52 protein-coding genes and 2 pseudogenes (1 of these 54 running past the window's edge) are annotated in these 56,870 nt (G+C 69.3%); 33 read left to right on the top strand and 21 right to left on the bottom strand.

Annotation, left to right across the window (positions count from 1 at the left end):
* The 5 genes from ACLKM7_RS12340 to ACLKM7_RS12320 all read left to right on the top strand — a co-directional run.
* Nucleotides 1–67, top strand: the final stretch of a protein-coding gene (locus ACLKM7_RS12340; RefSeq protein WP_436447461.1) for a PH domain-containing protein. The gene continues 716 nt to the left of window position 1, outside the view; the window shows 67 of its 783 coding nt (coding positions 717–783); its start codon lies off the left edge, out of view; the stop codon is at nt 65–67.
* 267 nt (nt 68–334) lie between these two features.
* Nucleotides 335–1,783, top strand: a complete 1,449-nt coding sequence (rpsA, locus tag ACLKM7_RS12335) for a 30S ribosomal protein S1 (RefSeq protein WP_436447460.1) — start codon at nt 335–337, stop codon at nt 1,781–1,783.
* A 152-nt stretch (nt 1,784–1,935) separates the two neighbouring features.
* Nucleotides 1,936–2,448 (top strand): GIY-YIG nuclease family protein, encoded by a 513-nt coding sequence (locus tag ACLKM7_RS12330; RefSeq protein WP_436447526.1) that lies wholly within the window; start codon nt 1,936–1,938, stop codon nt 2,446–2,448.
* A gap of 104 nt (nt 2,449–2,552) precedes the next feature.
* Entirely contained in the window at nt 2,553–4,226 is a 1,674-nt protein-coding gene (locus ACLKM7_RS12325; RefSeq protein ID WP_436447459.1) for a sensor histidine kinase, read from the top strand.
* The gene (locus ACLKM7_RS12320) at nt 4,223–5,380 is read left to right on the top strand and encodes a hypothetical protein (protein WP_436447458.1); all 1,158 of its coding nucleotides are present in this window, start codon (nt 4,223–4,225) and stop codon (nt 5,378–5,380) included. Before ACLKM7_RS12325 ends, ACLKM7_RS12320 begins: the two co-directional genes overlap by 4 nt.
* A 22-nt stretch (nt 5,381–5,402) precedes the next feature.
* Here the strand turns inward: ACLKM7_RS12320 and ACLKM7_RS12315 are convergent, their stop codons facing one another.
* The gene (locus ACLKM7_RS12315) at nt 5,403–6,197 is read right to left on the bottom strand and encodes a response regulator transcription factor (protein WP_436447457.1); all 795 of its coding nucleotides are present in this window, start codon (nt 6,195–6,197) and stop codon (nt 5,403–5,405) included.
* 417 nt (nt 6,198–6,614) lie between these two features.
* Between ACLKM7_RS12315 and coaE the strand changes: the two genes are divergently transcribed.
* From coaE to uvrB, 3 genes are all read left to right on the top strand, one after another.
* Nucleotides 6,615–7,244 carry a dephospho-CoA kinase gene (coaE, locus tag ACLKM7_RS12310; RefSeq protein ID WP_436447456.1) on the top strand — a complete coding sequence of 210 codons (630 nt, stop codon included), beginning with the start codon at nt 6,615–6,617 and terminating at the stop codon, nt 7,242–7,244.
* 25 nt (nt 7,245–7,269) lie between these two features.
* The gene (locus tag ACLKM7_RS12305) at nt 7,270–7,935 is read left to right on the top strand and encodes a hypothetical protein (protein WP_436447455.1); all 666 of its coding nucleotides are present in this window, start codon (nt 7,270–7,272) and stop codon (nt 7,933–7,935) included.
* A 72-nt stretch (nt 7,936–8,007) separates the two neighbouring features.
* Complete coding sequence (uvrB, locus tag ACLKM7_RS12300) at nt 8,008–10,089, top strand: excinuclease ABC subunit UvrB (protein WP_436447454.1); 2,082 nt, start codon at nt 8,008–8,010, stop codon at nt 10,087–10,089.
* A 21-nt stretch (nt 10,090–10,110) separates the two neighbouring features.
* On the opposite strand, the gene ACLKM7_RS12295 is transcribed toward uvrB, so the two are convergent.
* Nucleotides 10,111–10,371 (bottom strand): hypothetical protein, encoded by a 261-nt coding sequence (locus tag ACLKM7_RS12295; protein ID WP_436447453.1) that lies wholly within the window; start codon nt 10,369–10,371, stop codon nt 10,111–10,113.
* A gap of 35 nt (nt 10,372–10,406) precedes the next feature.
* On the opposite strand from ACLKM7_RS12295, the gene ACLKM7_RS12290 reads away from it, so the two are divergent.
* The 12 genes from ACLKM7_RS12290 to ACLKM7_RS12235 all read left to right on the top strand — a co-directional run bounded on the left by ACLKM7_RS12290 (nt 10,407) and on the right by ACLKM7_RS12235 (nt 24,784).
* Nucleotides 10,407–10,850: a MarR family winged helix-turn-helix transcriptional regulator gene (locus tag ACLKM7_RS12290; protein ID WP_436447452.1), complete on the top strand. Its 444-nt coding sequence runs from the start codon at nt 10,407–10,409 to the stop codon at nt 10,848–10,850.
* 129 nt (nt 10,851–10,979) lie between these two features.
* Nucleotides 10,980–13,301 (top strand): 5'-nucleotidase C-terminal domain-containing protein, encoded by a 2,322-nt coding sequence (locus ACLKM7_RS12285; RefSeq protein ID WP_436447451.1) that lies wholly within the window; start codon nt 10,980–10,982, stop codon nt 13,299–13,301.
* A 72-nt stretch (nt 13,302–13,373) separates the two neighbouring features.
* Nucleotides 13,374–16,292: an excinuclease ABC subunit UvrA gene (gene uvrA / locus ACLKM7_RS12280; RefSeq protein WP_436447450.1), complete on the top strand. Its 2,919-nt coding sequence runs from the start codon at nt 13,374–13,376 to the stop codon at nt 16,290–16,292.
* 4 nt (nt 16,293–16,296) lie between these two features.
* Nucleotides 16,297–18,240, top strand: coding sequence for an excinuclease ABC subunit UvrC (gene uvrC, locus ACLKM7_RS12275; RefSeq protein WP_436447449.1), 1,944 nt, complete (start codon nt 16,297–16,299; stop codon nt 18,238–18,240).
* Between the two features lie 23 nt (nt 18,241–18,263).
* Entirely contained in the window at nt 18,264–19,211 is a 948-nt protein-coding gene (gene rapZ, locus ACLKM7_RS12270; RefSeq protein WP_436447448.1) for an RNase adapter RapZ, read from the top strand.
* Between the two features lie 54 nt (nt 19,212–19,265).
* On the top strand, nt 19,266–20,243 hold the full coding sequence (gene whiA / locus ACLKM7_RS12265) for a DNA-binding protein WhiA (protein ID WP_436447447.1): 978 nt from the start codon (nt 19,266–19,268) through the stop codon (nt 20,241–20,243).
* Nucleotides 20,244–20,375: 132 nt separating this feature from the next.
* The gene (locus tag ACLKM7_RS12260; RefSeq protein ID WP_436447446.1) at nt 20,376–21,002 is read left to right on the top strand and encodes a superoxide dismutase; all 627 of its coding nucleotides are present in this window, start codon (nt 20,376–20,378) and stop codon (nt 21,000–21,002) included.
* 103 nt (nt 21,003–21,105) lie between these two features.
* On the top strand, nt 21,106–22,116 hold the full coding sequence (gap, locus tag ACLKM7_RS12255) for a type I glyceraldehyde-3-phosphate dehydrogenase (protein ID WP_436447445.1): 1,011 nt from the start codon (nt 21,106–21,108) through the stop codon (nt 22,114–22,116).
* Between the two features lie 6 nt (nt 22,117–22,122).
* A complete protein-coding gene (locus ACLKM7_RS12250) occupies nt 22,123–23,337 on the top strand; it encodes a phosphoglycerate kinase (RefSeq protein ID WP_436447444.1) in 1,215 nt (404 codons plus the stop codon).
* Nucleotides 23,328–24,119 (top strand): triose-phosphate isomerase, encoded by a 792-nt coding sequence (gene tpiA / locus ACLKM7_RS12245; protein ID WP_436447443.1) that lies wholly within the window; start codon nt 23,328–23,330, stop codon nt 24,117–24,119. Before ACLKM7_RS12250 ends, tpiA begins: the two co-directional genes overlap by 10 nt.
* 60 nt (nt 24,120–24,179) lie before the next feature.
* On the top strand, nt 24,180–24,428 hold the full coding sequence (gene secG, locus ACLKM7_RS12240) for a preprotein translocase subunit SecG (protein ID WP_168914505.1): 249 nt from the start codon (nt 24,180–24,182) through the stop codon (nt 24,426–24,428).
* Nucleotides 24,428–24,784, top strand: coding sequence for an RNA polymerase-binding protein RbpA (locus tag ACLKM7_RS12235; protein WP_168914506.1), 357 nt, complete (start codon nt 24,428–24,430; stop codon nt 24,782–24,784). The genes secG and ACLKM7_RS12235 overlap by 1 nt, the downstream gene beginning before the upstream one ends.
* A gap of 60 nt (nt 24,785–24,844) precedes the next feature.
* On the opposite strand, the gene pgl is transcribed toward ACLKM7_RS12235, so the two are convergent.
* Genes pgl through tkt form a run of 6 tightly spaced genes read right to left on the bottom strand, consistent with a single transcriptional unit; the run spans nt 24,845 to nt 33,071 of the window.
* Complete coding sequence (gene pgl / locus ACLKM7_RS12230) at nt 24,845–25,624, bottom strand: 6-phosphogluconolactonase (RefSeq protein ID WP_436447442.1); 780 nt, start codon at nt 25,622–25,624, stop codon at nt 24,845–24,847.
* Nucleotides 25,625–25,649: 25 nt separating this feature from the next.
* Nucleotides 25,650–26,609: a glucose-6-phosphate dehydrogenase assembly protein OpcA gene (locus ACLKM7_RS12225; RefSeq protein ID WP_436447441.1), complete on the bottom strand. Its 960-nt coding sequence runs from the start codon at nt 26,607–26,609 to the stop codon at nt 25,650–25,652.
* A complete protein-coding gene (zwf, locus tag ACLKM7_RS12220; protein ID WP_436447440.1) occupies nt 26,606–28,156 on the bottom strand; it encodes a glucose-6-phosphate dehydrogenase in 1,551 nt (516 codons plus the stop codon). The genes ACLKM7_RS12225 and zwf overlap by 4 nt, the downstream gene beginning before the upstream one ends.
* 14 nt (nt 28,157–28,170) lie before the next feature.
* Nucleotides 28,171–29,829 carry a glucose-6-phosphate isomerase gene (locus tag ACLKM7_RS12215; protein WP_436447439.1) on the bottom strand — a complete coding sequence of 553 codons (1,659 nt, stop codon included), beginning with the start codon at nt 29,827–29,829 and terminating at the stop codon, nt 28,171–28,173.
* Complete coding sequence (tal, locus tag ACLKM7_RS12210; RefSeq protein ID WP_436447438.1) at nt 29,826–30,947, bottom strand: transaldolase; 1,122 nt, start codon at nt 30,945–30,947, stop codon at nt 29,826–29,828. Before tal ends, ACLKM7_RS12215 begins: the two co-directional genes overlap by 4 nt.
* Before the next feature lie 15 nt (nt 30,948–30,962).
* The gene (gene tkt / locus ACLKM7_RS12205) at nt 30,963–33,071 is read right to left on the bottom strand and encodes a transketolase (RefSeq protein ID WP_436447437.1); all 2,109 of its coding nucleotides are present in this window, start codon (nt 33,069–33,071) and stop codon (nt 30,963–30,965) included.
* Nucleotides 33,072–33,397: 326 nt separating this feature from the next.
* Here tkt and ACLKM7_RS12200 point away from each other — a divergent pair, with 326 nt between their 5' ends.
* Genes ACLKM7_RS12200 through ACLKM7_RS12190 form a run of 3 tightly spaced genes read left to right on the top strand, consistent with a single transcriptional unit; the run spans nt 33,398 to nt 35,695 of the window.
* Complete coding sequence (locus ACLKM7_RS12200) at nt 33,398–34,330, top strand: heme o synthase (RefSeq protein WP_168914513.1); 933 nt, start codon at nt 33,398–33,400, stop codon at nt 34,328–34,330.
* 55 nt (nt 34,331–34,385) lie between these two features.
* Nucleotides 34,386–34,910 (top strand): hypothetical protein, encoded by a 525-nt coding sequence (locus ACLKM7_RS12195; RefSeq protein ID WP_436447436.1) that lies wholly within the window; start codon nt 34,386–34,388, stop codon nt 34,908–34,910.
* A 38-nt stretch (nt 34,911–34,948) separates the two neighbouring features.
* Entirely contained in the window at nt 34,949–35,695 is a 747-nt protein-coding gene (locus ACLKM7_RS12190; protein ID WP_436447435.1) for a hypothetical protein, read from the top strand.
* 77 nt (nt 35,696–35,772) lie between these two features.
* Here ACLKM7_RS12190 and ACLKM7_RS12185 read toward each other — a convergent pair whose 3' ends face one another.
* Nucleotides 35,773–36,183 carry a dinucleotide-utilizing enzyme gene (locus ACLKM7_RS12185; RefSeq protein ID WP_436447434.1) on the bottom strand — a complete coding sequence of 137 codons (411 nt, stop codon included), beginning with the start codon at nt 36,181–36,183 and terminating at the stop codon, nt 35,773–35,775.
* A 116-nt stretch (nt 36,184–36,299) separates the two neighbouring features.
* On the bottom strand, nt 36,300–37,244 hold the full coding sequence (locus tag ACLKM7_RS12180) for a COX15/CtaA family protein (protein ID WP_436447433.1): 945 nt from the start codon (nt 37,242–37,244) through the stop codon (nt 36,300–36,302).
* 338 nt (nt 37,245–37,582) lie between these two features.
* Between ACLKM7_RS12180 and sufB the strand changes: the two genes are divergently transcribed.
* The 8 genes from sufB to ACLKM7_RS12140 all read left to right on the top strand — a co-directional run bounded on the left by sufB (nt 37,583) and on the right by ACLKM7_RS12140 (nt 45,971).
* Nucleotides 37,583–39,001: a Fe-S cluster assembly protein SufB gene (sufB, locus tag ACLKM7_RS12175; protein WP_168914516.1), complete on the top strand. Its 1,419-nt coding sequence runs from the start codon at nt 37,583–37,585 to the stop codon at nt 38,999–39,001.
* On the top strand, nt 39,001–40,206 hold the full coding sequence (sufD, locus tag ACLKM7_RS12170; RefSeq protein WP_436447432.1) for a Fe-S cluster assembly protein SufD: 1,206 nt from the start codon (nt 39,001–39,003) through the stop codon (nt 40,204–40,206). Before sufB ends, sufD begins: the two co-directional genes overlap by 1 nt.
* Nucleotides 40,203–40,532, top strand: coding sequence for a non-heme iron oxygenase ferredoxin subunit (locus tag ACLKM7_RS12165; protein WP_436447431.1), 330 nt, complete (start codon nt 40,203–40,205; stop codon nt 40,530–40,532). The genes sufD and ACLKM7_RS12165 overlap by 4 nt, the downstream gene beginning before the upstream one ends.
* A 14-nt stretch (nt 40,533–40,546) precedes the next feature.
* Nucleotides 40,547–41,341 carry a Fe-S cluster assembly ATPase SufC gene (sufC, locus tag ACLKM7_RS12160; RefSeq protein ID WP_436447430.1) on the top strand — a complete coding sequence of 265 codons (795 nt, stop codon included), beginning with the start codon at nt 40,547–40,549 and terminating at the stop codon, nt 41,339–41,341.
* A 9-nt stretch (nt 41,342–41,350) separates the two neighbouring features.
* Nucleotides 41,351–41,680, top strand: a complete 330-nt coding sequence (locus tag ACLKM7_RS12155) for a metal-sulfur cluster assembly factor (protein ID WP_141882678.1) — start codon at nt 41,351–41,353, stop codon at nt 41,678–41,680.
* A 70-nt stretch (nt 41,681–41,750) separates the two neighbouring features.
* A complete protein-coding gene (locus ACLKM7_RS12150; RefSeq protein WP_436447429.1) occupies nt 41,751–43,349 on the top strand; it encodes a serine hydrolase in 1,599 nt (532 codons plus the stop codon).
* A gap of 43 nt (nt 43,350–43,392) precedes the next feature.
* Nucleotides 43,393–44,550 carry a MalY/PatB family protein gene (locus ACLKM7_RS12145; RefSeq protein ID WP_436447428.1) on the top strand — a complete coding sequence of 386 codons (1,158 nt, stop codon included), beginning with the start codon at nt 43,393–43,395 and terminating at the stop codon, nt 44,548–44,550.
* Between the two features lie 50 nt (nt 44,551–44,600).
* Entirely contained in the window at nt 44,601–45,971 is a 1,371-nt protein-coding gene (locus tag ACLKM7_RS12140; protein ID WP_436447427.1) for an MFS transporter, read from the top strand.
* Between the two features lie 9 nt (nt 45,972–45,980).
* Here ACLKM7_RS12140 and ACLKM7_RS12135 read toward each other — a convergent pair whose 3' ends face one another.
* From ACLKM7_RS12135 to ACLKM7_RS12120, 4 genes are read right to left on the bottom strand one after another with little or no spacing between them, the layout of a single operon-like run.
* On the bottom strand, nt 45,981–46,889 hold the full coding sequence (locus ACLKM7_RS12135) for a siderophore-interacting protein (protein ID WP_436447426.1): 909 nt from the start codon (nt 46,887–46,889) through the stop codon (nt 45,981–45,983).
* Nucleotides 46,873–47,757, bottom strand: a complete 885-nt coding sequence (locus ACLKM7_RS12130; RefSeq protein ID WP_436447425.1) for an ABC transporter ATP-binding protein — start codon at nt 47,755–47,757, stop codon at nt 46,873–46,875. The genes ACLKM7_RS12135 and ACLKM7_RS12130 overlap by 17 nt, the downstream gene beginning before the upstream one ends.
* Nucleotides 47,754–48,827, bottom strand: a complete 1,074-nt coding sequence (locus tag ACLKM7_RS12125; protein ID WP_436447424.1) for a FecCD family ABC transporter permease — start codon at nt 48,825–48,827, stop codon at nt 47,754–47,756. The genes ACLKM7_RS12130 and ACLKM7_RS12125 overlap by 4 nt, the downstream gene beginning before the upstream one ends.
* Nucleotides 48,824–49,864, bottom strand: coding sequence for a FecCD family ABC transporter permease (locus tag ACLKM7_RS12120; protein WP_436447525.1), 1,041 nt, complete (start codon nt 49,862–49,864; stop codon nt 48,824–48,826). Before ACLKM7_RS12120 ends, ACLKM7_RS12125 begins: the two co-directional genes overlap by 4 nt.
* A 187-nt stretch (nt 49,865–50,051) precedes the next feature.
* On the opposite strand from ACLKM7_RS12120, the pseudogene ACLKM7_RS12115 reads away from it, so the two are divergent.
* Nucleotides 50,052–51,524, top strand: a pseudogene (locus ACLKM7_RS12115) (ABC-F family ATP-binding cassette domain-containing protein); the annotation flags it as partial.
* Between the two features lie 8 nt (nt 51,525–51,532).
* On the opposite strand, the gene ACLKM7_RS12110 reads toward ACLKM7_RS12115, so the two are convergent.
* From ACLKM7_RS12110 to ACLKM7_RS12095, 4 genes and pseudogenes are all read right to left on the bottom strand, one after another.
* On the bottom strand, nt 51,533–52,414 hold the full coding sequence (locus ACLKM7_RS12110) for an SURF1 family cytochrome oxidase biogenesis protein (RefSeq protein ID WP_436447423.1): 882 nt from the start codon (nt 52,412–52,414) through the stop codon (nt 51,533–51,535).
* Nucleotides 52,415–52,554: 140 nt separating this feature from the next.
* A pseudogene (locus ACLKM7_RS12105) lies at nt 52,555–52,761 on the bottom strand (hypothetical protein); the annotation flags it as partial.
* A complete protein-coding gene (locus tag ACLKM7_RS12100) occupies nt 52,758–53,123 on the bottom strand; it encodes a DUF3099 domain-containing protein (protein ID WP_436447422.1) in 366 nt (121 codons plus the stop codon). The pseudogene ACLKM7_RS12105 and the gene ACLKM7_RS12100, both read right to left, overlap by 4 nt.
* A gap of 40 nt (nt 53,124–53,163) precedes the next feature.
* Nucleotides 53,164–53,688 (bottom strand): DUF4190 domain-containing protein, encoded by a 525-nt coding sequence (locus ACLKM7_RS12095; RefSeq protein WP_436447421.1) that lies wholly within the window; start codon nt 53,686–53,688, stop codon nt 53,164–53,166.
* A 140-nt stretch (nt 53,689–53,828) separates the two neighbouring features.
* Here ACLKM7_RS12095 and fabG point away from each other — a divergent pair, with 140 nt between their 5' ends.
* Nucleotides 53,829–54,539, top strand: coding sequence for a 3-oxoacyl-ACP reductase FabG (fabG, locus tag ACLKM7_RS12090; RefSeq protein ID WP_436447420.1), 711 nt, complete (start codon nt 53,829–53,831; stop codon nt 54,537–54,539).
* Nucleotides 54,540–54,566: 27 nt separating this feature from the next.
* Here the strand turns inward: fabG and ACLKM7_RS12085 are convergent, their stop codons facing one another.
* From ACLKM7_RS12085 to ACLKM7_RS12075, 3 genes are all read right to left on the bottom strand, one after another.
* The gene (locus ACLKM7_RS12085; RefSeq protein ID WP_436447419.1) at nt 54,567–55,274 is read right to left on the bottom strand and encodes an alpha/beta fold hydrolase; all 708 of its coding nucleotides are present in this window, start codon (nt 55,272–55,274) and stop codon (nt 54,567–54,569) included.
* Nucleotides 55,275–55,306: 32 nt separating this feature from the next.
* Nucleotides 55,307–55,945 (bottom strand): phosphoserine phosphatase SerB, encoded by a 639-nt coding sequence (gene serB / locus ACLKM7_RS12080; protein ID WP_436447418.1) that lies wholly within the window; start codon nt 55,943–55,945, stop codon nt 55,307–55,309.
* Nucleotides 55,946–55,991: 46 nt separating this feature from the next.
* Nucleotides 55,992–56,870 (bottom strand): sugar phosphate nucleotidyltransferase (locus ACLKM7_RS12075; protein WP_436447417.1); only part of this gene is annotated, 879 nt, incomplete at its 5' end.

Raw genomic sequence — 56,870 nt, 5'->3', positions numbered from 1 at the left:
TGCCGGGGCCGATGTCGCATTCGATCCCGATCGCACCACGACGGCCCCCATCGACCTGCAGCGCTGAGCCGAATCGCATCCCCGAGGGAACATCGCGGTGGACCGCCGCGTTCTGGTACCCTGGACCGTCACTCGTGTGGCTATCTCGCCACGCCTGGACGACCGGTCGACACCGGCGCCGAGGATCCCGCAAGGACGACGTGACATCGCACGAAAAGAATCCGCTTCGCCTCGGCTCGCGCTTCGTCCTGCTTCGCTCGCTCAGCGAGTGAAGAAGAAGACGCGGCGATGTGCCGAGGCCCGACACCCCAACCCAACAAGGACAACCCACTACATGACTAGCGCAACGACCGCCCCGGCCACCAAGCAGGTCGCGATCAACGACATCGGATCTGCCGAGGACTTCCTGGCCGCGGTCGAGAAGACTCTGAAGTTCTTCAACGACGGCGACCTGATCGAGGGCACCGTGGTGAAGATCGACCGCGACGAGGTCCTCCTCGACGTCGGCTACAAGACCGAGGGCGTCATCCCCTCGCGAGAGCTTTCCATCAAGCACGACGTCGACCCCAACGAGGTCGTCAAGGTCGGCGACGAGGTCGAAGCCCTCGTTCTCCAGAAGGAGGACAAGGAAGGCCGCCTCATCCTGTCCAAGAAGCGCGCACAGTACGAGCGCGCCTGGGGTGACGTCGAGAAGATCAAGGAGACCGACGGTGTCGTCACCGGTTCCGTGATCGAGGTCGTCAAGGGTGGCCTGATCGTCGACATCGGCCTCCGTGGCTTCCTCCCGGCTTCGCTCATCGAGCTGCGCCGGGTCCGCGACCTCACGCCGTACCTCGGCCAGGAGATCGAGGCGAAGATCCTCGAGCTCGACAAGAACCGCAACAACGTCGTGCTCTCGCGCCGCGCACTGCTCGAGCAGACGCAGTCCGAGTCGCGCACCACGTTCCTCAACAACCTGCACAAGGGCCAGGTCCGCAAGGGAACGGTCTCGTCGATCGTCAACTTCGGTGCGTTCGTCGACCTGGGCGGCGTGGACGGTCTCGTGCACGTCTCCGAGCTGTCGTGGAAGCACATCGAGCACGCGTCCGAGGTCGTCGAGGTGGGCCAGGAGGTCACCGTCGAGATCCTCGAGGTCGACCTGGACCGCGAGCGCGTCTCGCTGTCGCTCAAGGCGACGCAGGAGGACCCGTGGCAGGTCTTCGCCCGTACGCACGCGATCGGTCAGGTCGCGCCGGGCAAGGTCACCAAGCTCGTTCCGTTCGGTGCGTTCGTTCGCGTCGCAGACGGCATCGAGGGCCTCGTGCACATCTCCGAGCTGTCGGGCAAGCACGTCGAGCTCGCCGAGCAGGTCGTGTCGGTGGGCGAAGAGGTCTTCGTCAAGATCATCGACATCGACCTCGAGCGTCGCCGCATCTCGCTCTCGCTCAAGCAGGCGAACGAGTCGGTCGACCCCTTCGGCACCGAGTTCGACCCGGCCCTCTACGGCATGGTCACGGAGTACGACGAGAACGGGGAGTACAAGTACCCCGAGGGCTTCGACCCCGAGACCAACCAGTGGAAGGAAGGCTTCGACGAGCAGCGCGAGAAGTGGGAGCAGGAGTACGCTGCCGCCCACTCGCGCTGGGAGGCTCACAAGGCCGCCGTCGTCAAGGCCATGGAGGCAGAGGCTGCGGCTCCCGCCGAGGCCCCGTCGAACTCCTTCTCGTCCGACAGCGGCCCCGCGGGCACGCTGGCCGACGACGAGGCCCTCGCCGCGCTGCGCGAGAAGCTCTCGGGTCGCTGATCCGTCCGTCGCTCCGGCGACGCACAGCCGAAAGGGCCGTCACCTCTGGTGGCGGCCCTTTCGCCGTCCGTGGGGGTGGCCCGGCGTAGGGTCGTCGCGTGGAAGACCGGCGACCGACGCGATGCCTCGTGGGTGATGACGGATGCCGCGGAATGGTGCCGGGCGACGCTCCGGTGGCGCTGTGCGAGGCTCACCTGACGATGGCGGCGGAATGGTCCGGCGCCGACCACGGCGTGACCGACGTCCTGCCCTCCCCGTGTCTGCTGTGCGGCTCGAGGCTGGGCGTGCGCTGGCCGTCCGGGTGGGTGTGCGCCGTGTGCGAGTGGCGGCACGGTGAGGTCCCCGATCATGAGCTGCCCCCGCCGCGCGTCGACGTGGTCTACTACCTCCGCTACGCCGACCGCGTGAAGATCGGGACGACGGCGAATCCGCGGCAGCGTCTCGCCGTGATCTGGCACGACGACCTGCTCGCTTTCGAGCGCGGGGATCGTGCGCTCGAGCGGCGTCGGCACGAGCAGTTCGCGGCGGAGCGCTACGGGGGCACCGAGTGGTTCCGTGCGTCCGACCGGCTGCTGGCGCACGCCGACACCGTGCGTCGCGGCGACGTCGAACCTTGGGACCGCTATGCCCGGTGGGTGAGCGAAGCGATCGCCGCCCGCGGGTGACTCGCTCGGCGACGCCGAGAGCACGACCGTTCGACCGGGGTGGGGCATGAACGGACCGCGCGGAGGTCCTGACGTCGTGTGGCGGCATCCGTTACGGTCGCCGTATGAGTGCCACCACTCAGGACGCCCGCGAGGCGCCTGCCGCACATCCGCTCGGTGATCGCGCCGCGCACGAGTCCGGGCCTGAGGTCGTCGACCGCACCCGGGACCGTACCGCCACGCTGAACCAGCTTCTGCTGGCCGCGGTGGTGTTCGTGCTGGGCATCCTCGTGCCGCTCAGCGAGTTCGCGGGCGATCCCGTGCTCTTCTTCACGGGAGTGGTCGCGGTCATCGTGATGAGCGGCGCGACACTGCTGGTGCCGTGGAACCGGCTCCCACGGGGCTGGGTCGCGGCGGTGCCGGCGCTGGACATCCTCGCGATCACGATCATGCACGTCGCGGCGCCGCAGTCGGCGCTCGGACTCCTGTGGATCTTTCCCATCACGTGGCTGGCCGGCGGCTTCGGTCTGCTCGGCCTGTTCGGCGCGATGGGCGCCATCGTCGGGATCACGGGAGTCTTCATCGCGCTGAACGCCGACGTCACCTACCGCACGCTTCTGCTTCCGCTCGTCCTGCTCGCGGTGGCCGCAACCAGCCACGTGAGCACGCGGCGCTCGGAAGCCCAGCGCACGCTGCTCGCGAAGCAGTCGCACCTGCTCCGCAGCGTGCTCGCGGGAACCCGGCGCCAGGAGCAGGTCGTGACCGAGGTGCTCGATGCGGTCGACTTCGGTGTCGTGCGCATCGACGCCGACGGCACGGTGGCCGTCGCGAACGACGCGCAGGGCCGCTTGCATCGGGCGCTCGACCCGGAGGCGGGGCAGCCGGCCTTCCGGGACGACGGAACGACGCGGCTGCCCGCCGACGAGCTGCCGGTGGAGCGGGCGCGCCGCGGAGAATCGTTCGATGACCAGGTCGTGTGGTTCGGCTCGGATCCGGCGACCCGACGAGCGCTGACCGTCAGCGCCCGCCGGCTCACCGATCCCGACGGGCGAGATGCCGGCGCGGTTGTGGTCTCGCGGGATGTCACGAGCGAACTCAACGCCCTGCGCGCGCGCGACGAGCTGGTCGCCTCGATCTCTCACGAGCTGAGGACGCCTCTGACGTCGATCCTCGGGTACCTCGATCTGGCGATCGAGAACCCCGGGCTTCCCGAGACCGTGCGTGCCGATCTCGACATCGCCGAGCGCAATGCGGAGCGCCTGCTGCGCATCGTCGCCGATATCCTCACGGCCTCGAGCTCGTCTCCTTCGTCGGTGGAGGCATCCCTCGCTCTCCAGCAGCTGGACGCCCAGGACATCGTGCGCTCGGCGGCGGAGGCGGCCGTGCCGCGCGCCGAGACACGGGCGATCACGATCGACACGACCGGGCTCGAGCCGTCGCCGGTGTGGGCGGACCCGATGCGCGTGCGTCAGGTCGTCGACAACCTCGTCGCCAATGCGATCACGTACAACAAGGACGGCGGCGCCGTGTACCTGGGGACGACGACCGACGGCACGTCGAGCTGGATCCTCGTACGCGACACCGGCGTGGGCATCTCCGAAGCGGATCGTTCACGGTTGTTCCAGCGCTACTACAAGGCCGGCGGCGCGCGGCGCGCAGGCACCGGACTGGGTCTCGCCATCACTCGCGACATCGTGCGCGCGCACGGCGGCGAACTGGGCCTGCACAGCGCGCTGAACTCGGGGACGACGTTCATCGTCAAGCTGCCCGCCCGACCGACCGAGGGGGGCTCCTCGTGACGCTCGACCTTGCCAGCCTCCTCGTCATGACGGCTCTCGTGGTGAACGTCAGCGGCGTCCTGTTCATCCTCGAGACGTTCCTGCGCCGCGACGAGGGCGCCGGTCGCATCTGGGCGGTCGGGTTCCTCGCAGGTATGCTGACGACCCTCGCCTACATGATCTGGTCGCGGTCGCCCGACGCGTGGTGGTCGGTCGCCGTCGGCAATGCCGCCTTCGTCGCCGGGACCGGTTGCATGTGGCTCGGATGCCGGCGCTTCAACGGGCGATCGATGACCTGGTCGTCCGTGCTCGTGGCCGGTGCCGTGGTCGCCGCGGGCCTGGCCGTCGCTGTCGAGGGCTCGTCCGGTGGTGACTGGGCCGGTGCTCTGTGGATGTTCGTCCCGCTGCTCGTCTTCGCCGGCGCCGGAGCGGTGGAGTGCCTGCGAGGGACGCTGGGGGAGTCGCGGACGGCATGGGTGCTGGGCGCGGTGCTGGGCTTCCAGTCCCTCTATTACATCGCGCGCACGACCGCGTTCGTCACGGCAGGGCCCGAGAGCGCCCTCTTCGAATCGGTCTTCGGAACGGTGAACACGAGCTTCTTGACCGTCGCCCTCACCATCGTCGCCGTCGTCGTGACCTCGGTGCTGCGCGCCTCGCGCGCACCGATACGCGGATACCTGCGACGCTCGGCCGAGGCCGTCGCCGACATCGGCGACCAGGCGGAGTTCGACGCGCGGCTCGCGGCGCTCGTCCGCCGCGCGTCCGGCCGGTCGGAGTTCGTCGCCGTGACCGCGGTCCGCGTCGAGGACCTGGAGCAGATCTCGACCGCGTTCGGCAGCGATGTCGCCGCCGCTCTCGGCGACGCCGCACGGGCCGGAGTACGCCGGCACGCGCCGACGAACGCCCTGGTCGCGGAGGACGGCGCGACGGGTCTGCTCGTCGCGCTGGCGGTGTCGTCCGAGCAGGAGGCGCGGCGTCAGGCAGCCGCCATCCATCGAGGACTCTTCGACGACCTCGGGCGTGTCGGGGGAGGTGTGATCCCCGTGGTCGGTGTGGGCGTGGCGATGAGCGGGAACGGCAACGGCCCCGACGATCTCATGCGTGCGGCGCGCGAGAGCGCGAACCAGGCGGCACGCAGCGTCGAGACCACGGTGCTGATGGGCGACGCCGAGTAGCGGCAGCCGTTCCCGTCGCCGATCACGCGGTCAGCCGGTACCCCACGCCACGCACGGTCTCGATCCATCGCGGCTCGGCGGGCGATTCACCGAGCTTGCGGCGCAGGTTCGCGACATGCACCTCGATCGCGCGGGCGTCGCTGTCGCTGACGAAGTCGATTCCGGTGTGCTGTTCGCCGCGCAGCATCAGCGCCAGATCGGACTTGGCTCGCACTCGTCGGCCGGCCTCGAGCAGATCCGCGAGGATGTCGAACTCGCTGCGGGTCAGTTCGACCTCGTCGCCGTCGACCGTCACCAGTCTCGTCTCGGCGTTCAGGCGCAGACCATGGTGGTCGCGCCACGCGTCCGGTGCTGGCGGCGTGGTCCTGCCGCCAGCACCGGCGGCGACGTGTCGCGGGCGGCGGAGCATCGCGTCGATGCGTGCACGGAGCTCGCGTGGCCGGAACGGCTTTGCGACGTAGTCGTCGGCACCGGCCTCGAGACCCTGCAGCGCGTCGATCTCCTCGGTCCGTGCACTGAGCATCACGATGTACGTCGGGCTGATCGCGCGGATGCGCTTGGCGGTCTCGAATCCGTCGATGCCGGGCATATTGACGTCGAGCGTCGTCACGAGCGGACGACGTTCGCGCACGAGCTCGATGCCGGTCGTCCCGTCCGCGGCGCCGTGGACCTCGAAGCCGGCCTGCGAGAGCACCGTCGACAGGAGCGAGCGGATGTCCTCCTCGTCTTCGATGACGACGGCCACGCGCGATTCTTCCACCGATGCACCTTCCGGATCCGGTGACTCGATGAGCGGATCCTGGATGTCGTCGGCCATGATATCCCAGAAGACGGCCCGGAACGGGCGCTCGTGACCTGGCATCAGCGTGTCCCGTCGTGGTGGGCGCCGTGGAGAACGGGGCCATTCCCCTCGCCCCGCCCTGCGCACGGCCGGCGCGCACCAGCCGGAGTGGCGACCGCCCCCACGGTCGCCGCTCCGCCGTGCCGATGACAAGCCCCGCCACGCCTGGTGCGGGCGCGGCGCGTGCGGTCGGGCGGGCAGCCGTCAGACGTCACCTCGTCACCTCCGACGGTCTTGCCCCGCCCTCCCCAGGTCCGCAGGCGGGCCTGTCCTCTCGGGTGCCTCGACGCTACCCCCGCGTCCTCAGACCAGGCTCAAGCGCGGCTCAGGATGAGCCGAGGATCGTCGCCGGTCGTGCGCCCGCGATCGGGCAGGGCGTGGCATCCTCGAATCATGCCTCTCGTCGCGCTCACCGGCGGCATCGCCTCGGGAAAGTCCACGATCGCCCGGCGGCTCGCCCACCACGGCGCGGTGATCGTCGATGCCGATCAGCTCGTCCGCGACGTGCAGCAGCCCGGCTCGCCGGTCCTCTCCGCGATCGCCACCGAGTTCGGGGAGCGGATGCTGCGGCCTGACGGCTCGCTCGATCGCGTGGCCTTGGGAGCCCGGGTGTTCGGCGATGAGACCGCGGTGGCCCGGCTGAACGCGATCGTGCACCCCGCGGTGCGAGCCGAGTCGTCGCGGCGCTTCGCCGAGGCGTTCGCCCGGGATCCCGCGGCGGTCGTGGTGTACGACGTGCCGCTGCTGGTCGAGGCCCGGATCGGCGACCCGTGGGAGCTCGTCATCGTCGCGCACGCGCCCGCCGACGTGCGCCGTCACCGGCTGGTCGAGCTGCGCGGCCTGACCCAGGCCGACGCGGACGCGCGCATCGCCTCGCAGGCGTCCGACGACGACAGGCTGGCGGTGGCGGATGTCGTGATCGACACGGCCGGAACACTCGATGAGACCCTGCGGCAGGTGGACGATGTGTGGCGCCGGCTCGATGAGCACATCTCGGCCCGCGCCACCGCGCGGCGGGCGTAGGCTTCTGGCACACACGGAGGTTCACATGGGCGTGTTCTCGAGATTCCGGCGCCGCAGGACGCCCTATCGCGCGCTGAGCGACGAGGAACGCATCGCGCGCTATGTGTACCTGCTGAACACGCTGCCGGCGTCCGTGATCGAGAGCGCTCACGCCTCCGCGTTCCGAGAGATGCCGGCTGAGCGTCGGCGCGAGATGTTCGAGCAGCTGCGTCCCTTCATGGCGGAGTCCGAGCGCGACGCCGCCTCCGACGACCCGACCGTGCTGGCGCGACTGGTACGTCGCGCCGAGGAGCATCGCGCGCAGCGCGCCGCGGGCGGCGGAGCCGACGCGCGCACGGCGGCGACGGCGACCCCGATCCGCTCGGACGCCCCCTGGGTCGATCCGCGCGACGGTGTGGACGTGCGCGGCATGCTCGCGAGCAGCGGCGTCATGCTGCTCATGGCGAACAACGTCCTCGCCTCCAGCGCGGTGGTCAGCTACTACACGATGGGTGCCGGGTCGCTCCAGCTGGACTCGGAGCCGGGCTGGGTCGGTGAGACCTTCGACCCGGGCACCGGGTTCGACGGCGGCGGGGCCGGTGCCGGTGACTTCGGCGGCGGTGTCGACGGCGGGCTGGGTGGCGGTGTCGACGGCGGCTTCGGCGGCTTCGGCGGCGGCGGATTCGACGGCGGCGGAGGGTTCGGCGGCTGAATCGGGTGCTGCGGCCGGCCGCGCTGCGCCGGACTCGGCCCCGGTGTCGGAGGCGCCGCCTACGCTTGATGTGTGCAGACCACGCGATCCGTGCGGCCCTTCGAGGTCGTGAGCGACTACGAGCCGTCGGGGGATCAGCCGCAGGCGATCGCCCAGCTCGCTGCCCGCATCAACGCCGGCGAGACCGACGTCGTGCTGCTGGGCGCGACCGGAACCGGAAAGTCGGCGACCACCGCATGGCTGGTCGAAGCCGTACAGCGGCCGACTCTCGTTCTGGCGCACAACAAGACGCTCGCGGCGCAGCTGGCCAACGAGTTCCGCGAGCTCATGCCCCACAACGCGGTCGAGTACTTCGTCAGCTACTACGACTACTACCAGCCAGAGGCCTACGTTCCGCAGACCGACACCTTCATCGAGAAGGACTCCTCGATCAACGCCGAGGTGGAGCGGCTGCGGCACTCGACCACCAACTCCCTGCTGTCCCGCCGGGACGTCATCGTGGTCTCGACCGTCTCGTGCATCTACGGCCTCGGCTCGCCCGAGGAGTACCTGCGCGCCATGGTGGCGCTGCAAGTGGGGGAGCGCTACGACCGCAACGCCCTCATCCGCAAGTTCATCGCGATGCAGTACAACCGCAACGATGTGGATTTCTCGCGCGGCAACTTCCGGGTGCGCGGCGACACGATCGAGATCATCCCGGTGTACGAGGAGTACGCGATCCGCATCGAGATGTTCGGCGACGAGATCGAGGCGCTGTACATGCTCCATCCGCTCACGGGCGATGTCATGCAGCGCATGGACTCGGTGCCCATCTTCCCCGCGACGCACTATGCGGCGGGCACCGAGACCGTGCAGCGCGCGATCGGCACGATCGAGCACGAACTCGAGGAGCGCCTGAAAGAGCTCGAGTCGCAGAACAAGCTCCTCGAGGCGCAGCGCCTGCGCATGCGGACCACGTTCGATCTCGAGATGCTGCAGCAGCTCGGCTTCTGCTCGGGCATCGAGAACTACTCGCGTCACCTCGACGGCCGCATGCCCGGCGAGCCGCCGCACACGCTGCTGGACTTCTTCCCCGACGACTTCCTCATGGTGATCGACGAGTCGCACGCCACGGTTCCGCAGATCGGCGCGATGTACGAAGGGGATGCCTCGCGCAAGCGCACGCTGGTGGAGCACGGGTTCCGGCTGCCCAGCGCGATGGACAACCGCCCCCTGCGCTGGGACGAGTTCAAGGAGAGGGTGGGCCAGACGGTGTACCTCTCGGCGACCCCAGGCCGCTACGAGATGGGCATCGCGGACGGCGTGGTCGAGCAGATCATCCGCCCGACGGGCCTGGTCGACCCCGAGATCATCGTCAAGCCGTCCAAGGGCCAGATCGACGACCTCCTCGAAGAGATCCGCGTCAGGGCCGAGCGCGACGAGCGCGTGCTCGTCACGACGCTGACCAAGAAGATGGCCGAGGAACTGACCGACTTCCTGGGCGAGCACGGCGTCCGGGTGCGCTATCTGCACTCCGACGTCGACACGTTGCGTCGCGTGGAGCTGCTCAGCGAACTGCGTGCCGGGGTGTACGACGTGCTCGTCGGCATCAACCTGCTGCGCGAAGGTCTCGACCTGCCCGAAGTGTCGCTGGTGGCGATCCTGGATGCCGACAAAGAGGGCTTCCTGCGCAGCGGCACGTCGCTCATCCAGACCATCGGCCGCGCTGCCCGCAACGTGTCGGGCCAGGTCCACATGTACGCCGACAGCATCACCGATTCGATGCGCAACGCGATCGAAGAGACCGATCGGCGCCGCGAGAAGCAGGTCGCGTACAACAAGGAGCGCGGAATCGATCCGCAGCCGCTGCGCAAGCGCATCGCCGACATCACCGAGGTGCTCGCGCGCGAAGCCTCCGACACGGAGCGGATGCTGCGCGGCAAGGCCGCCGCCAAGAACAAGTCGGGCAAGGGCAAGTCGCCGACGCCGCAGCTGCGCCGCGAAGGGATCGCCGCCGAGGGGGCCGAGCAGCTCGAGGCGACCATCGCCGACCTCAGTACGCAGATGCTCGCGGCCGCGGGCGAGCTGAAGTTCGAGCTCGCCGCTCGGCTGCGCGACGAGGTGCAGGACCTCAAGAAGGAACTGCGCGCCATGGAACGCGCGGGGCACGCCTGACCCCGGGTGCGCGCCGTGGCGCTACGGGCAGTGCATGAGCGGCTTCGGCCCGGAGCGGTCGAAGACGTGCTGTGCGACGGGTGCGCCGCACAGCGGGCAGGCGCGTTCGGCGCGCTGTGCCGCTGAGGGCGGGGGAGCCGTCTCGTACGGCCCGACGGCGGCGGGGCCCGCAGCTCGGATCAGCGTCGCGTTGATCCACTGATACCACCCGCCCGCCTCGCGGACCCGTTCGCGGAGGGGTCGCCTGCCGGAGAGGGGGTCATTCGAGTCGGTCATGATCATTAGTGTACTAATGATTAGCGCGTTAGGATTCACGGATGACCGTCGCAACGCCCTCCCCGGACGACCTGCTCAAACTCGACAACCAGGTGTGCTTCGCCCTGGTCACCGCGGCGCGCAATGTCGTGAGCATCTACCGGCCGATCCTCGAGCCCCTCGGTCTCACCCACCCGCAGTACCTCGTGATGCTCGCCCTGTGGGAGGAATCTCCCCGGTCGTTGCGCGATCTGGCCGCCGAGCTCGCGCTGGAGCCGGCCACGGTCTCACCGCTGGTGAAGCGGCTCGAGGCCACGGGCCTTGTGACCCGCGCTCGACGGGGTCAGGACGAGCGCGTTCTGGACGTCGGTCTCACCCCGCGCGGCGCGGCGCTGAGAGAGCAGGCCCTCGATGTGCCCGAACAGGTCATGCGACGCGTCGGCGCGGACGCGCAGGGACTCATCGCGCTGCGCGACGCCCTCGCGCCGTTCGCCGGGCGCCGTTGAGTCTCGCGGATTCGCTCTAGGCGAATGCCCGGAGATCTCTTAGTGTCGAAGCGGTGCGACGCTGCCCACCCGACCCGGGGGACTCCCGACGCGCCTTCTGCACCGGCTACGAAGAGAGAAGCACCACCCATGCGATCTGGTCAGCGTCCCGCACCCCCATCCCTCCACCGTCGCCGCACGCTCGGCGCCGTCGTGGCCGTCTGTGCCGTCGCCGCGACGGCGCTGGCCGCTGCGCCCGCCGCCCAGGGCGCGGCGACCCCGGTGGAGATCAACCTCGTCACCGTCAACGACTTCCATGGGCGGATCGAGCAGTCCGCTCCCGCCGGTGGCATCGCCGCGCTCGCGCAGGCGGTGAATCAGGTCCGCGCCGGCAACCCGAACACGGTCTTCGCAGCAGCCGGCGACATGATCGGGGCATCCACGTTCACGTCGTTCATCCAGAACGACGTCCCGACGATCGAGACGCTCAACGAGGCAGGTCTCGAAGTGAGTGCTGCCGGCAACCACGAGTTCGACAAGGGCTGGGCCGACCTCGACGGACGCGTCCAGGACCTCGCCGACTGGGAGTACATCGCCGCCAACGTCTACGAGAAGTCCACCGGCCAGCCCGGGCTCGCCGAGTCGTGGGTGAAGGAGATGGCGGGCATCAAGGTCGGCTTCATCGGTGCCGTCACCGAAGAGCTGCCCTCGCTCGTCGCCCCCGCCGGTATCCAGGACATCGAAGTCCGCGACATCGTGCAGAGCGTCAACGCCGTCGCCGACAGTCTCACCGACGGGATCGCCACCGACACCAACCTGGAAGCGGACGTCCTCGTGCTGCTGATCCACGAGGGCGCGCCCGGCACCTCGCTCGCGTCGGCAACCGATCCGGGGACGGCCTTCGGCGAGATCGTGAACAATGTCACCCCGAAGGTGAACGCGATCGTCTCGGGCCACACGCACCTCGCCTACAACCACGAGGTGCCTTACCCCGGCGACACCGGCATGCGGCCGGTCATCTCGTCCGGCCAGTACGGCGAGAAGTTCAGCGACATGCGGATCACGGTCGACCCGGAGACGAAGCAGGTGCTGTCGATGGACAACACCGTCATCGACATGTGGTGGGACCACGACGCGAACCCGGCGACGGCCACCGTGCCGCGCTACACCGTGCCGGCAGGCGATCCCATCGCCACGATGGTGGCTTCGGCCGTGGCGGCGGCGGAAGGGCCCGGCTCGGTCAAGCTCGGCGACATCACCGCCGACTTCAACCGTGCGAAGCAGGCGAGCGGCGCCGAGAATCGCGGCGGAGAGTCCACGCTGGGCAATTTCGTCGCGGATGCGCAGCTGTGGTCGGCGCGGCGCACCGATCCCGCGACGCAGATCGCGTTCATGAACCCGGGGGGCCTGCGTGCCGACATGGCGTTCGCGCCGGACGGCGTGCTCACCTACAAAGAGGCTGCCACCGTGCAGTCCTTCGCGAACACGCTCGTGACCCTCACCATGACCGGCGACCAGATCCGGCAGGCGCTCGAGCAGCAATGGCAGCCCGCGGGTGCGACGCGGCCGTTCCTCAAGCTCGGCATCTCCTCCGGATTCGAGTACGTCTACGACCCGGCGGCGGCTCCCGGATCCCGCATCACCCGGATGACTCTGGACGGCGTCGACATCGAACCGGGGATGTCGTACCGGGTCGTCGCGAACTCGTTCCTGGCCTCGGGCGGCGATAACTTCGCCGCGATCGGGCAGGGCAGCGACAAGCGCGACACCGGCCAGGTCGATCTGGAATCGATGGTGGCGTACATGGCCGAGATCGGCACCGCCACCCCCGATTACGCGCAGCGATCGGTCGGCGCCACGCTGCCCGCACCGGGTGCACAGGGCTATGAGGCCGGCAGCACGTTCGACGTCGCTCTCTCGTCGCTGGACTTCAGCACCACCGAGCCGCGCGTGACGACCGTCGACGTGGCGATCGGTGGCACTACTGCGGGCTCAGGAGCGGTCTCGCTGTCGCTGCCCAGCACGCATGCCGACGGCAGCGGAACGGCGACGGTGTCGGTGACTGTTCCGGAGGGCATCACCGGCGACGCTCCGGCCGGGACGGCCACCCAGGTGCCGCTGACGATCAGCACCGCGACCGGCACGAGCGTCGAGATCACGATCCCGGTGTTCGAGCGGGCTGACAGCGTCACCTTCGGCTTCGCGAACAAGATCATCGCGAAGGCGAAGTCGGCTGTGAAGTTCACCGCGATCGTGTTCGCCGAGGACGGAGCGCCGGTCGTGGGCGAGGTCACGATCCTCGACGGCGACCAGGTGATCGCCACGGCGACCCTCACCGAGGCCGACAACGGCGTCGTCAAGGTCAAGCTGCCGCCGCTCGGCAAGGGCGTCCACCAGTTGTCGGCAGCGTATGCGGGGAGCGACTCGGTCAAGCCGTCCGCGAGTCACGCGGTGCCCGTGCTGGTCTGGTAGCCGCCCCTGGCAGCAACCCGTGAAGGCGGGGTCTCCGGCGCCCGTGTCGGAGGCCCCGCCTAGACTTGTCGGGTGCCCATCGTCCCTGTCGCCATGCCCGGAAACGCTGCCGGAAACAACAGCGGAAAGCTCAGCGTCCGCGGTGCCCGCGTGCACAATCTGAAGGACGTCGATCTCGACATCCCGCGCGATTCTCTCGTCGTCTTCACGGGCCTCTCCGGCTCCGGCAAGTCCAGTCTCGCGTTCGACACGATCTTCGCCGAGGGTCAGCGTCGATACGTCGAGTCGCTGAGCGCCTATGCCCGCCAGTTCCTCGGTCAGGTCGACCGGCCCGATGTGGACTTCATCGAAGGACTGAGCCCTGCCGTCTCGATCGACCAGAAGTCGACCAACCGCAACCCGCGGTCCACGGTGGGCACGATCACCGAGATCCATGACTACATGCGCCTGCTGTGGGCGCGGATCGGCGTGCCGCACTGTCCCGAGTGCGGCGCGGTCATCCAGCGTCAGACCGTGCAGCAGATCGCCGATCAGCTGATCGAGCTTCCCGAGCGCACGCGGTACCAGATCGTCGCCCCGATCGTTTCGCAGAAGAAGGGCGAGTTCGTCGACCTCTTCAAGGAGCTCGGCGCCAAGGGGTACGCGCGCGCGATCGTCGACGGCGAGCTGATCCAGCTCGCCGAACCGCCGACGCTGAAGAAGAGCTACAAGCACGACATCGCCGTCGTGGTCGACCGGCTGGTCGCGGCTCCCGGCATCCTGGACCGCGTCACCGACTCGGTCGAGACGGCGCTCTCGCTCGCCGGCGGCCTCATGCAGGTCAACTTCGTCGACGAGGAGGGCGATGCCGCCTGGCAGTCGTTCTCCGAGAAGCTGGCATGTCCCAACGGGCACCCGCTGCAGCTGACCGAGATCGAGCCGCGGACCTTCTCGTTCAACGCGCCGTTCGGCGCCTGCCCGACGTGCTCGGGCCTCGGGACCCGCATGTCGGTGGACGTCGACCTGATGCTCGGCGACGAGGACCTCTCCATTCGCGAGGGCGTGCTGATCCCGTGGACCACGCAGGGCAAGGGGCTGTTCCAGTACTACGAACGGCTGCTCGAGGGACTCTCGAACGATCTCGGGTTCTCGCTCGACACGCCGTGGAAGAAGCTCCCCGCCGACGTGCGTGAGGCTGTGCTGCGCGGCGAGAACTACAAGGTGACCGTGCGGTGGAAGAACCGCTACGGACGCGAGATGCGCTATTCGTCGGGCTTCGAGGGCGTCGTGCCCTACATCGAGCGGCAGTACACGCAGGCCGAGTCCGACACGCAGCGCCAGCGCTGGTCGGAGTACCTCCGCGAGGTGCCGTGCCCGGTATGCGACGGCGACCGGCTGAAGCCGGAGGTGCTGGCGGTGCTGGTGCACGGGCATTCCATCGCGGATGCCTCGCGACTGAGCCTCGGCGGGGCGCGCGAGTACTTCGCCAAGCTGACCCTCACCGAGCGTGAGGCCACGATCGCCGCCCAGGTACTGCGCGAGATCCGGCTGCGCCTGGACTTCCTGATCCGCGTGGGGCTGGACTACCTGAGCCTCAGCCGTGCCGCCGCGACGCTCTCGGGCGGCGAGGCGCAGCGCATCAGGCTGGCCACGCAGATCGGATCGGGTCTGACCGGAGTGCTGTACGTGCTCGACGAGCCGTCCATCGGCCTTCACCAGCGCGACAACCGGCGTCTCATCGAGACCCTGGTCGCGCTGCGCGATCTCGGCAACACGCTCATCGTGGTCGAACACGACGAAGAGACGATCCACGCCGCCGACTGGGTCGTCGACATCGGGCCCGGTGCGGGCGTCAACGGCGGCGATGTGGTGCATTCCGGTCCGCTCGCCGAGCTGCTCGCCGACCGCTCCTCGATCACAGGCGACTACCTGTCCGGCCGGCGCGCGATCCCCACGCCGAAGAAGCGGCGCAAGATCGACAAGACGCGCCAGGTCACGGTCGTGGGCGCCCGCGAGAACAACCTCAAGAACGTCACGGTCGGGTTCCCGCTGGGCGTTCTGACCGCGGTCACGGGCGTGAGCGGGTCGGGCAAATCCTCACTGGTCAACGGCATCCTCTATCAGGTGCTCGCGACGCGCCTCAACGGCGCCCGGCGGGTGGCCGGCAAGCACACGCGTGTGACCGGTCTGGACAACCTCGACAAGGTGGTGCACGTCGATCAGGCGCCGATCGGCCGCACGCCGCGCTCGAACCCCGCCACGTACACCGGCGTGTTCGACCGCATTCGCACGCTGTTCAGCGAGACGACCGAGGCGAAGGTGCGCGGCTACCTGCCCGGGCGCTTCAGCTTCAACGTCAAGGGCGGACGCTGCGAGGCGTGCTCGGGTGACGGCACGATCAAGATCGAGATGAACTTTCTGCCGGACGTGTACGTGGACTGCGAGGTCTGTCACGGCAAACGGTACAACCGCGACACGCTGGCGGTTCACTACAAGGGCAAGAACATCGCCGAGGTGCTCGAGATGCCGATCGCCGAGGCGGCGGAGTTCTTCGAGCCGATCCAGGCCATCCACCGCTACCTCAAGACCCTCGTCGACGTCGGGCTCGGGTACGTGCGTCTCGGGCAGTCGGCGACGACGCTCTCGGGCGGCGAGGCGCAGCGTGTCAAGCTCGCCACCGAGCTGCAGCGCCGCACGAACGGCCGGTCGATCTACGTGCTGGACGAGCCCACGACCGGACTGCACTTCGAGGACGTTCGCAAGCTGCTCGAGGTGCTGAACGGGCTGGTCGAGAAGGGCAACACGGTCATCGTCATCGAGCACAACCTCGACGTCATCAAGTCCTCGGACTGGGTGATCGATCTCGGGCCCGAAGGCGGCGCGGGCGGTGGCGAGGTCGTGGCGATCGGCACTCCCGAGCAGGTCGCCCGTGTCGAAGGCAGCCACACCGGCGCCTTCCTGGCGGAGGTCCTCGGGCTCGGATCGGCCGTCGAGGCGCGCAAGGCCGGCTGACCCGATGGTCAGATCGGTTCCCACGGTCTCGTACAAGCCCCGGCCGGGCGAGATCCCGACCAATCCCGGCGTCTACCGCTTCCGTGACCGCGACGGCCGCGTGCTGTACGTCGGCAAGGCCAAGAATCTGCGCGCGCGGCTGTCGAACTACTTCGCCCCGCTGCACACGCTGCACGAGCGCACGCGGCGCATGGTGACCACCGCGGCCTCGGTCGAGTGGACCGTCGTCGCGACCGATGTCGACTCGCTGCAGCTGGAGTACCAGTGGATCAAGGAGTTCGATCCGCCGTTCAACGTTCGCTACCGCGATGACAAGTCCTATCCGTTCATGGCGATCACGCTCGCCGACGAGGCGCCGCGTGTGATCGTCACCCGCAACCGCCGGATCCCGGGGGCGAAGTACTTCGGGCCGTACCCCAAGGTATGGGCGGTGCACGACACCATCGACCTGATGATCAAGGTCTTCCCGATCCGCACGTGCAGCGACTCGTCGTACAAGAAGGCCATGGCCAGCGGCCGGCCGTGCTTTCCGGGACAGATCGGCCGCTGCGGCGGGCCCTGCTCGATGAAGGTGACCATCGAGGAGCACCGCGCGATGGTGGAGGACTTCATCGCCTTCATGGCCGGCGGCGACCAGCGGTTCACCAAGGAGCTGTCGGCGCGCATGCGCGAGGCCGCGGCCGCGATGGACTACGAAGCGGCGGCGGTGTATCGCGACCGGCTGCAGGCGATCGACGCCGTGCTGAACAAGAGCGCCCTCGTGCTCGCCGCAGACACCGACGCCGACCTGTTCGGGATCGCCGAGGACGAGCTGGCTGCGACCGTGCAGCACTTCGTGATCCGCGGCGGTCGTGTGCGAGGCGTCCGGGCCACGACGATCGAGAAGGAACTCGACATCTCGGGCGGTGACCTCGTCGACCAGGTGCTGCAGCGCACGTACGGCAACGCGGCGAGCACGGACATCCCACGTCAGGTCCTCGTCCCTTCGCTGCCCGATGACGCGGCCGAGCTCGAGGCGTGGCTGCGGGAGCGGCGGGGCAAGTCCGTGACCATCCAGGTCGCCCAGCGCGGGCGCAAGGCCGAGCTCATGAAGACGGCGAGGCTGAACGCACAGCAGGCGCTGATGCTGCACAAGACCCGGCGCACCAGCGACTACGTCGCGCGCACCCAGGCGCTCACCGATCTGCAGGAGGCGCTCGACCTCGCCGAAGCGCCGCTGCGGATCGAGTGCTTCGACGTGTCGCACCTGGGCGGCACGAACGTCGTGGCCTCGATGGTGGTCTTCGAGGACGGCCTGCCCCGCAAGGACCAGTACCGTTCGTTCGGCGTCGCCGAGACGACGGACGACACCGACTCGCTCTACCAGGTGCTCATGCGCCGGCTGGCGTACCTGGATAGGCCGGAGGAGAACGAGCCCGACGAGTCCGAGCGCACGGCATCCGTCGTCTCGCCGGACGCCGAGATCGTGACGGATCCGGATGCCGAGGTCGTGACCGCTCGCAAGCGCCCGCGGTTCGCCTACCGCCCGCAGCTGCTCGTGGTCGACGGCGGCAAGCCGCAGGTCGAGGCCGCCGCGCGGGCCCTGCGCGACGCAGGGCATGAAGAGGTCGCGCTGTGCGGCATCGCGAAGCGGCTCGAGGAGGTGTGGCTGCCGGGAGAGGAATACCCCGTGATCCTGCCGCGCACGTCGGAGGCGCTGTACCTGCTGCAGCGCCTGCGTGACGAAGCGCACCGCTTCGCCATCACGCATCAGCGCAAGCGCCGTCGCCGCGATATCCAGAGCGTGCTCGCGGAGGTCCCGGGACTGGGGGAGGCCCGCATCAAGGCGCTGCTGCGTCACTTCGGATCGGTGTCCGCGCTCAAGCAGGCCACTCCGGACGAGATCGCGCAGCTGCCAGGTGTCGGCCCCAAGCTCGCCGCGGCGATCCACCTGCACCTCTCGGGCTGACGGATAGGCTGGGACCGACGGGGGTGGTCATGGCCGAGGTGACAGGTCGCGACGGAACGGCGGAGAGCGACGTGGGTGAGGACGGCTCGCGCCAGGGGAACGGGCAGAAGAGCGCCGGTGAGGTGCTGATCGTCACCGGCATGTCGGGCGCCGGTCGGTCGACCGCCGCCAACGCTCTGGAGGATCTCGGCTGGTACGTGGTCGACAACCTGCCGCCCCAGATGCTCAAGCCGCTGCTGGATCTCACCGAGCTCGCGGCGGGCGTCCTGCCACGCGTCGCCGTGGTCGTCGACGTGCGCGGGCGAGACCTCTTCTCTGACCTTCCCGAGGCGATGCGCGCGCTGCGGGAGCGCCGCCAGATCCGGCTGATGTTCCTGGATGCCTCGGACGAGGTGCTCGTGCGCCGCTTCGAGGCCGTGCGCCGCCCCCACCCGCTGCAGGGCGACGGCACCATCCTCGACGGCATCCGGCTCGAGCGCGCCCGGCTCACCGCCGTCCGCGAGAGCGCGGACGTCATCATGGACACGTCCACGTACAACATCCACCAGCTGGCCACGCAGGTGAGCGACCTCTTCTCCGAGGAGAATGCCGCGCGGCATACCCTGACGATCCTGAGCTTCGGGTTCAAGTACGGGCTTCCGCCCGATGCCGACCTCGTCGCCGACATGAGGTTCCTGCCCAATCCGTTCTGGAACGAAGGGCTGCGTCCGCTCACGGGTGAGGACGCCGATGTGCGCGAGTTCGTCCTCGCGCAGGAGGGCGCCGAGGACTTCATCGCGGCGTACGCCGCCGCCCTGCGCCCGGTTCTCGCCGGCTACCAGCGTGAGAACAAGCGCCACTCGGTCGTCGCGGTCGGGTGCACCGGCGGCAAGCATCGCTCCGTCGTGATGGCGCGCGAGCTCGCCGACCGCCTCGCCGGCGTGCCGGGAGTCGCCGTGCGGGTGAAGCATCGCGACCTCGGGCGTGAATGACTCCGGCCGAGTAGGCTTGTCCTTCGTTCCAGGACCCATCCGCGAAGGAGACCCGTGTCGCTCACTGCTGACGTGAAGGCCGAGCTGATCACCGTGCGCGACCCGCGCCCGACGGCCCGCGTGGCAGAGCTGACCTCGCTGTTGCGGTTCTCCGGGGGACTGCACTCGATCGCGAATCGGGTCGCCGTCGAGGCGGAAGTCGATTCCGACGTGCTCGCGCGGCGCACCGCCCGCGATCTCGTGGAGCTCTACGGCGTGCGCCCCGAACTCGTCCACGTTCAGGGCTCCGGTGCGCGCAACGGCAGCCACTACGCCGTGCGCGTGATCGACGGCGGCGAGACGCTCGCTCGTCAGACCGGACTGCTCGACCAGCGCCGGCGCCCCGTGCGCGGGCTGCCCAACAAGCTGACGACCGGGTCGCGCGGCGACCTGGCCGCGATCTGGCGCGGCGCATTCCTCGCTGCCGGCTCGCTGAGCGAGCCGGGCCGGTCGGCGGCCCTCGAGATCACCTGCCCGTCGTCAGAGGCCGCAATGGCCCTGGTCGGCGCCGCGCATCGCCTCGGCATCGCCGGCAAGGCGCGCGAGGTTCGTGGTGTGCCGCGCGTCGTGGTCCGCGAGGGCGAGGCGATCCGCGCAGCCCTCGCCGCGATGGGCGCCGTCCGCGCCGCGTCGGACTGGGATCAGATGCGCCAGCGGCGAGAAGTCCGCGCCGGCGTCAACCGGCTCGTCAACTTCGACGACGCGAACCTGCGGCGCTCGGCCCAGGCCGCCGTCGCCGCGTGCGCACGGGTCGAGCGTGCGCTCGAGATCCTGGGGGAGGAGGTGCCCGAGCACCTTCGCGAAGCAGGCGAGCTGCGCCTTGCACACCGCGACGCGAGCCTGGACGAGCTCGGCCACCACGCGGATCCGCCGCTGACCAAGGACGCCGTCGCCGGACGCATCCGCCGCCTGCTCGCGATGGCCGATAAGAAGGCCGAGACCGACGGCGTGCCGGGCACGGATGCGGCTGTTCCGGCGGGTCTCGAAGACTGAGCCGAGGCATCCGGGTACTCGACGTCATCGAGGGAAGCAACCCCCGCGCGCGGACGTTGAGGCTCAGTAGGATGAACCCGTCACCCTCGCAGCGCCGAGGAATTCGGCGCGCGCCGACAGGAAGAAGAGAACATGGCGAAGTACACCTTGCCCGACCTCCCCTACGACTACGCCGCGCTCGAACCGCACATCAGCGGCAAGATCATGGAGCTGCACCACAGCAAGCACCACCAGGCGTATGTCACCGGTGCCAACACGGCTCTCGAGCAGCTGGCGGAGGCGCGTGAGACCGGCAGCCTCGCGAACGTGAACAAGCTCGAGAAGGACCTGGCCTTCAACCTGGGCGGTCACGTCAACCACTCCATCTTCTGGACGAACCTCTCGCCCAACGGCGGCGGCGAGCCCGACGGCGAGCTGCGTGCCGCGATCGACGAGTTCTTCGGCGGCTTCGACAAGTTCCAGGCGCACTTCACCGCAGCCGCGACCGGAATCCAGGGCTCGGGCTGGGCGGTGCTCAGCTGGGACCCGATCGGCGAGCAGCTCATCGTGCAGCAGCTGTTCGACCAGCAGAGCAACACGGCCCAGGGCACGATTCCCGTCTTCCAGCTGGACATGTGGGAGCACGCGTTCTACCTGGACTACCTGAATGTCAAGGCCGACTACGTCAAGGCGGTCTGGAACATCGTCGACTGGCAGAACGTGGCCCGGCGCCTCGACGCCGCCCGGCAGAAGACGTCGGGCCTGCTGGTACTGTCATAGCTGGCGAGCGTCCCGGCGGGTGCGCCCGCCGGGACGCCGTTGTCCACCGTCTGAATCGCACCAAACCGCGCACTCGCGCACGACACATCTCAGGAGAAATTCCGTGGCTGTCAAGATCGGCATCAACGGCTTCGGCCGAATCGGACGCAACTTCCTTCGCGCGGCTCTCGCGCAGGGCGCGGACCTCGAAATCGTGGCGGTGAACGACCTCACCGACAACAAGACGCTCGCACACCTCCTCACCTACGACTCGGTGGGCGGCCCGCTGAGCGAATCGGTCTCGTACGACGGCGACTCCATCACGGTCGGCGGCAAGTCCATCAAGGTCTTCGAAGAGCGCGACCCCGCCAACCTCCCGTGGGGCGAGCTGGGCGTCGACATCGTCATCGAGTCCACCGGACGCTTCACCAAGGCCGAGGACGCCAAGAAGCACATCGCGGGCGGCGCCAAGAAGGTCCTGATCTCCGCGCCCGCCACCGGCGACGACGTCACGATCGTGATGGGTGTCAACGAGGGCGAATACGACCCCGAGAACCACGTCATCATCTCCAACGCCTCGTGCACCACGAACTGCCTCGCGCCCCTCGCGAAGGTGTTCAACGACGCCTTCGGCATCGAGCGCGGCTTCATGATGACCGCTCACGCGTACACGGCCGACCAGAACCTCCAGGACGGCCCGCACAGCGACCTGCGTCGCGCACGCGCCGCAGCGATCAACATCGTGCCGGCATCCACCGGCGCCGCGAAGGCCATCGGCCGCGTGCTTCCCGAGCTGAACGGCAAGCTCAGCGGCTCGTCGTACCGGGTGCCCGTCCCCACCGGCTCGATCGTCGACCTGACGATCGTCACGCCGACCGAGGGCCTCACTGCCGAGCAGGTCAACGAGGCGTACAAGGCCGCTGCGGCCGAGGGCCGTCTGGCCGGCTACCTCGAGTACACCGAGGACCCGATCGTCTCCAGCGACATCCAGCTCAACCCGCACTCGTCGATCTTCGACTCGGAGCTCACCAACGTCAGCGGCAACCTGGTCAAGGTGTCGGCGTGGTACGACAACGAGTGGGGCTACTCCAACCGCCTCGTCGACCTGACCGAGTACGTCGCCGAGCGCCTGTAACCCGTCATGGCCCTGCGCACCCTCAGCACCCTGGGTTCGCTGGCCGGCAAGCGCGTCATCGTCCGTGCTGACCTCAACGTCCCCCTGAAGGACGGCGTCATCACGGACGATGGCCGTGTGCGGGCCACGCTCCCCACGCTCAACGCCCTCATCAACCAGGGCGCTCGCGTCCTGGTCTGCTCGCACCTCGGTCGCCCCGAGGGAGCGCCGGACCCGAAGTACAGCCTGGCGCCTGTCGCCCAGCGTCTGTCCGAGCTGCTCGGCAAGCCGGTCGCCTTCGCCCGTGACACGGTGGGGGAGTCGGCCCACGAGGCCGCCGCAGCCCTCGAGGACGGCGATGTCGCGGTGCTCGAGAACCTCCGCTTCAACCCGGGTGAGACATCCAAGGACGACTCAGCGCGACGCGCGTTCGCCGAGCAGCTCGCCGGGCTCGGGGACGTGCTCGTGTCGGACGGCTTCGGTGTGGTGCACCGCAAGCAGGCGTCGGTGTACGACCTCGCCGAGATCCTGCCGTCCGCCGCCGGATCGCTCATCGAGAAGGAGGTCGATGTCCTCGACCGCCTCACCGAGAACCCGGAGCGCCCCTACACGGTCGTGCTGGGCGGTTCGAAGGTCAGCGACAAGCTCGGGGTCATCGACCACCTGCTGCCGCGCGTAGACCGACTGCTGGTCGGCGGCGGCATGATGTTCACGTTCCTGGCCGCACAGGGCCACAAGGTCGGGGCGAGCCTGCTCGAGCAGGACCAGCTCGACACCGTCACCCGGTACATGGCGAAGGCGAAGGAGCTCGGGGTCGAACTCGTCCTCCCGGTCGACGCCGTCGTCGCGGCGTCGTTCGCGGCCGATGCCGAGCACGTGATCGCACCTGCCTCGGCACTCGAAGACACCGCGTTCGGAGCATCCGGTCTCGGGCTCGACATCGGACCCGAGACAGCGGTGATCTTCGCGAACGCGGTGCGCGGCTCGAAGACGGTGTTCTGGAACGGCCCGATGGGCGTGTTCGAGATGGCGCCCTTCGCCGCCGGCACCAAAGCCGTCGCGAAGGCGCTCACCGAGGTCGACGGGCTGTCCGTCGTCGGAGGCGGCGACTCCGCCGCCGCGGTGCGCCAGCTCGGCTTCGCAGACGACGAGTTCGGTCACATCTCGACCGGCGGAGGCGCGAGCCTGGAGTTCCTCGAAGGAAAGAAGCTTCCCGGACTGGAGGTCCTCGGATGGCAATAGCGCCGCGCACCCCGCTCATCGCGGGCAACTGGAAGATGAACCTCGACCACCTGCAGGCGGTCGCGTTCGTGCAGAAGCTGCACTGGACCCTCAAGGACGCCAAGCACGAGGACGGCTCGGTCGAGGTGGCGGTCTTCCCGCCGTTCACCGACCTGCGCACGGTGCAGACGCTCCTGGACGCCGACAAGATCCCGTTCGCACTCGGTGCGCAGGATCTCTCGGCGCATGACTCCGGGGCGTACACGGGCGAGGTCTCGGGCGCCTTCCTCGCGAAGCTCGACAACCGGTACGTCATCATCGGCCACTCCGAGCGGCGGCAGTACCACGCCGAGAGCGACGAGGTCGTGGCGGCCAAGGTCAAGGCGGCACTGCGGCACGGTCTGATTCCGGTCATCTGCGTCGGCGAGACGAGCGAAGATCTCCAGAAGTTCGGTGCAAGCGCAGTTCCTGTCGCCCAGCTGACCGCCGCCCTCGCAGGCGTGAAGGCAGATGCCGAGATCGTCGTCGCGTACGAGCCGGTGTGGGCGATCGGCTCCGGCCAGGCGGCCACGCCGCAGCAGGCGCAGGATGTCTGCGCCACGCTGCGCGGCGTCATCGCCGAGAAGCTGGGAGCGGATGCCGCGGCGAAGACCCGCGTGCTGTACGGCGGCTCGGTGAAGGCGGCCAACATCGCCAGCTTCATGCGCGAGCCCGACGTGGACGGCGCTCTGGTCGGCGGGGCGAGCCTCGTGGTCGACGAGTTCGCCGCGATCATCCGATACCAGAAGCACGTCGGCGTGTGAGAGCTGACCTATACTGAGACACTGCGTGCCCAGTCTCGGCACGCTGAAAGGCGTTGATCTGTGCAGATCCTCGAATTCGTCCTGCAGGTGCTCCTGGGCATCACGAGCCTCCTGCTGACCCTTCTGATCCTGCTCCACAAGGGGCGCGGCGGCGGGCTGTCCGACATGTTCGGCGGCGGCATGACCTCGGCTCTCGGCTCATCCGGCCTCGCCGAGCGCAATCTCAACCGGTTCACAGTGGTCCTCGCGCTCGCATGGTTCGCGGCGATCGTCGCGCTGGGCCTTATCACGAAGTTCCAGGCGCTCTGATGGCGACCGGAGGCAACGCGATCCGCGGCACCCGTGTCGGTGCCGGCCCGATGGGGGAGCAGGACCACGGTTTCCACGCCGACCGCATCGCCGTCTCGTACTGGGACGCGCTGGGCAACGAGACCGTTCGCTACTTCGCCGCCGGGATTCCCGAGGAGGAGATCCCCGAGACCATCGACTCGCCGCACTCCGGCCTGCCGGCCGGTCGCGACAAAGAGAACCCCCCTGCCGTGGCGAAGACCGAGCCGTACAAGACACACCTCGCTTACGTGAAGGAGCGTCGCACCGAAGAAGAGGCCGAGGCGCTCCTCGACGACGCGCTGAAGCAGCTCCGCGAGCGACGTGGACAGGGCTGACCGCCCGTAACCACGTGACGTTGTGAAGAGCGGATGCCTCGTGTCGAGGCATCCGCTCTTTCAATACTCGCGATCGATGAGATCGGGCGGAACCTGAGACGCCGCCGCCTCGTCGACGAAGAAGACGGTGCGCTTGCGACCCTTGGCGCCGGCCGCCGGCACACTCGCATAGCTCGCTCCCGCCAGGGCGAGACCCAAGGCGGACGCCTTGTCGGCACCGGAGACCACCATCCACACGCGCTTCGAGCCGTTGATCACCGGTCGGGTCATCGTGATGCGCTCGGGCGGGGGCTTCGGAGCGTCGTGAACCGGCACGACCGAGCGGTCGGTGACGAGGATCTCGGGTCGATCGGGGAACAGTGACGCGATGTGCGCGTCGGGTCCGACTCCGAGGAAGCACACGTCGAAGGCGGGCCAGGCGCCGTCGGGGCCGGGGTAGCGCGCGAGCTCGTCGGCGTATGCCGAGGCTGCTGCCTCGGCATCCGCACCCGCGCCTTCGGCCGGGATCGCGTGGATGTTCGCCGCCGGCATGTCGATGGCGTCGAGGAGGACGCCGCGCGCCTGCTTCTCGTTGCGCTCCTCATCACCGGCAGGCACGAAGCGCTCGTCGCTCCACCAGAAGTGGACGAGCGACCAGTCGATGCGCTCGATGCGCGGGTTGCGGGCCGCCGCCGCAAGGACGGCGGCACCCATCGTGCCGCCGGTCAGCGAGACGTGCGCCAGTTTGCCTTCGTCCGCCCGCTTGGCGACGCGGCTGAGGAACCGGGCAGCGACGGAGTCGGCGAGCGCCGCGGGATCGGGACTGATGACGACCCGCTTCTCGGCCCAGGCCTCAACCATCCGTGTCACTCACCCGAACGACTCGTCATGCGTCCTGCGTCTCCTTCGTCGCCGGAGGGTCGAGCAGCTCCCAGCCCTCCGTGATGACTCGACCATACAGGACGTCCGGGTCGAGGCGACGAAGCTCCTCCGCGAGGCATTCGCGGAGTGTACGGCGCGGGAAGGCGAGTTCGTGACTGGGCTGACCGGGCTGGGTGAGGGTGGCTCGCCCCGGCGTGGGTCGCTCCAGCAGCACCTCTCCGCTCGGGCGTTCGAGGGCGACCGACTTGATGCCGTGCGGCCATTCCGCCGGATCGAGGTACGCCCAGTCCACCGGCACGTCCAGTGTCAGGCGCAGCCATGCGGCGAGCAGCGCCGTCGAGGGCGAATCGGAGGCCCCGCGCACACGCACGGCGGTCACGGGCTCGTACGGCGGCTGGTCCAGGATCGCCGCGAGCTGTTCGCGCCAGCGCGTCAGGCGGGTCCACGAGAGATCCGTGTCGCCCGGCGCATACTGGTCGCCGAGGCCGGCGACGAATGCGGAGGGATCCGCCTTCGTCGCGGCATCCGTGATCCGGCGCTGCGCGATCTTTCCGATCGACGTCCTCGAGATGTCCTCGGGCGTGCGATTGGGCCACCACACCACCACGGGTGCGTCGGGCAGAAGCAGCCCGGTGACGAGGCTCTCGAGGTTGGAGTTGCCGGCGTCGCCGAACACGCGGAGCGTCACGACCTCGCTCGCCCCGGCGTCGCCGCCCACGCGGATCTGCGCGTCCAGGCGAGGGTCCGTGTCGAGACTGTCGCCGATCATGAGCACGATGACGCGCATCGGGTGCTCGCGCGAGGCGTCGTTGGCGGCCTCGATGACCTCTTCGACCGCACCCTCACGGGTCAGGATGATGAGCGTCAGCACGCGGCCGAGCGCGACCGCGCCGCCCTCCTCGCGGACGCTGACCAGCGCACGCGAGATCTTGCTGACGGTGGTGTCGGGAAGATCGACGATCACGGGCGCCTCCAGCTGCGTCCATCGCGGGCGAGCATCTCGTCCGCTGATGCCGGGCCCCATGACCCGGGCGAGTACTGTTCAACGGGTCCGCCCTGCTCGTCCCAGAACCGCTCGATCGGGTCGAGGATCTTCCATGAGAGCTCGACCTCCTCGTGGCGCGGGAAGAGGGGCGGGTCGCCGAGGAGCACGTCGAGGATCAGTCGCTCGTACGCCTCGGGGCTCGCCTCGGTGAAGGCGTGGCCGTAGCCGAAGTCCATCGTGACGTCGCGCACCTGCGCGCCCGCGCCGGGCACCTTCGAGCCGAACCGGATCGTGACGCCCTCGTCGGGCTGCACGCGGATGACGAGGGCGTTCTGCCCCTGGCCCGACGTCTGGCTGCGCGAGAAGAGCAGCTCGGGTGCGCGCTTGAACACCACGGCGATCTCGGTCACGCGACGGCCCAGACGCTTGCCGGTGCGCAGATAGAACGGCACGCCCGCCCAGCGGCGGGTGTTGACTTCGAGCGTGACTGCGGCGTAGGTCTCGGTCGTGGAGTGCGGGTTCATGCCGTCCTCCTCGAGGAAGCCCAGAACCTTCTCGCCGCCCTGCCAGCCGCCCGCATACTGTCCACGCGCCGTAGAACGGGCGAGGTCGTCGGGGGGGGTCACCGCGGCGAGAACCTTCTCCTTCTCGGCGCGCAGGTCCTTCGCGTCGAACGAGATGGGTTCTTCCATGGCGGTGAGCGCCATGAGCTGCAGCAGGTGGTTCTGAATGACGTCACGCGCGGCGCCGACGCCGTCGTAGTAGCCGGCACGGCCCCCCACGCCGATGTCCTCCGCCATCGTAATCTGCACGTGATCGACGTAGTTGCGGTTCCAGATCGGCTCGTACAGCTCGTTCGCGAAGCGCAGCGCCAGGATGTTCTGGACCGTCTCCTTGCCGAGGTAGTGGTCGATGCGGAAGATCGAGTCGGCGGGGAACGCCGAGCGCAGCACGTCGTTGAGGGCGGCGGCGGACTCCTGATCGTGGCCGAACGGCTTCTCGATGACCACTCGCCGCCAACGGTCGGGCTGATCCGCGGTGTCGTCGACGAGGCCCGAGGACTTCAGCTGCTCGGCGACGACCGGGAACGCCTTGGGCGGGATCGACAAGTAGAACGCGTGGTTGCCCATCGTTCCGCGCTCGGTGTCGAGGCGGTCGACGGTCTCGCGCAGGCGACGGAAGGCGTCGGGGTCGTCGAACTCACCCGAGACGAAGCGGATGCCTTCGAGCAGCTGCTGCCACGTCTCGTCGCGGAACTCGGTGCGGGCGTGCTGCCGTACCGCGTCGTACACCACCTTTGCGAAGTCCTGATCCTCCCAGTCGCGACGGGCGAAGCCGACGAGCGCGAAGCCCGGGGGCAGCAGCCCCCGGTTGGCGAGGTCGTACACGGCGGGCATGAGCTTCTTGCGGGAGAGGTCTCCCGTGACGCCGAAGATGACGAGCGCGCTCGGGCCGGCGATGCGGTTGAGACGACGGTCTTCGGGGTCGCGCAGCGGGTTGTGCCCGCGCGAAATCTCGACGGTCATGGGGCGGAGAGCTCCTACTGGGCCGCTTCGAAGAGCGAGAGCACTTCGATCTGGGGGTCGGTGAGGGTGAGTGTGACGACCGGGCGGCCGTGGCCCTCGGACAGCACACTCGCGTCGCCCGCGGCCTGCGCCTGGATCAGCTGGCCGAACGTGAACGGTCGCTCGGGGATCTCGAGGTCGACATCGGTCTGCTCGAGGATCTGAAGGAACACGCCGTTGGCCGGCCCGCCCTTGTGGTACTGGCCGGTCGAGTGCAGGAAGCGCGGGCCCCAGCCGAACGTGGTCGGGCGGCCCGAGTCGGCGGCGACGAGTTCGCGCAACCCTGCCAGCTGCGGCAGCTCGAGCCGGTTCACATAGGCCTGGAGGGCGACATAGCCGTCCTCGGGCAGTCGCGCCCACAACGCGTCGAGGACACCGGCGACGGTTCCGGATGCCGCGAGGTCGGGGTCCGACACGCGCACCTCGACGCCTTCGACGGTGAACGCCGGCGGCGTCGGCGCGGGCCGCGCGTCGAGGAGGCCGCGGGCGGCCACCTTGGCGGATTCCACGTCGGGCTGATCGAAGGGGTTGATCCCCAGCATCCGTCCGGCGATCGCCGTGGCGTACTCCCACACGACGAACTGGGCGCCGAGCGATCCGCTGACCAGCACCTCGCCCTCGTGGTGCTCGAAGAGATGGAACTCCTTCGCCTCGTCGACGAGCCGCACGACCTGGAGATCGGCGGGCCGGCTCTCGAGCTCGGGCGAGACCGGGAGCAGGACGACGGGAAGGATGCCGGTGCCCTGCTTTCCGGTCGACTCCGCGACGAGCTGCTCGATCCAGTCCGGCAGGCCCACGATGTGGGTGCCGTCGGTGACCAGGCCCAGCTTGTCGCGACGAGCCTGTGCTCGATTGCCGTCCTGGGCGGGGTCGGTGCCGTTGCCCCCGGCGATCGCCGCGGCCAGCACGAGGGCCGGGTTGTCGGGGCTGTCGATCGCGACCTCGAGGAGAGAGGCCTCGGCCTCGTCGAGGAGCTCGGCGATGTCGACACCGGCGAGCCCCGTGGGCACGAGGCCGAAGGCGGTCAGCGCCGAGTAGCGGCCGCCGACGGTCGGGTCGGCGTTGAAGACGGTGTAGCCGTCGGCGCGCGCCGCCTGATCGAGCGGGGAGCCCGGGTCGGTGACAACGACGATCCGCTCGCGGGGGTCGATGCCGAGATCCCGGAAGGCGGCTTCGAAGGCCCGCTTGGCCGAATCCGTCTCGACGGTGGATCCGGACTTGGACGAGACGACCAGCACGGTGCGGGTGAGGTCGCCGGCCTCGGCATCACCGTCGAGCGCGGCGAGCACCTGCCCGGGCGCGGTCGAGTCGAGGATCACCAGGGGCACGCCGGCCGTCTGCGCGATGACCTCCGGCGCGAGCGACGAGCCGCCCATGCCGGCGAGCACCACACGCGTCACGCCCTTCGCGCGGAGCTGGGCGCGCAGCGCCTCGATCTCGGCGACGAGTGGACGCGAGACGCTGACGGCCTCGACCCAGCCCAGGCGTTTGGACGCCTCGTCCTCTGCGGCCGCGCCCCACAGGCTCGCATCGCCCGCCGTGATCCCCGACGCCACGAGGCTGTCGACCAGCCCCGGGAGCGTCGCCTCGACGAGCGACTTGACGTGCCCGCTGAGATGGATGTCGAAGCTCATCGGGCGGCCTCGACGGCGCCCTCGAGCGCCGTCTTGACCGTTGCCTGGAGGTCGTGCCACGAGGCGATGAACTTGTCGACGCCCTCGTCCTCGAGCACCTGGGTCACGTCGTCGAAGTCCACGCCCACCGCGGCGAGGCGTGCGAAGACCTCGTGCGCCGCCTCGTACGTGCCCGTCACGGCGTCGCCCGCGATGCTGCCGTGATCGAAGGTGGCCTCGAGCGTCTTCTCGGGCATGGTGTTGACCGTGCCGGGTGCGATGAGCTCGGTCACGTAGAGCGTGTCGGGAAGCGACGGGTCCTTGACGCCGGTCGAGGCCCACAGCGGGCGCTGCACGTGGGCTCCGGCATCCGTCAGCGCCTTCGCGCGGTCGGTGGCGAACTCCTTCTCGAACAGCTCGTAGGCCAGGCGGGCGTTGGCGACGCCGGCGAGCGACTTGAGCGCCGTGGCCTCGTCGGTGCCGATGGCCACGAGGCGCTTGTCGACCTCGGTGTCCACGCGCGACACGAAGAACGACGCGACCGAGTGGATCTGGGAGATGTCGTGGCCGTTCGCCTGCGCCTGCTCGATGCCCGACAGGAACGCGTCGATGACCTCGGAGTAGCGCTCGAGGCTGAAGATCAGAGTGACGTTGACCGAGATCCCCTCGGCAAGCGTCGCCGTGATCGCCGGCAGACCGGCCTTCGTCGCCGGGATCTTGATGTGCACGTTCGGCCGGCCGACCTTGGCCCACAGCTCCTTGGCCTGGGCGATGGTGCCGTCGGTGTCGTGCGCGAGGTCGGGGGAGACCTCGATCGACACGCGGCCGTCGACGCCCCCGGTCGCGTCGTACACGGGGCGGAAGATGTCGGCGGCGTCGCGCACGTCATCGGTGGTGGCGGCGAAGATCGCGTCGTCCACGGATGCGCCCGCGGCGGCGAGCGCCGTGATCTGCTCGGCGTATGCGTGCCCGCCGCCCCCGATGGCGGCCTGGAAGATCGTCGGGTTCGTCGTCACGCCGCTGACGTTGCGCGTCGAGATGAGCTCGGTCAGGTTGCCCGTGGTGATGCGCTCGCGCGACAGATCGTCGAGCCAGATGCTCACGCCCTCGGCGACCAGCTTCTCAGTGGGGGTGCTCATTGCGTTCTCCTCGGATTACTCGGCCGCCGCTGTCGCGGCACCGATGGTCTCGTGGGCCGCCGCGACGACGGCGTCGGCGGTGATGCCGAACTTCTGGAACAGGGTCTTGTAGTCGGCCGACGCGCCGAAGTGGTCGATCGCGACGGAGCGGCCGGCGTCGCCGACGATTCCGCGCCACGTGAGCGCCGAGCCGGCCTCGACCGACACACGCGCCTTGACCCCTGCGGGCAGGACCTGCTCGCGGTACGCGTCGTCCTGCTCGGCAAACCACTCGAGGGACGGAGCCGACACCACGCGGGCGTTCACGCCTTCGGCCGCGAGGGTCTCGCGGGCCGCGACGGCCAGCTGCACCTCGGAGCCGGTGGCGATGAGGATCACGTCGGGCGTGCCGTTCGGCGCTTCGGCGAGGATGTACGCGCCCTTGGCGACGTTGTCGGCCGAGGCGAAGACGTCACCGGATGCCTCGCCGTCGCCCCGCTCGAACACCGGGATGTTCTGGCGGGTCAGCGCGATGCCCGACGGTCCGCCCTGGCGGCGGAGGATCTCGAGCCACGCGGCTGCCGTCTCGTTGGCATCCGCCGGACGCACCACCGTGAAGTTGGGGATGGCGCGAAGCGTCGCGAGCTGCTCGACAGGCTGATGGGTCGGGCCGTCCTCGCCGAGCGCGACGGAGTCGTGCGTCCACACGAAGATCGACGGGATGTCCATGAGCGCGGCCAGACGCACCGACGGGCGCATGTAGTCGCTGAAGATCAGGAACGTGCCGCCGAAGGGACGGGTCGGACCGTGCAGCTTGATGCCGTTGACGATCGCGCCCATCGCGTGCTCGCGGATTCCGAAGTGCAGCACCCTCCCGTACGGATCGCCCGACCACTCGTGGGTCGACCACTCCGACGGGATGAACGACTTCGCGTCCTTGATGGTGGTGAGGTTCGACTCGGCCAGGTCGGCCGATCCGCCCCACAGCTCCGGCAGCTTCGCGGCCAGCGCGTTGATGACGAGGCCCGATGCCGCGCGCGTCGAGACGTCCTTGCCGGCCTCGAAGGACGGCAGAGCGGATGCCACGTCCTGGGGCAGCTCGCCGGCCTCCAGGCGGTCCAGCAGCGCCTTGCGCTCGGGGTTCGCATCAGCCCACGCGTCGAACGCGGTCTGCCACTCGGCGCGCGCCTCGGCGGCGCGCTCCTTCAGCGACCGCGTGTGCGCGAGCACGTCGTCCGCGACGACGAACGACTGCTCGGGGTCGAAGCCGAGCACCTTCTTCGTCGCGGCGAGTTCGTCGGCGCCCAGCGCGGAGCCGTGGATCTTGCCGGTGTTCTGCTTGCCGGGCGAGGGCCAGCCGATGATGGTGCGCAGGATGATCAGCGACGGCTTGCCTGTCTCGCCCTTCGCCGCCTCGAGCGCCTCGTAGAGCTCGGCTACGTCCTCGACGTACTCGCCGGTGCGCTTCCAGTCCACGACCTGCACGTGCCAGCCGTAGGACTCGTACCGCTTCTGCACGTCCTCGGTGAACGCGACGTTGGTGTCGTCCTCGATCGAGATCTGGTTGGAGTCGTAGATCGCGATGAGGTTGCCCAGCTGCTGGTGGCCGGCGAGGCTCGACGCCTCGCTCGTGACACCCTCCTGCAGGTCCCCGTCGCCGGCGATCGCGTACACGAAGTGGTCGAACGGTGACGTGCCCGCCGCGGCCTCCGGATCGAACAGGCCGCGCTCATATCGGGCCGCATAAGCGAACCCGACAGCCGATGCCAGACCCTGGCCCAGCGGACCGGTCGTGATCTCCACACCCTCGGTGTGTCCGTACTCGGGGTGGCCGGGCGTCTTCGAACCCCACGTGCGCAGCGCCTTCAGGTCGTCCAGCTCCAGGCCGAAACCCCCCAGGTACAGCTGCACGTACTGCGTCAGCGACGAGTGGCCCGCCGACAGGATGAACCGGTCGCGTCCCAGCCAGTGCGTGTCCGCCGGGTCGTGACGCAGCACCCTCTGGTACAACAGGTACGCCGCCGGCGCCAGGCTCATCGCGGTGCCGGGGTGGCCGTTGCCCACCTTCTCCACGGCATCCGCAGCCAACACACGAGCGGTGTCCACCGCGCGCCGATCGATCTCATCCCAACGCAGAACCGACACCGGGCCGCCTTTCTCGAGGAGGTGCGCCCGCAGAGAGGGGGCCGGTCCGCGGGCCCTTGTCCGGATGGATAAGGGGGAATCGGCGGCGGGCGCGCGTGTGGTCTCAGCATAGCGAAGCGGGGTGCCGCCCAGGCCATGCGAGCCTTCGTATGACGCAGTCTTGCGAACCGGCCCCCGCGTTCCGTGTCGCCGCCGTGTCGGGGCGGTCACGTTCTGCTCACTCGGGAGCGCAGGCGGTTGTGATCCGTGACGCCGGCCCGCGGCAGGGCCGGAGGGGTCGATGCCATAGACTTGGGAAAGTTCTGCATACGGCGATTGCGGGGGCGATGGACATCACCAAGACGGCCGGGGTCGAGTCATCCACTCACCGGTCCCCTCGGAGCTTCGGCAGAACGGTCCGCGCCTACGTCGCGCTGATGAAGCCGCGCGTGCTCGAGCTGCTGCTGGTCACCACCGTTCCCGTGATGATCCTCGCCCAGGGCGGGTTCCCGAATGCCTGGCTCGTGGTCGCCACCGTGATCGGCGGCACCGCGAGCGCGGGCTCGGCGGCCGCGTTCAACATGTATCTCGACCGCGACATCGACGCGCACATGCAGCGCACCGTCAACCGGCCGCTCGTGACCGGCGAGGTTTCGCCGAGGGGCGCGCTCATCTTCGCGTGGTCGCTGGCCGTGGGATCGACCGCCTGGCTGTGGCTCACCACCAACTGGCTGGCGGCGACGCTCTCGGCGAGCGCCATCTTCTTCTACGTCGTGATCTACACGATGATCCTCAAGCGCCGCACCGAGCAGAACATCGTGTGGGGCGGCATCGCCGGCTGCTTCCCGGTGTTGATCGGCTGGACCGCCGTCACGGGATCGCTCGCGTGGCCGCCCGTCATCCTCTTCGCACTCGTGTTCCTGTGGACGCCGCCGCACTACTGGCCGTTGTCGATGAAGTACAAGGAGCAGTACGAAGAGGTGAACGTGCCGATGCTCGGCGCGACGCGCAACGGATCACAGGTGGGGCTGCAGGTCATCCTCTACGCGTGGGCGACCGTCGTCTGCTCGCTGCTGCTCATTCCCGTGGCGGGCATGGGCCTGGTGTACTCGGTCTCGGCGATCGTCTTCGGCGGCTGGTTCATCTACGAGTCGCACCGGCTGTACAACCGCGCCGTGCGCGGCACCGAGCCGCGGCCGATGCGCGTCTTCCACGCGTCGATCACGTACCTCACGCTCATCTTCGTGGCGATCGCTGTCGACCCGCTGCTGCCCTTCTGACGCGGAGGCTGTGGATAACTCCGCCGCGGTCGCGACGCGACGTTACCGTGGACGGGTGATTCGTCGTTCGGTGCTGGCGTTGGCAGGTGTGATGGCGGCGTGCATGGCCTTGAGCGGATGCCTCGGCACGACCCCGGAGCCGACCCCCACGCCCACCGCCGCGTTCGCGAGCGAGGAAGAGGCGTTCGCCGCGGCGGAGGAGACGTACAGGGCGTACATAGGCGCACTGAACGCGCGACGTGAGGACCCACTGTCCGTGCCGGATCCATACACATTCCTGATCGGCGAGGCGCTTGAAAATGATCTCGCCTTAGAGCGCGAGTTGGAAGCGCAGGGGCTGCGTGCGGTTGGCGATGGTCTCGTTGACCGGGTTGATCCAACCTCGGCAGATCCGGAGCGGGGAGATGTAGCGATAGAGGTCTGCCTCAATGCCACGCAGGTACGAATTCTGAGCTCATCCGGTGAGGATGTCACACCCCCCGAACGCCCGGATTTCACACGGCTGACGGTACAACTGACTACAGCCGGGGACGCGTTGGTGATCGAGCGAAGCGAAGTTGCCGCGGTGGGCCAATGCTAGGTATCGCCATCGCTCTGGCGGTTAGTGCACTGGTGGGCATGGATGCCCCGGACTGTGGCGCGGCGCAGGCGCTCACCACGGGGTGCCCAGAGATCGTGAACACGGGCGATTCAGTCGTCGTGAGTGGGGAGCACATCGAGGCCGGCTCGGACAGCGACCGCGCCAGCGGATCACTTGGAGAGCGGGTGCCGGTGCCGACGATGCCGATCGAGCCCACGAACCCGAGGCCGTGCGACGCCCCAGGAGGACTCTGCGAGCGTCCGGCGCTGCCGGTGGAGTCGATCGAGGACGCGGGCCTTCCGGCCGTCACGCTCGCCGATCTCGAGTCCTTCCGCCCGGTCACCCCCGCGCTGACGGGGGAGCCGGCCGGTTTCGGAGTGGTCGGGATGCCGACGAACTTCGTCGCCGCGGCATCCGAGCAGGCGATCCCTGGCGTGCTGCTCGGGTACCCCGTCACGGTGCGCTTCACCCCGACGGCATTCGTCTTCTCGTACGGCGACGGCACCTCGGCGCGGAGCGCGACCGGGGGAGCGACCTGGGCACAGGTGGGCGCGGCGCAGTTCTCGCCGACCGACACCACGCACGTCTATCGCGAACGAGGAATCTACAGCGCGTCGGTCGCGGTGGAGTTCGCGGCATCCGTCGACTTCGGCACGGGATGGATTCCCGTCGACGGCGTCGTGACCGCGTCGTCGGGCGCGTATCCGGTGGAGGTCGTCGAGGTGCGTACCGCCCTCGTCGACCGCACGTGTGAGGAAGACCCCCAAGGTCCCGGCTGCGGCTGACCCGCCCGCCTCGACGCGGTAGGCACGCACACCACGAGGCACCACGCTCATGCGTGGTGCCTCGTGGACGAGCGCGGTCAGCGCGTGGGTACGGGAACCTCAGCGGGGACCGTCTCGACCGCCTCGGTGTAGCCGAGGCCACGGTCGTAGCCGTGGCCTGCGGGCTGCTCCGTAGGCTCGGCGTCTTCGTCCGCTTCGAGGGACTTCGTGGGCTCGACCTCCGCGCGCGGGCGGAGGGTCGACAGTGCGGCGATGGCGAGGGCGAGCAGCAGTCCGATGATGCCGGCTCCGAGCACGATGGCGCCCGCGACGGCCATGGACTGACCGACGTACACGTCGACGGGGGTCGCCGTCCCCGCGGTGAGCACCGTCGTCATGCTGCCGAGCCGGTCGCTCAGGAGGTACGCGCCGCCGGCGGCGGTCGCGAGAGAGACGACGACGAGGCCCCAGAACGGGACGCTGCGTACGAGATGGGGTCGCGTGGACATGCGTGGATCACTCCTCGGGTGCGCGGCCCGGGCGGCCGCGGCATCCCCACACCCTCGCAAGCCACCCCGTGCAGGAGCGATGCGAACCCTATGGATCGCCTGTGCGCCGCCGGTCGTCAGCGGGCGTTGACCGCGGCTCGGTCGGGCGCCTTGAGGTTCACGACGACGGCGGTCATGGCGGCCACGAGCATGACCGCGAGCACCATGTGGATGTTGACGAGCCAGATCGGCAGCCCGGTCCGGGCCTGCCACAGTCCGACGCCGGTCTGCGCGAGCTCGACGGCCAGCAGGAGCAGGGTCCACAGGCGCAGGCGCAGTGCCGGGGGAGTGCGCCACGAGCCGGCCACCAGTACCAGTGTGAGCGCCAGCGTGATGTATGCCGGCCACGAGTGGACGTGCTGCATGAACTCCGGATTCAACCCGTTCCGCGCGGCGCCGCCGTCGCCGGCATGCGGCCCGGAGCCGGTCACCAGGATGCCGACGACCACGGTCACCAGCACGAACGCGCTCGTCAGATGCGTGGTGGCGGCGTACCAGCGGGGAACGGCGAGGATGCGGGGTCCCGGCGTCGAGTACACGCGCGCGACGAGCACGGCGGCAAGGGCGACGAGCACGACCGACGCGAAGTAGTGGAGCCCGACGACGTAGGGGTTGAGGTTGGTGAGAACGGTGATCCCGCCGATGATGGCCTGCAGCGGCACATAGAGACCGATCGCGAGGCTCAGCCAGAACAGGTCGCCGCGCTGCCGGCGCATGCGCACGACGAAGAGGAACATCACGATGGCCACTACGACGAGCACGAACGTGAGCAGCCGGTTGCCGAACTCGATGACGCCGTGAATGCCCATCTCTTCGGTGGGCACGAGCGAGCCCTCGGTGCACTGCGGCCAGGTGGGGCAGCCGAGCCCGGAACCGGTGAGCCTGACCAGTCCGCCGGTGCCGACGATGCCGATCTGCACGACGAGCGTCGCCCACGCCGCCACGATGACGCGCCGGTCGACACGGTCGGGCAGCCACTCCCATGCGCGCTGCCATACGCCGTGAGGCTTCGTCGTGGGCATTCGGGTCGCCTGATCCGTCGACATGGGGGTGGTCGCCTCCTGAGGCCGTTCCACGCCGGCGCGGCGAATCCGGCGCGGCATCCGCCGTCCGGACGCGGCGCGGCCTCTGTGGAGAGGACACGGGCGCGTCCGCGGCAGGGTGGAACCTGTAGAATCGAGGGGTCGGTGGCGCGCGCATCCAACCATGTGGATGATGCGCATCGCACCACCGACAGTCTAGGCGCGATGGCCGGCGCCACTGAGAGGGCCCAGGAAGCGGCATCCTCCTCCGGAATCTCCACCAGAGGAGCGGGATGCCGGGGCGGATGACACCGCTGGACCCGGAGGAGAACAAGACGATGTCTGATGTGCTGATCGACCGCCCCGAGCTGGATGGCCTGGGTGTCTACGAATTCGGGTGGCATGACACGGATGCCGCGGGCGCTGTCGCGCAGCGGGGCATCAACGAGAATGTCGTGCGCGGCATCTCGGCGCTCAAGAGCGAGCCCGAATGGATGCTGAAGACCCGGCTCAAGGGCTATCAGCTCTTCGGCCGCAAACCCATGCCGACGTGGGGCGCGGATCTCAGCGAGATCGACTTCGACAACATCAAGTACTTCGTGCGCTCGACCGAGAAGCAGGCGGGCTCGTGGGAAGAGCTTCCCGAAGAGATCCGCAACACGTACGAGAAGCTCGGCATCCCGGAGGCGGAGCGCCAGCGCCTCGTGGCCGGCGTCGCAGCCCAGTACGAGTCCGAGGTGGTCTACCACCAGATCAACGAGCAGCTCGAAGCGCAGGGCGTCATCTTCATGGACACCGACACCGCGCTGCGCGAGCACCCGGAGTTCTTCGAGGAGTACTTCGGCACCGTCATCCCCGCCGGCGACAACAAGTTCGCGGCGCTGAACACCGCCGTGTGGTCGGGCGGGTCGTTCGTCTACGTGCCCCCGGGCGTGCACGTCGAGATCCCGCTGCAGGCGTACTTCCGCATCAACACCGAGAACATGGGCCAGTTCGAGCGGACGCTGATCATCGCCGACGAGGGCTCCTACGTGCACTACATCGAAGGCTGCACCGCCCCCATCTACAAGAGCGACTCGCTGCACTCGGCCGTGGTCGAGATCATCGTCAAGAAGAACGCGCGCGTCCGCTACACGACGATCCAGAACTGGTCGAACAACGTCTACAACCTCGTCACCAAGCGCGCCGTCGCCCACGAGGGCGCGACGATGGAGTGGATCGACGGCAACATCGGCTCGAAGGTCACGATGAAGTACCCGTCGATCTTCCTGATGGGCGAGCACGCCAAGGGCGAGACGCTGTCGGTGGCCTTCGCGGGACCGGGTCAGCACCAGGACGCCGGCGCCAAGATGGTCCACATGGCGCCCTACACGCAGTCGTCGATCGTGTCGAAGTCCATCGCCCGCGGCGGCGGCCGCGCAGGCTACCGCGGCGAGGTCCGCGTCGACGCCAACGCGCACCACTCGGCCAACACGGTGCGCTGCGATGCCCTCCTGGTCGACACGATCTCGCGCTCCGACACGTACCCGGCGATCGACATCCGCGTCGACGATGTGCAGCTCGGCCATGAGGCGACGGTTTCGAAGGTCAGCGAAGAGCAGCTCTTCTACCTCATGAGCCGCGGCATGCCCGAAGACGAGGCGATGGCGATGATCGTGCGCGGGTTCATCGAGCCCATCGCGCGCGAGCTGCCCATGGAGTACGCGCTCGAACTCAACAAGCTCATCGAGATGGGCATGGAAGGATCCGTCGGCTAGTGAGCTCCGTGACGCAGGCCCCCGCGACCATCCCCGGCGCGAAGGGCCACACCGACGGTGCCGGTGCCTTCGTGCCGGTGCAGACCCGATCCGAGCGCTTGCGGTCCTACGACCCCGCTGCCTTCGAGACGCCCACCGGGCGGGAGGTGAACTGGAAGCACACCCCCGTCGCGCGCCTGTCACGTCTGCTGACGGACGCCGCCGGCGACGAAGGTGCGATCTCGATCGCCGTCGGCGGTCCGCTCGCAGCCGCAGGGCTCGCGACCGGCACCGCGCCCCGCGGCGAGGTGTTCGTGCCCGAGGATCTTCCGGCCGCGGTGGCGTGGAGCCGGTCCGCCGAAGCGGTGTACCTCTCGATCCCCGTCGAGGCCGAGCTCGATGATCCGGTCGTCGTGGAGTTCAGCGGTGCCGGCTCGGAGCTCGCGGCCCACGCGCATCTGGTCATCGAGGCATCCCGGCACAGCCGTGCTCAGGTCGTTCTCCGCCACACCGGCTCTGCGCAGTTCGCCCAGAACGTCGAGGTCATCGTCCGCGAGGGCGCGCATCTCGAGCTGGTCACCGTGCAGCAGTGGGAAGACGACGCCGTGCACCTGGCCGCCCATCAGGCGCGTGTCGAGCGCGATGCGACGCTGCGGCACATCGTCGTCAGCTTCGGCGGCGGCGTGGTGCGTGTGAACCCGAGCGTCGAGCTTGCCGGCACCGGCTCGCGCGGCGAACTGTACGGCCTCAGCTACTCCGATTCGGGGCAGCATCTCGAGAGCCAGGTATACCTGCACCACAAGGGCGCCGAGACCACCGGCGATGTGCTGTACAAGGGCGCGCTGCAGGGTGAGGGTGCACGCAGCGTGTGGATCGGCGACGTGCTCATCGGACCGGATGCCGTCGGCACCGACTCGTATGAGGCGAACAGGAACCTCGTGCTGACCGATGGCGCGCGCGCCGAGTCGATCCCGAACCTCGAGATCGAGACCGGTGACATCCGCGGAGCGGGGCACGCGAGCGCCACCGGGCGCTTCGACGATGAGCAGCTCTTCTACCTGCAGGCGCGCGGCATCCGCGAGGACGAGGCCCGCCGCCTCGTCGTGCTCGGCTTCCTCGCCGAGATCGTGCAGAAGATCGGTGTGGCGGATCTCGAGTCCGAGTTGTTCGCCGCGATCGAGACGGAGCTCGCCCAGGGGCTCGCGGCCGCGGAGGCCGCTCGATGACGGCGCAGCGCGTGTGCGGGCTCAGCGAACTCGTGCAGGACGAAGCCCGCCGCGTCGAGATCGACGGCGTCGCGATGGCCGTCGTCCTTGATTCCAACGGCGAGGTGCACGCGATCGGCGATACCTGCACGCACGGCGACATCTCACTGTCCGAGGGCTTCGTCGACGGCGAGTCGCTGGAATGCTGGGCCCACGGCTCGGCGTTCTCGCTGCGCACCGGCAAGCCCCTCAACCTCCCCGCGTACGAACCGGTCCCGGTGTTCGCGGTCACGATCGACGGCGACGATGTGCTCATCGACCCGGCCGTCACGCTCGAAGCGAACTGAAGAAGGTAACGAACATGTCTGTCCTCGAGATCCGCGACCTCCACGTGACGGTCGAGACGGATGCCGGAACCACGCCCATCCTCAACGGCGTCACCCTGACGATCCGCACCGGCGAAACGCACGCCATCATGGGCCCCAACGGCTCAGGAAAGTCCACGCTCGCTTATACGATCGCCGGTCACCCGAAGTACACCGTCACGGGCGGGTCGATCTCGCTCGACGGCGAGGACGTGCTCGCGATGACCGTCGATGAGCGTGCCCGCGCAGGCCTGTTCCTGGCAATGCAGTACCCCGTCGAGATCCCCGGCGTGACAGTCACCAACTTCCTCCGCACGGCCAAGACCGCCATCGAGGGCGAGGCTCCCTCGATCCGGACGTGGACCAAGGATGTCAAGGCGTCGATGAAGGCCCTGCGGATGGACCCGAAGTTCGCGCAGCGCAACGTCAACGAGGGATTCTCGGGTGGCGAGAAGAAGCGCCACGAGATCCTCCAGCTCGAGCTGCTCAAGCCGCAGATCGCGGTCCTGGACGAGACCGACTCCGGCCTCGACGTCGACGCGCTGAAGATCGTGTCGGAGGGCGTCAACCGCGCCAAGGCGGAGAGCGACCTCGGCGTGCTGCTCATCACGCACTACACGCGGATCCTGCGGTACATCCACCCCGACTTCGTCCACGTCATCGTCGGCGGCCGCATCGTCGAGGAGGGCGGCCCCGAGCTCGCGGATCGACTCGAGGACGAGGGCTACGACCGTTTCCTCCCGCCCGGCGCAGAGGAGCCTGCCGAGGCTCCCGTCGCCACTGAAGCGTAGGATCGTTATATGACCGCAACGCTCACGCCCGAGAAGTTCGACGAGGTCACCGAGGCGCTCAAGGACGTCATGGACCCCGAACTGGGGATCAATGTCGTGGACCTCGGGCTCATCTACGACCTGGCGTGGGACGACGAGAACGACGCCCTGGTCATCCACATGACGCTGACATCCGCGGGATGCCCGCTGACGGACGTGTTGGAGGAGCAGACGGCGCAGGCTCTCGACGAGGTCGTGGAGAGGTTCCGCATCAACTGGGTGTGGATGCCGCCGTGGGGCCCGGAGCGGATCACCGACGACGGTCGCGACATGATGCGGGCTCTCGGCTTCGCCATCTGAACCGCCCGCAGGACCTGGTCCGGGACCTGGGTCCCTCGCGTTGCCGGCCGGAGACTGCCACACTCGGCCCATGCGCATTCGCGGGGGACGCTTCATCTTTGCTGCCATCGGGGGCGTCGCGGCCCTCGCGACGCTGAGCGGGTGCAGCTTCGGCGCGCCGGTAGCGGCTGTACCGTCGCCATCGACCGCGCCGGCGGTGAGCGAGGACCCGAGCGCCGACGCGCTTGCGACCGTGACGCCGGATGGTGTCGACGCCGCGATCGCCGATCTGGAGGCATCCGTCGCCACCGCGATGGACGCGACCGGCACCCCCGGGATCGCCGTGGGCGTGGTCTATCAGGGCGAGCTGCTCTTCGCCGAGGGGTTCGGCATCCGCAACGTCGACAGCGGCGAGCCTGTCGATCCCGACACCGTCTTCGCACTGGCGTCCGTCTCGAAGTCCCTCTCGGCGACGGTCGTCGCCCGGGCGATCGATGAGGGCCTGGTGACGTGGAACACGCCCGTGTCCGAGCATCTCGAAGGTTTCACGCTGTCGGACCCGTACGCGGGTTCACACGTGACGATCGCGGACATGTTCGCCCACCGATCGGGGCTCTACGAGCATGCCGGGGACGAGCTGGAGGACATCGGCTACGACCGCGCAGCGATCCTGGAACGGCTGCGCCTGATCCCGCTCGAGCCGTTCCGTGCCGTCTACCATTACGGGAACTTCGACATCACCGCCGCCGGTGAGTCCGTTGCGCGTGCCGCCCGCGAGGACTGGGCGGCGCTGTCGGAGCGGCTGCTCTATGAGCCCCTCGGGATGACCTCGACGAGTTCGCGCTTCGCCGAGCTGGAGGCACGCGAGAACCGGGCGGTCGGACACATCCAGGACGACGGCGAGTGGATCGTCACGCCGGAGCCGCGCCAGCCCGACGCGCAGTCACCGGCCGGTGGCGCGAGCTCCAATGTGACGGACATGACGGCCTGGATGACCATGCTGCTGGCAGCAGGGGAGCACGACGGCCAGACGTTCGTCGAGCCCGCGTCTCTGCTGCCGGCGATGTCGCCGCAGATGATCACGGGACCGCCGAGCGCCTTCGGCGGACGCGCCAGCACGTACGGCTACGGCTTCAACGTGGGTACGACGATCGGCGGACTGGTCGACGTGAACCACTCCGGAGCGTTCGCACTGGGTGCGGGCACGATCGTGAAGATGCTGCCGGGTGCCGGTCTGGGCATCGTCGTGCTCTCCAACGCCAGCGCGAACGGCGTGCCCGAGGCGATCGCGGCTCGGTTCGCCGACATCGCGCAGTTCGGTGCAGAGCGCCGCGATTGGCTGGCCCTGTATACGTCGGTGTTCGAGCGGCAGATGGCCCCGTTCGGCGAGCTGGTGGGGGAGGACCCACCGGTGGACGCGGCGCCCGCCGCGGATCTCGCGTCCTACGCCGGCACCTACGGGAACGACTACTTCGGCCCGGCGACGGTGAGCGTCGTCGACGGCGAGCTCGAACTCGCCGTCGGACCCACCGGCCGCTGGCTGCTCGAGCACTGGTCGGGTGACGAGTTCGTGTTCCGCCTCACGGGGGAGAACGGGACGGCGGGCAGCATCTCGACGGCGACCTTCGACGGCTCCACCCTCGTCCTCGAGTACTTCGATCAGCACGGGCTGGGCACCTTCACACAGTGACGCAGAAGGGTCCCGCGTCCCGGGCGCTCGATAGGGTCGAACGGTGAGCGTCACCCCCTTGCAGGCACTTCCCCTCGATCAGCTGCGACAGCGTTCCAGCACCAAATGGCGCACGTACGGCGACGACGTCCTGCCGCTGTTCGTCGCCGAGACCGACTTCGCGCCGGCACCGGCCATCACGGCGGCGCTGAGCCGCGCCGTCGCACTCGGTGACACGGGCTACACCCCGCCCGACCCCGGGATCGCCGCCGCGTTCACCGGGTTCGCGCAGCGACGCTACGGGTGGGCGGTCGACCCTGCACGGGTGCGCACCACCTGCGACGTGATGATGGGAGTCGTCGAGATCCTTCGCCGGGTCACCGAGCCGGGGGATCGGGTGATCGTGACGACCCCGGTGTACCCGCCCTTCTTCGAGTGTGTCCCCGAGGCCGGCGCCGTCGTGGAGCGCGTCCCGCTGCGCGATACCGGCACCGCGTGGGAGCTCGACCTGGTGGGCATCGAAGCCGCCTTCGCCGGCGGCGCGCGCGCGATCCTGCTGTGCAACCCGCACAACCCGACGGGTACCGTGCACTCACGCGAGATCCTCGCCGCCCTCGCCGATCTCGCCGCCCGCTTCGGTGCGGTCGTGATCAGCGACGAGATCCACGCCCCGCTCACGCATCGGGACGCCACCTTCACGCCGTTCCTGGATGCCTCGTCCGTCGCGGCGCGCGTCGGATACGCCGTTGTCAGCGCCAGCAAGGCGTTCAACCTCGCCGGCCTCAAATGCGCCCTGATGGTCACCGCCGACGACGAGACCAGCGCCGCGGTGCGCGCCTTGCCGGCGGAGGTTGAGTGGCGCACCGGGCTGTTCGGCGCCATCGCCGCTGTCGCCGCCTTCTCGCCTGAGAGCGACGAGTGGCTCGACGCGCAGCTCGCGGCGCTCGATGCGAACCGGGTATTGCTTGCGGAGCTGCTGGCGGTGCACCTCCCCGCCGCGAGATACCGGATTCCGGACGCCGGCTTCCTGGCGTGGGTCGATCTGTCCGAGCTCGGCTGGGGCGACAACCCCGCCGTGAAGGTCCTCCGCGATGCCCGCGTCGCGCTGCACCTCGGGCCGCTCTTCGGAGAAGAAGGGCGCGGGCACGTCCGCATCAACTTCGGCTGCTCGCCCGAGGTCCTGCGCGAAGCCGTGCAGCGTATCGCGCAGATCTCGCGATGACGGGCACGTTCCGGGCGTTCGGGGTGATCGGCGACGGCTAGCCTGGGCTGATGACATCGCCGGCTGTGAGCCATTCAGACCCGGCGAGTATCTGGCAGTCGCGCTTCGTCTGGGTGACCGTCGGCGCCGTCGCCCTCATCTTCCTCGCGGCGATCCAGTCGCTCGCGGTGACCACGGTGATGCCTGTCGTCAGCGCCGATCTCGACGGCGACCGGCTCTACGCGGTCGCCTTCGCCGGGACCCTCGCGACCAGCGTGATCGGCATGGTCGCCGTGGGTTCGTGGTGCGACCGTGGCGGCGTCCTCGCCCCGCTCACCACGGCCGTCGTGCTGTTCGTCGTGGGCCTGCTGCTCGCCGGGCTCGCGCCCACGATGCCGCTGCTCGTCCTCGGCCGGCTGGTGCAGGGTCTGGGGACGGGCGGCCAGACCGTCGCGCTGTACGTCGTGGTCGCGCGGGTGTATCCGCCCGCGCTGCACGGGCGCGTCTTCGCGGCCTTCTCGGCAGCATGGGTCGTGCCCTCGCTCATCGGACCGTTCCTCGCCGGTGCCGTCACGGAGTTCCTGCATTGGCGGTGGGTCTTCCTCGGCGTCGCGGGGCTGACCGTCGTGGCGTTCGCGCTCGTCGTCGCGCGTCTGCACGGTCGGCCTCTGTCCACCGACGACCCGGCATCGGGCCGCGTGTGGCCGCGCCTGGTGTGCGCGATCGCCGTGGCCGCAGGGGCATTGGGCTTGAGTCTGGCAGGTGAGCTCGGAACCTGGGCATGGGCCGCGGTCGTGGCATCCGTCGTCGTCATCGGGCTGGCCTCCCGGCCGTTGCTGCCGCGCGGCACGCTCGTCGCCGCCCGCGGCCTGCCCAGCGTGGTCCTGATGCGCGGCCTCATCGCGGGGGCGCTGTTCGGCGCCGAGATCTACGTGCCGTACCTGCTGATCGACGAGTACGGTTTCTCGCCCACGTGGGCGGGCCTGGGCCTGACCGCCGCCGCGCTGGCCTGGGCGGCCGCCGCGGACGTGCAGGGGCGCTTCGGCGAGCGCCTCGGCAATGTCCGTATCACGGTGATCGGAAGCTCACTGCTCGTGACATCGCTGGTGATCGCGGCCGTGACCGCGGTCGGGCACCTGCATCCCGCTGTGCTGATCGGTGGGTGGGCGTTCGCCGGCGCCGGTATGGGGCTGATGTATCCACGCCTGACGGTGCTCACTCTCGCCTACTCGACACCGCAGAATCAGGGATTCAACTCGTCGGCGCTGTCGATCTCGGACTCGATCGGCGCGGCGTCGGCGATCGCGATGCTCGGGCTCGTCTTCACGGCGCTTGTGGGAACGGATGCCGGATTCCCGGCCGTGTTCGCCATCGCGGGCCTGCTGGCCCTCGCGGCGCTCATCCCGGGTCTGCGCATGGGTCGCGCCGATGAGGAGCGGTAGAGCGGAACGTCAGTTCTCGGCGCGGCCGACCCGCCAGTAGCCCATGAACGCCACCGCGCGGCGGTCCACCCCGCGCTCGGCGACGAGGTGGCGCCGCAGCGCCTTGATCGCTCCCGCTTCACCGGCAAGCCACGCATACAGGCGTGCGCTCTTCAGCGCCGCTCCGCCCTTCGCGGTGCGCGGCACCTCCCACAGGATGTCGGTGTCGATGTCGACCTCTTCGACGTCACCGCCCTGACCCGACGGAGCGAGGTCGGTCGCGGCATCCGTCACCGACGACACCAGGTGCGCGTGCCGATCTGCGCTGTCGCGGGCGCCCACTCGGTACTCGAAGCCCGGGTGGTGCGGCAGGTAGGCGACGTCGGCGGCGTGCGGCACCTCCAGAGCGACCACGCCTGTCGCGTCGGCGGGCAGCTGCTCGAGGATCGCGGCGATCGCGGGAGCCGCCGTCTCGTCGCCGGCGAGGAGGATGCTGTCGACGCGGGCCGGCGGGACGAAGTCGATGCCGTAGCTGACGCCGGTGTGCGCGGTCGTGGGGGCGAAGATCAGCACTTCGTCGCCGACCTGCGCACGCGCGATCCAGTCCGAAGCCGGCCCCAGCACGTCGTGCGCGACCATGTCGATGTCGACCTCGCGCCGCTCGTTGCGCACGTAGCGCGTCGTGTAGGTGCGGAACGGCGGACGCTGGTCCTCGGGCAGATCGCGCCAGCGTGCGTACCAGTCCGCGCCGGTGGGCATGGCGTCCAGACCGATGGAGCGTGTCGGGAACACGATCTTGATGCGCTGGTCGAAGCCGGTGTCGCCGTACTCGACGAGGTCGTCGCCACCGAAGGTGAACCGGCGGAAGCTCGGCGTGAGGTCGGTGATCGAGGTCACCCGCGCCCGGAAGAAGCGGTTCGTGTCAGCGGGGGAGGCCATCGGTGATTCCTGTCTGGTCTGAAGCGGCGCGCGCGGCGGCGAACGCAGGAGCGGTCTCGGGAGTCGGTGCGGCGACGTGGTGCCGGCCACGGGGCAGCACGATGGGCGCGCCCGACACCGGGTCGGGAACGACGAGCGCGTCGAGATCGAACACCTCGCGGATCAGTTCGCTCGTCATGACCTCACCGGGTGCTCCGCTGGCGACGACGCGGCCCGCGCGCAGCGCGAAGAGATGGTCGGCGTAGCGGGCGGCCAGGTTCATGTCGTGCAGCACCATGACGATCGTCGTGCCGCGGTCGCGATTGAGATCGGTGAGCAGATCCAGCACCTCGACCTGGTGCGCGACGTCGAGGAACGTCGTCGGTTCGTCGAGCAGGAGGATGTCGGTCTCTTGCGCGAGCGCCATTGCGATCCACACCCGTTGACGCTGCCCGCCTGACAGTTCGTCGACCGAGCGGTCGGCGAGGTCGTCGGTGCCGGTGGCTGAGAGCGACTGCGCCACCACCTCGTAGTCCCGCGGGCTCCAGCGGGCGAGCAGCTTCTGATGCGGATGCCGGCCGCGGCCGACGAGATCGGCCACTGCGATGCCCTCGGGCGCCATCGGGCTCTGCGGCAGCAGCCCGAGCGTGCGCGCCACCTCTTTGGACGGCCGCGCGTGCAGCGCCTTGCCGTCGAGCACGACCTGTCCCGCCTTGGGTGAGATGAGCCGCGCGAGGGCGCGCAGCAGCGTCGACTTGCCGCATCCGTTCGCACCCACGATCGCGGTGATCCGTCCCGGCGGCACGTGCAGTTCGAGGTCGTCGACGATCACGCGATCGCCGTAGGCGAGCGTGAGCGCCTCGGCCGACAGGCTGTGGGATGCGGTCATAGCGAGCCTCCGGAGCGGTTGGTCCTGATGAGGAGGTAGATGAGATACGGAGCGCCGAGGACGCCTGTGACGACGCCGACCGGATAGCGGCTGTCGAAGGCGAACTGCCCCAGCAGATCGGCGACGAGCACCAGCAGGGCTCCGACGAGGCCTGACGGCAGCAGCAGCGAGCCGCCGGGGCCGACGATGCGCGCAGCGATCGGCCCGGCCATGAAGGCCACGAACGCGATCGGACCGGTTGCGGCGGTCGCGAAGGCGAGCAGCGTGACGGCGGCGACGATCGCGATCACGCGCGTGACGTTCAGCCGCACGCCCAGCCCGGCCGCGGCGTCGTCGCCGATGCGCATGACACCGAGACCGCGACTCTGCGCGAGCAGGATCGGCACGAGGATGACACTCGCGACAGCCAGGGGCACCACGATCGACCAGGTCGCCCCGTTCAGGCTGCCCGTCAGCCAGCGCATCGCGGACTGCAGGTCCCACACGGCCGCCTTGGAAAGGACGTAGGTCACAGCAGCGTCGAGCATGGCCGCGACCCCGATCCCGATGAGGATGAGGCGCGTGCCGGCGAAGCCGCCCTTGTTCGACAGCAGGTAGATCGCCAACGCCGTCGCGAGCGCTCCTGCCACGGCAAGCAGCGAGACGAGCGTCTCGCTCAGCGAGAGCACCACGATGCCGAAGACGGCCGCGGCGCTCGCCCCGGACGTGATGCCGATGATGTCGGGCGATGCGAGCGGATTGCGCAGCATCGTCTGGAAGGTCACACCGGCGACGCCGAAGGCGAAGCCCGCGAGCACCGCGAGGCTCGCACGCGGCAGACGCAGCTCGCCGACCGTGAACGACGCACCCGGGACGGTCTCGCCCAGGATCACACGTGCGACCTCGTCGAGTCCGTAGAACGACTTGCCGACCATGAGAGAGACCACGAAGACGCCGAGGATCGCGATCGTCAGCATCACGGTGACCGCGGCGCGTCGCCGCTCACGGCGACGGCGGCCGGCGATGACGGCCGCGGTGCGTTCACTGAGCCTCGCGGAAGCGGGGGTACCTGCGTCGAGGAGCGTGCTCACAGTTCCCGGACCTTCTGGCGGCGGACGATCCAGATGAAGAACGGGGCGCCGATCAGAGCCGTGATGATGCCCACTTCGATCTCCTCCGGCCGCGCGATCACGCGGCCCACGATGTCGGCCGCCACGAGGAGTCCGGCGCCGGCGATCGCCGAGAACGGCAGAAGCCAGCGGTGATCCGTGCCGACGAGCAGCCGGCACATGTGCGGCACGATGAGGCCGACGAACGCGATCGGCCCCGCGATCGCGGTCGCGGCGCCCGCCAGGACCACCGCGCCGCCGAACGCGACCAGACGCGTGCGGAACACATGCTCGCCGAGCCCGGCCGCGACGTCGTCACCGAGCGCCAGCGAGTTCATGCCGCGAGCCCAGGCGAGACAGACGATCGCGCCGACGGCCAGCACCGGCGCGACGACGGCGATCCGGTCCCAGGTCGCTCCGCCCACACCGCCGATCTGCCAGAACCGGAACATCTCGGCGATGTCGGCGCGGGGGAGGAGGATCGCGCTCACGAGCGACATGAAAGCCGCCGTGGCCGCCGCGCCGGCCAGCGCCAGTTTGAGCGGTGTCGCGCCGCCGCGACCGAGCGAGCCCACGGCGTACACGAAGATGGCGGCGACGGCGGCGCCGGCGACTGCCGCGACGATGAAGGCGTAGGGGCCCGACATGCCGAAGAACGCGATGCCGATCACGACGGCCAGCGCCGCGCCTCCCGAGATCCCGAGGATGCCCGGATCGGCGAGCGGGTTGCGGGTGACCGCCTGCATGGCGGTGCCCGCCATCGCCAGCGCGGCGCCGACCAGCAACGCCAGCACCGTGCGGGGCAGGCGCGCAACGACGGCGGCCTGGCTGACATCGCCGGTCCGGCCGGCAAGGCCTGCGAGGACGTCGTCGAGCGAGACGTCGCGCGCGCCGAACGCGATGGACGCTACGCACAGCGCAGCCAGGACGGCGATGCCGACCAGGAGCCACGTCAGCCGCACCGCCGCCGGACGCCGCAGGGGAGCGGCATCCGGCAGCGGTGTCTGCGTCGTCTGCAGGACGCTCACGGTTCGGACCTCGTGTGGATGGGAAGCGGTCGGCGGGCTATCAGTCGAGCGCGCCGGCGAGCACCGAGAAGTACTCGTCGATGCCCCAGCCGATCGACAGCGGCGACGGGTTGGCGGAGGCCGCCAGCGGCGTGGACTCCTCGAGGATGGCGATGCGACCCTCGGCGATCGCGGGGATCTGCGACAGGTGCTGGCGGGCGATCTTCTGCCGTCCGACGGCAAGGTCGACCGGATCGGCGAGCTGGGCTATCTGCCGCAGGATCCGCGATCGGGCGATCCCGAGATGCTCGCGCGCACCCGCATCCTGGATGCGCGGGGCCTGGGCACGATCGCGATCGGCATGCACGAGGCATCCCTCGCGATGGGCGACGACGACGCGGATACCGCGGCCCGCGCGATGCGCAAGTACGCGAACCTCACCGAGCGGTTCGAAGCGCTCGGCGGCTACGCGGCGGAGGCGGAGGCCGCCTCGATCGCGCACAACCTTTCGCTGCCCGACCGCATCCTCGATCAGCCGCTGAAGACGCTCTCGGGCGGTCAGCGACGGCGCATCGAGCTCGCCCGCATCCTGTTCTCGGACGCCGAGTCGATGATCCTCGACGAGCCGACCAACCACCTCGACGCCGACAGCGTCGTGTGGCTGCGCGAGTTCCTCAAGGGCTACAAGGGCGGACTGATCGTCATCAGCCACGATGTCGAGCTCGTCGGCGAGACCGTCAACCGCGTGTTCTACCTCGACGCGAACCGTCAGGTCATCGACGTCTACAACATGAACTGGAAGAACTACCTGCGCCAGCGGGTTGCCGACGAAGAGCGTCGCAAGAAGGAGCGCGTCAACGTCGAGAAGAAGGCGACGGCCCTGCAGCTGCAGGCGGCGCGGTTCGGCGCCAAGGCCTCGAAGGCCGCTGCTGCGCACCAGATGGTGGCGCGCGCCGAGAAGATGCTGTCGGGTCTGGACGATGTGCGCCAGGAGGATCGCGTCGCCAAGCTGCGGTTCCCGAAGCCTGCTCCGTGCGGCAAGACTCCGCTGATGGCGTCGGGCCTGTCGAAGTCGTACGGCTCGCTCGAGATCTTCACCGACGTCGACCTCGCGATCGATCGCGGGTCGAAGGTCGTGGTGCTCGGCCTCAACGGTGCCGGCAAGACGACGCTGCTGCGGATCCTGGCGGGAGTCGACAAGCCGGACACCGGGCAGATCGAGCCGGGCCACGGTCTCAAGATCGGCTACTACGCCCAGGAGCACGAGAACCTCGACGTCTCGCGTTCGGTGCTTGAGAACATGATGTCCGCCGCCCCCGACATCACGGCGACCGAGGCCCGCAAGGTGCTCGGCTCGTTCCTGTTCACCGGCGACGACGTGCTCAAGCCCGCGGGCGTGCTCTCCGGCGGCGAGAAGACACGGCTCTCGCTGGCGACGCTCGTCGTCTCGAGCGCCAATATGCTGCTGCTCGACGAGCCGACGAACAACCTCGACCCCGCCTCGCGAGAGGAGATCCTCGGGGCGCTCTCGCACTACGAGGGCGCGGTCGTGCTGGTCTCGCATGACGAGGGCGCCGTCGAAGCGCTCAACCCCGAGCGCGTCCTCATCCTTCCCGACGGCGTGGAAGACATCTGGGGTCGCGACTACGCGGACCTCATCAGCCTCGCATAGACGGGGCGTCAGCGTCCGGCGGCGTCCAGGAGCGCGTCCTCGTCCTCGGCGTCGCGATCCCGGCGGCGAGGCGATCCGGCACCCGTGGCGTCGGGCCGCTGATCGGCCGCGTCCTCGGCATCCTCCCGCCGGTGGCGACGTTCGGTGCGGATGACGTACCCGATGAAGATGAAGCCCATCGCGGCGAACAGGATCCACTGGATCGCGTACGACAGATGCGGTCCTGGGTCCTCCGAGGGGGACTCGAGTGGGTTCGGCGTGTTCTCAGCCGCGGGATCCTCCGACACGATCACGCCGTAGGCGCTGAGCTCCATCGCGTCGCCCGTGGCGGACGAGACGGCGTCGGCGGCCAGCGACAGGTTGATCGTGGGAACCTGGCCGTCCGGCGCCGAGCGTCCGGAAGCAGGGATCGGCTCGCCCGGTCGAAGCCGCACGACCACGGTGACCTCGCCAGAAGGCGGGGCGGGGACGGCGTCGGGTTCGGGCTGGTCCCCACCCGGCGGGACCCAGCCGCGGTCCACGAGCAGCACGCGGCCGTCGCCCAGCCGGAACGGCACCAGCACTTCGAAGGCGGAGGTGCCGCCGTGAGGCCGGTTGCGCACCAGCAGCTGGTCGTCGCTCACATAGCGTCCCGTCAGCGTCACCGGACGCCACTCGTCCTGCGGATCGAGTGAGTCGCCCGCCGCGACGAGCTCGGCGAGCGGCACAGGTGCGGCGTCGTAGTTCTGCGCGACGAGAGCGAGCTGGGCGCTGCGCTCCTCGTTGCGGGAGAACTGCCAGTTGGACAGGAACGCGCACGCGATCGCGAACACGACGGCGAGGCCGATGTAGATGGTCCAGCGGCCGGCGCGCGGCAGGCGCTGCATGCTGACCTCGCGGCGGGCGCTCATGGCGACGCCTCGGTTTCTGGTCGCCCCGCGGGCTCCGAGCCCCGTGCGAAAACACCAGTCGGTGACGCGACACGCCGATCCGATGCATCCGTCTCCGGCGTGTCGCCGTCACCGACTGGTGTTTTCGCAGGTGCGGGAGCGAGGGGCGCCACCGACACCGGGAAGTCGCGTGCGGCGAGGAAGTCGCGGAGATAGTCACGGTGCTCGTCGCACGCGACCCAGGTCTTGGTGCGGTCCGCCGTATGGATGCGCGGATTGCGCCAGTCGATGCGCCACGACGCCGGAGCGCGGCAGCCTGCTCGCGAGCAGGTCGCGTCGACGACGGGCTCGCGAGGTGCTGCGCTCATGCGTTCCGGTCCGGCTGCTCGGGTGCGTGGGGACGCGACTCCTCGACACGGATCACGCGATCGCCCCCGGACGGCAGGGATGACGTCGGCACGGCCGGCAGCGAAGGCTCGGGGTCCTCGCGACGGTTGCGCCGCGCTTCCTGGCCCACGTTGGCCGAGACCACCGCGATGTACGGGAGGAAGATCGCCCCGGCGCCGAAGACCCACGTGTACCAGCCGTACGGGGTGATCACGACCATGAGGACGAGGCACGCGATGCGCACCGCCATCATCAGCAGATACCGCGTCGAGCGCGCGCCTGCCTCGTCGCGCGGGGCGCGCGGCAGCGATGTCGCCGACGGGGCGTGGCTCGAACTCTTCACGGTGCTTCCAGCGTACGCCGGTTGCGCCGCGCGGTCGCGGTCAGTGGCCGTATTGCGAGCTCTGGCTGGCCGCCCACGCGATGAATGAGAACAGCACGATCGCACCGATGATCCAGAACGCGAGTCCGACGTACCCGACGATCGTTCCTGCCAGCGCCATGCCCCGGCCGTTCTCACCGCTCGTCTTGAGCTGGTTCAGCGAGATGTGGCCGGTGATGACGCCGCCGATCGATCCGATGATCGGGAGGATCCCGATGAAGCCGACGATCGAGGCGATGAGCGAGACGATCGACAGCGCATTCGTCTTCGGCTGTGCTCCGTAACCGTATGCCGGGGCGGCGCCGTACGGCGGCGTGCCGTACGCAGGTGCACCGTACGCGGGCGGCTGACCGCCCTGCGCGGGCGGCGGGTACGCGCCCTGTGACGGGGGCGGATAGGCACCCTGCTGCGGATACGCGCCCTGCCCGGGGGGAGGCGGGTAGGCGCCCTGCCCCGCGGGCGAAGACGGGGGAGTGGGCTGGCCGGCCGGCCCGGGCACGGGTGCATCGGGGGTGTTGTCGCTCACGGGGTCGCACCTTTCGTCGAAGTCGCCTCCAGCGTTTCAGCGCATGCCGTCCAGTGTCAATTGCGCCGCGGACGCGGCCAGGGCACGGTGGGCGACGCCGGTAGGCTGGTGCGGTCCGTCACACCCCCGGGAGCCACAGCATGTCCAGTGATCGCGTCGTCCTCGTCACCGGCGGAAATCGCGGTATCGGCCGTGCCATCGCGGACCGCTTCGTCGCGCTCGGTTATCGCGTCGCGGTCACTGCACGTTCCGGCGAGGGACCCGAGGGCACGCTGACGGTGCGTGCAGATGTGACGGATGCCGCGGCCGTGGACGCCGCGTTCACCGAGGTGGAGAACACCCTCGGCCCGGTGGAGATCGTCGTCGCGAACGCCGGCATCACGAAGGACACCCTGCTGCTGCGGATGACCGAGGACGATTTCGACTCGGTCGTCGCGACCAATCTCGGGGGAGCGTTCCGCGTCGTCAAGCGCGCGTCCAAGGGGATGCTCCGAGCCCGCTGGGGTCGTGTCGTCCTGATCTCGAGCGTGGTGGGGCTCTACGGCTCCGCGGGGCAGATCAATTACGCCGCGTCCAAGAGCGCGCTCGTCGGCTTCGCCCGTTCGCTCACTCGCGAACTCGGCGCCCGCGGGATCACCGCCAATGTCGTCGCTCCGGGTTTCATCGAGACCGACATGACCGCGGAACTGCCCGAAGACACCCAGGCGGAGTACAAGAAGAGCATTCCCTCCGGACGCTTCGCGACGGCCGACGAGGTCGCCGGAGTCGTCGCGTGGATCGCGTCGGACGACGCCGCGTACATCTCGGGTGCCGTCATCCCCGTCGACGGCGGCCTCGGCATGGGGCACTGAGCCGGCGCGCCTCCGTCGGCTGCGGAGTCAGTCGATCGCGTGCAGGATCGCCTCGGCGACGGCGCCCGGCCGGGAGAACTGCGGCCAGTGTCCCGTCGCGTCGTCGGGTCCGTTGAGCTGCACGATGTCGAGCTTCTCGATGGCGGCCATCTCGGCGGCCCAGGCCGGCGCCTCGCCGATAATCGCACGGATGTCGTCCGCCGGCATCGTGCTGGTGATCATCGTCATGGGCACCGCACGGCGACGCTCATCCGAGAGCCTGAGGGGGTCGGTGGGCACGCGTTCGGGCACAGATTGCGCGCGGGCCGCGGCATCCGCCCGTGTCTGCGGGTCGAGGTCGGCGACCTCGCCCTCGTCGAAGGAATCCCAGCCGGGGAACGGGACGACGCCGTCGACGACCGGGAAATCCCAGATCGAGCTGCCGGGTGTCGGGGGGAAAGTGTCGAGGAACACGACGTGCGCGACGTGGTCGGGACGGGCATCGAGCGCTCCGTACACGACGTTGCCTCCGCCCGAATGACCGACGAGCACGACAGGGCCGTCGAGTGCGTCGATCTCGGCGACGACCGAGGCGACCCAGTCGGCCATGCCGATGCCGCTCGACTGTGCCGCCGGAGCGCCGACTCCCGGCATCGTCAGGGGATGGGTGCGGTGACCGGCGGCCTCGAGGGCAGGCGTCACCTCACCCCATGTCGCAGCGTCGAGCCAGAGTCCGGGGACGAGGATGATGTGCATGCCTCGACCGTAGCGCCGCCTTCCGACACGGGTCAGGGGAGGAGCGGGATGACCTCGCGCAGGTCGACCGGCCCGATCACGATGTCTGCTCGGGCCCGCACCGCCGGCTTGGCGTTGAAGCCGATTCCGAGCCCCGCGGCCGCCATCATCAGCAGGTCGTTCGCGCCGTCGCCGATCGCGATCGTCCGGTGCAGCGGCACGCCGTGCAGTGCCGCCCACTCGCCGAGCGTCTCGGCCTTGCCCTCGGCATCCACGATCGCGCCCTCCACGACGCCGCTGAGCGCGCCGTCGGCAGTCGCGAGGCGATTGGCGCGCCAGATGTCGACGCCGAGGTCCGGCGCGACGGTGTCGAGGATCTCGTGAAAGCCGCCCGACACGACCCCCACCGCGCCGCCACGATCATGGACGGCCGCGACGAGCTCGCGCACGCCCGGCGTCGGCTCGATACGCGCGAGCACGCGCCCGAACGCCGAGACCGGCACGCCGGCGAGCGCCTCGACGCGTGAGCGCAGGCTCGTCGCGAAGTCGACCTCGCCCCGCATGGCCGCTTCGGTGGCCTCGGCGACCTCGCGGCCACGACCGGCCTCGTCGGCGATCAGCTCGATGACCTCGTTGCGGATCAGGGTGGAGTCGGCGTCGAGCACGACGAGGAAGCGGAACGCGGCGGGCACCCTCACACGCTAGCGGGCGCGGATCGGGCGGAACGAACTGCGCCGGTCACCGTTCGACGCGGATGCCCTTGCCGACGACCGTGATCCCGCTGTCGGTGACGGTGTAGCCGCGCGACAGATCCCGCTCGCGGTCCACTCCGACCGTCGCGCCTTCGTCCAGGACGACGTTCTTGTCGAGGATCGCCCGGTGGATGCGCGCGCCGGCGCCTACGTGGACGTGGTCGAACAGCACCGAGTCGGTGATCGTCGAGCCTCCGCCGGCGAGCGTCCACGGTCCGACGACGCTGCGCTCGAGGTGGGTGCCCGACAGCACCGACCCGAGCGAGACGATCGAGTCGATGGAGTTGCCGATGCGCCCGACCGAATCGCGCACGAACTTCGCCGGCGGGGAGTTCACCGCCTGCGAGTGGATGGGCCAGTCCGTGTTGTAGAGGTTGAAGATGGGCAACGTCGAGATCAGATCGCGATGCGCGTCGAAGAACGAGTCGATGGTCCCCACATCACGCCAGTAGTACCGGTCGCGATCGGTCGAGCCGGGCACGTCGTTGCGGTTCATGTCGTACACGGCGGCTTCGCCGCGACCGACGAAGTACGGGACGATGTCGCCCCCCATGTCGTGGTTGGACGTCGGCAGTTCGCCGTCGGCCTCGACGGCCTCGATCAGCGCATCGGTGTCGAAGATGTAGTTGCCCATCGAGGCGAGAACCTGGTCGGGAGCGTCGGCGAGGCCCGTCGCGTCGAGCGGCTTCTCGAGGAACTCGTTGATCCTCACCGGGTCGTCCTTGTCGACGTCGATGACGCCGAACTGGTTCGCGAGCGAGATGGGCTGACGGATGCCGGCGACCGTCGCCCGCGCGCCGGATTCGATGTGGGCGGCGAGCATCTGCCGGAAGTCCATGCGGTACACGTGATCGGCGCCGATCAC

It is taken from the genome of Microbacterium sp. I2 (assembly GCF_051364985.1).
Lineage (GTDB): Bacteria > Actinomycetota > Actinomycetes > Actinomycetales > Microbacteriaceae > Microbacterium.
This window is presented reverse-complemented; position numbering and strand designations above follow the sequence as displayed.

What these genes read in the sequence shown, in the direction of transcription:
- rpsA (WP_436447460.1), top strand. Translation starts at nt 335, where the DNA reads ATGACTAGCGCAACGACCGCCCCGGCCACCAAGCAGGTCGCGATCAAC.
- ACLKM7_RS12330 (WP_436447526.1), top strand. Translation starts at nt 1,936, where the DNA reads ATGGTGCCGGGCGACGCTCCGGTGGCGCTGTGCGAGGCTCACCTGACG.
- ACLKM7_RS12325 (WP_436447459.1), top strand. Translation starts at nt 2,553, where the DNA reads ATGAGTGCCACCACTCAGGACGCCCGCGAGGCGCCTGCCGCACATCCG.
- ACLKM7_RS12315 (WP_436447457.1), bottom strand. Translation starts at nt 6,197, where the DNA reads ATGGCCGACGACATCCAGGATCCGCTCATCGAGTCACCGGATCCGGAA.
- coaE (WP_436447456.1), top strand. Translation starts at nt 6,615, where the DNA reads ATGCCTCTCGTCGCGCTCACCGGCGGCATCGCCTCGGGAAAGTCCACG.
- ACLKM7_RS12305 (WP_436447455.1), top strand. Translation starts at nt 7,270, where the DNA reads ATGGGCGTGTTCTCGAGATTCCGGCGCCGCAGGACGCCCTATCGCGCG.
- ACLKM7_RS12295 (WP_436447453.1), bottom strand. Translation starts at nt 10,371, where the DNA reads ATGATCATGACCGACTCGAATGACCCCCTCTCCGGCAGGCGACCCCTC.
- ACLKM7_RS12290 (WP_436447452.1), top strand. Translation starts at nt 10,407, where the DNA reads ATGACCGTCGCAACGCCCTCCCCGGACGACCTGCTCAAACTCGACAAC.
- ACLKM7_RS12285 (WP_436447451.1), top strand. Translation starts at nt 10,980, where the DNA reads ATGCGATCTGGTCAGCGTCCCGCACCCCCATCCCTCCACCGTCGCCGC.
- uvrC (WP_436447449.1), top strand. Translation starts at nt 16,297, where the DNA reads ATGGTCAGATCGGTTCCCACGGTCTCGTACAAGCCCCGGCCGGGCGAG.
- ACLKM7_RS12260 (WP_436447446.1), top strand. Translation starts at nt 20,376, where the DNA reads ATGGCGAAGTACACCTTGCCCGACCTCCCCTACGACTACGCCGCGCTC.
- ACLKM7_RS12250 (WP_436447444.1), top strand. Translation starts at nt 22,123, where the DNA reads ATGGCCCTGCGCACCCTCAGCACCCTGGGTTCGCTGGCCGGCAAGCGC.
- tpiA (WP_436447443.1), top strand. Translation starts at nt 23,328, where the DNA reads ATGGCAATAGCGCCGCGCACCCCGCTCATCGCGGGCAACTGGAAGATG.
- ACLKM7_RS12235 (WP_168914506.1), top strand. Translation starts at nt 24,428, where the DNA reads ATGGCGACCGGAGGCAACGCGATCCGCGGCACCCGTGTCGGTGCCGGC.
- pgl (WP_436447442.1), bottom strand. Translation starts at nt 25,624, where the DNA reads ATGGTTGAGGCCTGGGCCGAGAAGCGGGTCGTCATCAGTCCCGATCCC.
- zwf (WP_436447440.1), bottom strand. Translation starts at nt 28,156, where the DNA reads ATGACCGTCGAGATTTCGCGCGGGCACAACCCGCTGCGCGACCCCGAA.
- ACLKM7_RS12215 (WP_436447439.1), bottom strand. Translation starts at nt 29,829, where the DNA reads ATGAGCTTCGACATCCATCTCAGCGGGCACGTCAAGTCGCTCGTCGAG.
- tal (WP_436447438.1), bottom strand. Translation starts at nt 30,947, where the DNA reads ATGAGCACCCCCACTGAGAAGCTGGTCGCCGAGGGCGTGAGCATCTGG.
- ACLKM7_RS12200 (WP_168914513.1), top strand. Translation starts at nt 33,398, where the DNA reads ATGGACATCACCAAGACGGCCGGGGTCGAGTCATCCACTCACCGGTCC.
- ACLKM7_RS12190 (WP_436447435.1), top strand. Translation starts at nt 34,949, where the DNA reads ATGGATGCCCCGGACTGTGGCGCGGCGCAGGCGCTCACCACGGGGTGC.
- ACLKM7_RS12185 (WP_436447434.1), bottom strand. Translation starts at nt 36,183, where the DNA reads ATGTCCACGCGACCCCATCTCGTACGCAGCGTCCCGTTCTGGGGCCTC.
- ACLKM7_RS12180 (WP_436447433.1), bottom strand. Translation starts at nt 37,244, where the DNA reads ATGCCCACGACGAAGCCTCACGGCGTATGGCAGCGCGCATGGGAGTGG.
- sufB (WP_168914516.1), top strand. Translation starts at nt 37,583, where the DNA reads ATGTCTGATGTGCTGATCGACCGCCCCGAGCTGGATGGCCTGGGTGTC.
- ACLKM7_RS12165 (WP_436447431.1), top strand. Translation starts at nt 40,203, where the DNA reads ATGACGGCGCAGCGCGTGTGCGGGCTCAGCGAACTCGTGCAGGACGAA.
- sufC (WP_436447430.1), top strand. Translation starts at nt 40,547, where the DNA reads ATGTCTGTCCTCGAGATCCGCGACCTCCACGTGACGGTCGAGACGGAT.
- ACLKM7_RS12155 (WP_141882678.1), top strand. Translation starts at nt 41,351, where the DNA reads ATGACCGCAACGCTCACGCCCGAGAAGTTCGACGAGGTCACCGAGGCG.
- ACLKM7_RS12150 (WP_436447429.1), top strand. Translation starts at nt 41,751, where the DNA reads ATGCGCATTCGCGGGGGACGCTTCATCTTTGCTGCCATCGGGGGCGTC.
- ACLKM7_RS12140 (WP_436447427.1), top strand. Translation starts at nt 44,601, where the DNA reads ATGACATCGCCGGCTGTGAGCCATTCAGACCCGGCGAGTATCTGGCAG.
- ACLKM7_RS12135 (WP_436447426.1), bottom strand. Translation starts at nt 46,889, where the DNA reads ATGGCCTCCCCCGCTGACACGAACCGCTTCTTCCGGGCGCGGGTGACC.
- ACLKM7_RS12130 (WP_436447425.1), bottom strand. Translation starts at nt 47,757, where the DNA reads ATGACCGCATCCCACAGCCTGTCGGCCGAGGCGCTCACGCTCGCCTAC.
- ACLKM7_RS12110 (WP_436447423.1), bottom strand. Translation starts at nt 52,414, where the DNA reads ATGAGCGCCCGCCGCGAGGTCAGCATGCAGCGCCTGCCGCGCGCCGGC.
- fabG (WP_436447420.1), top strand. Translation starts at nt 53,829, where the DNA reads ATGTCCAGTGATCGCGTCGTCCTCGTCACCGGCGGAAATCGCGGTATC.
- ACLKM7_RS12085 (WP_436447419.1), bottom strand. Translation starts at nt 55,274, where the DNA reads ATGCACATCATCCTCGTCCCCGGACTCTGGCTCGACGCTGCGACATGG.